Source organism: Mucilaginibacter sp. (assembly GCF_041088075.1).
Lineage (GTDB): Bacteria > Bacteroidota > Bacteroidia > Sphingobacteriales > Sphingobacteriaceae > Mucilaginibacter_A.
In genome coordinates, this window is record NZ_JBGCVY010000069.1 from 57,672 (window position 1) to 103,428 (window position 45,757).

At 41.8% G+C, this 45,757-nt stretch carries 46 protein-coding genes (1 of these 46 running past the window's edge); 27 read left to right on the forward strand and 19 right to left on the reverse strand.

The annotated features are described in order from the left end of the window. Together V5804_RS17095 and V5804_RS17100 are read left to right on the forward strand one after the other, a co-directional pair. Positions 1-439, forward strand: partial view of a hypothetical protein gene (locus tag V5804_RS17095; RefSeq protein ID WP_369592626.1) — the 3' portion only. 134 nt of this gene lie to the left of the window's left edge; 439 of the gene's 573 nt are visible here — the last part of the coding sequence; its start codon lies beyond the left edge, outside the window; the stop codon is at positions 437-439. Positions 440-483: 44 nt separating this feature from the next. After that, positions 484-1,587, forward strand: coding sequence for a Gfo/Idh/MocA family oxidoreductase (locus V5804_RS17100; protein WP_369592627.1), 1,104 nt, complete (start codon positions 484-486; stop codon positions 1,585-1,587). Between the two features lies 1 nt (position 1,588). Here V5804_RS17100 and V5804_RS17105 read toward each other — a convergent pair whose 3' ends face one another. The 6 genes from V5804_RS17105 to V5804_RS17130 all read right to left on the reverse strand — a co-directional run bounded on the left by V5804_RS17105 (position 1,589) and on the right by V5804_RS17130 (position 6,517). Then, positions 1,589-2,413 carry a 5'-nucleotidase, lipoprotein e(P4) family gene (locus V5804_RS17105; RefSeq protein ID WP_369592628.1) on the reverse strand — a complete coding sequence of 275 codons (825 nt, stop codon included), beginning with the start codon at positions 2,411-2,413 and terminating at the stop codon, positions 1,589-1,591. Positions 2,414-2,673: 260 nt separating this feature from the next. After that, positions 2,674-4,038: a hypothetical protein gene (locus V5804_RS17110; protein ID WP_369592629.1), complete on the reverse strand. Its 1,365-nt coding sequence runs from the start codon at positions 4,036-4,038 to the stop codon at positions 2,674-2,676. Positions 4,039-4,049: 11 nt separating this feature from the next. Further along, on the reverse strand, positions 4,050-4,613 hold the full coding sequence (locus V5804_RS17115; RefSeq protein WP_369592630.1) for a helix-turn-helix domain-containing protein: 564 nt from the start codon (positions 4,611-4,613) through the stop codon (positions 4,050-4,052). Between the two features lie 28 nt (positions 4,614-4,641). Then, positions 4,642-4,854: a heavy-metal-associated domain-containing protein gene (locus V5804_RS17120; protein WP_369592631.1), complete on the reverse strand. Its 213-nt coding sequence runs from the start codon at positions 4,852-4,854 to the stop codon at positions 4,642-4,644. Between the two features lie 255 nt (positions 4,855-5,109). Then, a complete protein-coding gene (locus V5804_RS17125; RefSeq protein ID WP_369592632.1) occupies positions 5,110-6,273 on the reverse strand; it encodes a hypothetical protein in 1,164 nt (387 codons plus the stop codon). 10 nt (positions 6,274-6,283) lie between these two features. Then, complete coding sequence (locus V5804_RS17130; protein WP_369592633.1) at positions 6,284-6,517, reverse strand: hypothetical protein; 234 nt, start codon at positions 6,515-6,517, stop codon at positions 6,284-6,286. Between the two features lie 188 nt (positions 6,518-6,705). On the opposite strand from V5804_RS17130, the gene V5804_RS17135 reads away from it, so the two are divergent. After that, positions 6,706-7,797 (forward strand): acyltransferase family protein, encoded by a 1,092-nt coding sequence (locus V5804_RS17135; RefSeq protein ID WP_369592634.1) that lies wholly within the window; start codon positions 6,706-6,708, stop codon positions 7,795-7,797. Between the two features lie 148 nt (positions 7,798-7,945). After that, on the forward strand, positions 7,946-11,251 hold the full coding sequence (locus V5804_RS17140; protein WP_369592635.1) for a UvrD-helicase domain-containing protein: 3,306 nt from the start codon (positions 7,946-7,948) through the stop codon (positions 11,249-11,251). On the opposite strand, the gene V5804_RS17145 is transcribed toward V5804_RS17140, so the two are convergent. Beyond that, positions 11,248-11,424 carry a hypothetical protein gene (locus V5804_RS17145; protein WP_369592636.1) on the reverse strand — a complete coding sequence of 59 codons (177 nt, stop codon included), beginning with the start codon at positions 11,422-11,424 and terminating at the stop codon, positions 11,248-11,250. The two genes, V5804_RS17140 and V5804_RS17145, sit on opposite strands and share 4 nt — an antisense overlap. Before the next feature lie 31 nt (positions 11,425-11,455). On the opposite strand from V5804_RS17145, the gene V5804_RS17150 reads away from it, so the two are divergent. Together V5804_RS17150 and V5804_RS17155 are read left to right on the forward strand one after the other, a co-directional pair. Beyond that, positions 11,456-11,941, forward strand: coding sequence for a GNAT family N-acetyltransferase (locus tag V5804_RS17150; RefSeq protein ID WP_369592637.1), 486 nt, complete (start codon positions 11,456-11,458; stop codon positions 11,939-11,941). Positions 11,942-11,955: 14 nt separating this feature from the next. Beyond that, positions 11,956-14,826: a PD-(D/E)XK nuclease family protein gene (locus V5804_RS17155; protein ID WP_369592638.1), complete on the forward strand. Its 2,871-nt coding sequence runs from the start codon at positions 11,956-11,958 to the stop codon at positions 14,824-14,826. Between the two features lie 68 nt (positions 14,827-14,894). On the opposite strand, the gene V5804_RS17160 is transcribed toward V5804_RS17155, so the two are convergent. Both V5804_RS17160 and V5804_RS17165 read right to left on the reverse strand, forming a co-directional pair. Beyond that, positions 14,895-15,425, reverse strand: a complete 531-nt coding sequence (locus V5804_RS17160) for a DsbA family protein (RefSeq protein WP_369592639.1) — start codon at positions 15,423-15,425, stop codon at positions 14,895-14,897. An 11-nt stretch (positions 15,426-15,436) separates the two neighbouring features. Continuing rightward, entirely contained in the window at positions 15,437-15,898 is a 462-nt protein-coding gene (locus tag V5804_RS17165; RefSeq protein ID WP_369592640.1) for a redoxin domain-containing protein, read from the reverse strand. A gap of 247 nt (positions 15,899-16,145) precedes the next feature. Here V5804_RS17165 and V5804_RS17170 point away from each other — a divergent pair, with 247 nt between their 5' ends. The 3 genes from V5804_RS17170 to V5804_RS17180 all read left to right on the forward strand — a co-directional run bounded on the left by V5804_RS17170 (position 16,146) and on the right by V5804_RS17180 (position 19,567). Further along, positions 16,146-16,676 (forward strand): ORF6N domain-containing protein, encoded by a 531-nt coding sequence (locus V5804_RS17170; protein WP_369592641.1) that lies wholly within the window; start codon positions 16,146-16,148, stop codon positions 16,674-16,676. Between the two features lie 78 nt (positions 16,677-16,754). After that, entirely contained in the window at positions 16,755-18,476 is a 1,722-nt protein-coding gene (locus tag V5804_RS17175; RefSeq protein ID WP_369592642.1) for a glycoside hydrolase family 3 protein, read from the forward strand. Between the two features lie 107 nt (positions 18,477-18,583). Further along, positions 18,584-19,567: a pyruvate dehydrogenase complex E1 component subunit beta gene (locus V5804_RS17180; protein ID WP_369592643.1), complete on the forward strand. Its 984-nt coding sequence runs from the start codon at positions 18,584-18,586 to the stop codon at positions 19,565-19,567. A gap of 86 nt (positions 19,568-19,653) precedes the next feature. Here the strand turns inward: V5804_RS17180 and V5804_RS17185 are convergent, their stop codons facing one another. Next, complete coding sequence (locus tag V5804_RS17185) at positions 19,654-19,899, reverse strand: hypothetical protein (RefSeq protein WP_369592644.1); 246 nt, start codon at positions 19,897-19,899, stop codon at positions 19,654-19,656. Between the two features lie 352 nt (positions 19,900-20,251). Between V5804_RS17185 and V5804_RS17190 the strand changes: the two genes are divergently transcribed. Both V5804_RS17190 and V5804_RS17195 read left to right on the forward strand, forming a co-directional pair. Further along, positions 20,252-20,530, forward strand: coding sequence for a type II toxin-antitoxin system RelE/ParE family toxin (locus V5804_RS17190; protein WP_369592645.1), 279 nt, complete (start codon positions 20,252-20,254; stop codon positions 20,528-20,530). Between the two features lie 10 nt (positions 20,531-20,540). Further along, a complete protein-coding gene (locus V5804_RS17195) occupies positions 20,541-20,846 on the forward strand; it encodes a HigA family addiction module antitoxin (RefSeq protein ID WP_369592646.1) in 306 nt (101 codons plus the stop codon). A gap of 13 nt (positions 20,847-20,859) precedes the next feature. On the opposite strand, the gene V5804_RS17200 is transcribed toward V5804_RS17195, so the two are convergent. The 3 genes from V5804_RS17200 to V5804_RS17210 all read right to left on the reverse strand — a co-directional run bounded on the left by V5804_RS17200 (position 20,860) and on the right by V5804_RS17210 (position 24,296). Then, positions 20,860-21,555, reverse strand: a complete 696-nt coding sequence (locus tag V5804_RS17200) for a response regulator transcription factor (RefSeq protein WP_369592647.1) — start codon at positions 21,553-21,555, stop codon at positions 20,860-20,862. 60 nt (positions 21,556-21,615) lie between these two features. Beyond that, positions 21,616-23,448: a sensor histidine kinase gene (locus tag V5804_RS17205; protein ID WP_369592648.1), complete on the reverse strand. Its 1,833-nt coding sequence runs from the start codon at positions 23,446-23,448 to the stop codon at positions 21,616-21,618. Positions 23,449-23,924: 476 nt separating this feature from the next. Then, positions 23,925-24,296, reverse strand: a complete 372-nt coding sequence (locus V5804_RS17210; protein WP_369592649.1) for a DUF3127 domain-containing protein — start codon at positions 24,294-24,296, stop codon at positions 23,925-23,927. 76 nt (positions 24,297-24,372) lie between these two features. On the opposite strand from V5804_RS17210, the gene V5804_RS17215 reads away from it, so the two are divergent. From V5804_RS17215 to V5804_RS17235, 5 genes are all read left to right on the forward strand, one after another. After that, complete coding sequence (locus V5804_RS17215; protein ID WP_369592650.1) at positions 24,373-25,563, forward strand: class I SAM-dependent RNA methyltransferase; 1,191 nt, start codon at positions 24,373-24,375, stop codon at positions 25,561-25,563. A gap of 14 nt (positions 25,564-25,577) precedes the next feature. Beyond that, positions 25,578-26,039: a hypothetical protein gene (locus tag V5804_RS17220; protein WP_369592651.1), complete on the forward strand. Its 462-nt coding sequence runs from the start codon at positions 25,578-25,580 to the stop codon at positions 26,037-26,039. A 555-nt stretch (positions 26,040-26,594) separates the two neighbouring features. After that, on the forward strand, positions 26,595-26,969 hold the full coding sequence (locus V5804_RS17225) for a hypothetical protein (RefSeq protein ID WP_369592652.1): 375 nt from the start codon (positions 26,595-26,597) through the stop codon (positions 26,967-26,969). 15 nt (positions 26,970-26,984) lie between these two features. Next, positions 26,985-27,641: an HD domain-containing protein gene (locus V5804_RS17230; protein WP_369592653.1), complete on the forward strand. Its 657-nt coding sequence runs from the start codon at positions 26,985-26,987 to the stop codon at positions 27,639-27,641. A 37-nt stretch (positions 27,642-27,678) separates the two neighbouring features. Then, a complete protein-coding gene (locus V5804_RS17235) occupies positions 27,679-28,989 on the forward strand; it encodes a carbohydrate porin (RefSeq protein ID WP_369592654.1) in 1,311 nt (436 codons plus the stop codon). On the opposite strand, the gene V5804_RS17240 is transcribed toward V5804_RS17235, so the two are convergent. After that, positions 28,986-29,858, reverse strand: coding sequence for a UbiA family prenyltransferase (locus V5804_RS17240; protein ID WP_369592655.1), 873 nt, complete (start codon positions 29,856-29,858; stop codon positions 28,986-28,988). The genes V5804_RS17235 and V5804_RS17240 overlap by 4 nt on opposite strands. Before the next feature lie 69 nt (positions 29,859-29,927). Here V5804_RS17240 and V5804_RS17245 point away from each other — a divergent pair, with 69 nt between their 5' ends. The 8 genes from V5804_RS17245 to V5804_RS17280 all read left to right on the forward strand — a co-directional run bounded on the left by V5804_RS17245 (position 29,928) and on the right by V5804_RS17280 (position 37,096). Then, positions 29,928-30,464, forward strand: coding sequence for a YceI family protein (locus V5804_RS17245; protein ID WP_369592656.1), 537 nt, complete (start codon positions 29,928-29,930; stop codon positions 30,462-30,464). A 22-nt stretch (positions 30,465-30,486) separates the two neighbouring features. Next, a complete protein-coding gene (locus V5804_RS17250) occupies positions 30,487-31,605 on the forward strand; it encodes a type III polyketide synthase (protein ID WP_369592657.1) in 1,119 nt (372 codons plus the stop codon). After that, positions 31,602-32,726, forward strand: a complete 1,125-nt coding sequence (locus tag V5804_RS17255) for an NAD(P)/FAD-dependent oxidoreductase (RefSeq protein ID WP_369592658.1) — start codon at positions 31,602-31,604, stop codon at positions 32,724-32,726. The genes V5804_RS17250 and V5804_RS17255 overlap by 4 nt, the downstream gene beginning before the upstream one ends. Positions 32,727-32,742: 16 nt before the next feature. Further along, positions 32,743-33,438 carry a methyltransferase domain-containing protein gene (locus tag V5804_RS17260; protein WP_369592659.1) on the forward strand — a complete coding sequence of 232 codons (696 nt, stop codon included), beginning with the start codon at positions 32,743-32,745 and terminating at the stop codon, positions 33,436-33,438. Positions 33,439-33,447: 9 nt separating this feature from the next. Next, positions 33,448-34,530: a sensor histidine kinase gene (locus tag V5804_RS17265; protein WP_369592660.1), complete on the forward strand. Its 1,083-nt coding sequence runs from the start codon at positions 33,448-33,450 to the stop codon at positions 34,528-34,530. A gap of 27 nt (positions 34,531-34,557) precedes the next feature. Then, entirely contained in the window at positions 34,558-35,208 is a 651-nt protein-coding gene (locus tag V5804_RS17270) for a DUF47 domain-containing protein (RefSeq protein WP_369592661.1), read from the forward strand. A 3-nt stretch (positions 35,209-35,211) separates the two neighbouring features. Beyond that, positions 35,212-36,222, forward strand: a complete 1,011-nt coding sequence (locus tag V5804_RS17275) for an anion permease (protein WP_369592662.1) — start codon at positions 35,212-35,214, stop codon at positions 36,220-36,222. A gap of 118 nt (positions 36,223-36,340) precedes the next feature. After that, the gene (locus V5804_RS17280; protein WP_369592663.1) at positions 36,341-37,096 is read left to right on the forward strand and encodes a DUF4197 domain-containing protein; all 756 of its coding nucleotides are present in this window, start codon (positions 36,341-36,343) and stop codon (positions 37,094-37,096) included. 84 nt (positions 37,097-37,180) lie between these two features. Here the strand turns inward: V5804_RS17280 and V5804_RS17285 are convergent, their stop codons facing one another. The 4 genes from V5804_RS17285 to pdhA form a co-directional block, all read right to left on the reverse strand. After that, entirely contained in the window at positions 37,181-38,119 is a 939-nt protein-coding gene (locus tag V5804_RS17285; protein ID WP_369592664.1) for an Abi family protein, read from the reverse strand. Positions 38,120-38,281: 162 nt separating this feature from the next. Beyond that, a complete protein-coding gene (locus V5804_RS17290; RefSeq protein ID WP_369592665.1) occupies positions 38,282-40,063 on the reverse strand; it encodes a DUF885 family protein in 1,782 nt (593 codons plus the stop codon). A 103-nt stretch (positions 40,064-40,166) separates the two neighbouring features. Then, on the reverse strand, positions 40,167-41,855 hold the full coding sequence (locus tag V5804_RS17295; RefSeq protein WP_369592666.1) for a 2-oxo acid dehydrogenase subunit E2: 1,689 nt from the start codon (positions 41,853-41,855) through the stop codon (positions 40,167-40,169). 54 nt (positions 41,856-41,909) lie between these two features. Further along, positions 41,910-42,905 carry a pyruvate dehydrogenase (acetyl-transferring) E1 component subunit alpha gene (gene pdhA / locus V5804_RS17300; RefSeq protein ID WP_369592667.1) on the reverse strand — a complete coding sequence of 332 codons (996 nt, stop codon included), beginning with the start codon at positions 42,903-42,905 and terminating at the stop codon, positions 41,910-41,912. A gap of 225 nt (positions 42,906-43,130) precedes the next feature. On the opposite strand from pdhA, the gene V5804_RS17305 reads away from it, so the two are divergent. Next, positions 43,131-43,694: a C40 family peptidase gene (locus V5804_RS17305; protein WP_369592668.1), complete on the forward strand. Its 564-nt coding sequence runs from the start codon at positions 43,131-43,133 to the stop codon at positions 43,692-43,694. Between the two features lie 39 nt (positions 43,695-43,733). Here V5804_RS17305 and V5804_RS17310 read toward each other — a convergent pair whose 3' ends face one another. Next, positions 43,734-43,910 (reverse strand): hypothetical protein, encoded by a 177-nt coding sequence (locus V5804_RS17310; protein WP_369592669.1) that lies wholly within the window; start codon positions 43,908-43,910, stop codon positions 43,734-43,736. Positions 43,911-44,015: 105 nt separating this feature from the next. On the opposite strand from V5804_RS17310, the gene V5804_RS17315 reads away from it, so the two are divergent. Both V5804_RS17315 and V5804_RS17320 read left to right on the forward strand, forming a co-directional pair. Continuing rightward, positions 44,016-44,951, forward strand: coding sequence for an SPFH domain-containing protein (locus V5804_RS17315; protein ID WP_369592670.1), 936 nt, complete (start codon positions 44,016-44,018; stop codon positions 44,949-44,951). Between the two features lie 150 nt (positions 44,952-45,101). Continuing rightward, a partial coding sequence (locus V5804_RS17320; protein WP_369592671.1) for a hypothetical protein occupies positions 45,102-45,757 on the forward strand: 656 nt, incomplete at its 3' end.

The window sequence follows — 45,757 nt, forward strand, 5'->3', positions numbered from 1 at the left end:
CTTGTTGTTCCCTTTTATCTTGATTTGGCTTGCTGCTTTATTATACCAAAAAACAAAAACAAAAAAAATCAAAATTAAAATCAAAACCGAAATCCTGCTTCTTGCCATGTTTTTAGGCTTCCTTTTTGCTGCATTTCCGATAGCCGAGTCATTGCCTCAGTTTAGGAAGGATTTGTCTAATGCTTTTATGACAATAAAAAACGGAAGCAACAGATCGTCGGCCATTTTGTGGCTATTGCTTATCGCATCCAATGGGGCATTAATCAGCATAGCCTTTTTCAGGAAAAAGAAATATTTTAACAAGCTCTTAATATGGATACCGGCATTTTTTATAGCCATATTTATAGTATATAATTACTCCGCTTTCTTTTTCCTGATTCCCTTCATTGGCATCTGGGTTACAGCCTTAATTGAAGAAAGGCAACATATAGCTTATTAAAACAAGTTTGTTTTAACGAAGTTTTTAAAGTAAAGCCTTTTTCTATGAAACCCAACCCAACTTCCCGCCGCGATTTTCTCCGTCACCTTTCGCTTGGTGCAGGCGCTTTAACTTTAGGTTCGGCGCTTGCATCGTTTGATGAGCTTCTTTTAGCAGATAAAAAATTGGGTATTGCTTTGGTGGGATTAGGAAATTATGCAGGCGGACAATTGGCTCCGGCTTTGCAGCAAACCAAAAATTGTTACTTGGCCGGGATCGTAACCGGAACGCCGGAAAAAGCCAAAACCTGGTCGGCAAAGTACAACATCCCGCAGAAAAATATTTACAACTACCAAAACTTTGATTCTATCGCCCAAAACCCGGACATTGATATTGTTTACGTCGTGCTGCCGGTTTCGATGCACAAAGAATATACCATCCGCGCAGCAAAAGCCGGAAAACATGTGATCTGCGAAAAACCAATGGCGCTAAACGCAGCAGATTGCCGGGAAATGATTATGGCTTGTAAACAGGCAAACCGGATGCTTTCGATTGGTTACCGCCTGCATTTTGAACCGCATAACCTGGAAGTGATGCGCTTAGGCCAAAAGCAAGTTTTAGGAAAAGTAACGCAGTTAGAAACAGCCAATGGTTTTACTTGGGGAGGGCCGCCAACATGGCGGCTAAAAAAAGCAATGTCTGGCGGCGGCGGATTAATGGATATGGGGATTTATGCGATACAAGGCGCACGATATACTTTGGGACAAGAGCCAATCGCTGTAAAAGCAACCCAGGAAAAAACAAAACCGGAATTGTTTAAAGACGTGGACGAAACCGTTTTTTGGGAACTGGAATTTCCGGGAGGCTTGGTAACGAAGGGAAAATCAAGCTATAACAACAACTGGGGCTATTTAAAAGCAAAAACAGAAAAAGGCTTTTTTGAACTGGAACCGGCTTATGGTTACGGCGGTATTGACGGCAGAACCTCAAACGGGCCGATGAACATTCCGAATGTTATCCAGCAGGCTTTGCAAATGGACGATTTTGCAAATTGTGTCATCACCAAAAAACCAACACGCGTTCCTGGTGAAGAAGGCTTAAAAGATATGTTGGTTGTTGATGCAATTTACCGAAGCCTGGATTCGGGCAAACGCGAAAAGATTGGTTAAATTAATTTGCTTCTTTTATCGCCCATTTTTTTAAGGCAGAATCTTTTTGTGTTTGATTTAACTTGTAATTGTACTGGTACAATGCACTTTCCCAATCGCCGTAAGCGGGATTGGGAAATACAATAAATTTTTTTCCAAATTCTGCTGCTTGTTGTTGTGTGTTTTGCATACGCTCGTCATAGTTTTTATGCTCAAACAAAGTAGAAAAATCGCTTAAATTATCGCCCAAAAGCATAATTACTTCATGGTTTTGCAGCACTTGCAGCCGCCGCGTTTCTTTGCTTGACGAGGCTTCTTTTAGCAGCAAATGTTTAATATCAGCATTTGGCAGGGCGTATTTTTGCAGGTTTTTTAAAGTTCCCGGCAGCTCGTCTTTATCACGATTGGTAATGTAAAATATTTCAACACCTTTTTTGGCCGCGTATTTTAAGAAAGACGGCGCCCCTGCAATCGTGTCTGCTGCTGCTTTTGCCGTCCAGACTTTCCAGGTTTTTAGGTCGAAATCCTTTCCTTCCAAAGCTTCGCTCATATCATGCGGACTATTATCTAAAACGGTTTCATCAATATCCGTAACAATAGCTTTTGGTTTTGTTGTTGGTTGCAATAAAGCCTGGTCTAAACGTAAACGCGCAAAATTATAAGCCTGGAAACACAAAGCTTTGTATTCTGCCGCACGCTGCATCCAAAGGTTGGCCATTACTTTGCCACCAATGGCAGGTGCAACAACAACCGGAATGCCTGTTCTGGCTGTAGAAACAACGCTTTTTTTAGAAGAGCAAGCGCAAAACGCCGAAACCAGCAACAGCGATACAACAATTTTTTTCATTTTTTTCAGAAGTAAAACTACGGTAAACTTAAAGCCTGTTTAAATTTATTCGAGAAAAAGCACTAATGCTTCTTTTACCCTATAAAAATTGGTGTTTGCATCACTTAAACAGATCAAGAACTTTATGTTTGCTGTTTTTTTAGGTGATAAAAGAAGCATGGAAAATATACTGAACAAATTTAAAACGGGCTCTTAAAGATTTTAAATTTATACTTTGTCAGTTTTGCAATCGAAAACAACGCTAAAAGCAAAAGGGTAGTTTACATTTTCATTAATCTCGGGTACAAGCGTAAAAATACTTCTCCTGCCATCGGGTTTTTGCCATACAAACCGTTCAACCTGCTGTCGGCACCGTAATAGCTCAATTGTCCGCCTGCTGCCAGGTTTAAAGGGCCAAGCCTGAACAGGTCATAATTTAAACCTAAAGTGATGGCGTTAACCGGGAAAACGGTATCATTGCCATAAACAACAGGGTTTAAAACCAATTCTTCTGTTGTTTTTTGAACAAATTCGTAACGGGTATAAAAGTCTAATCTTTTCAACCGCAAGTTAGCTTCAAATAAAGCAGAATTATCGCCCTGTTGGGCAGGTGTTTTGTTCAATCCCCATAAAGCAGTTGCATTAAAAGTTTTTTCATCACCTAAAGGCAGGCTGTAGGTTGCCGAAGCTGTTGTGCGGGAAACGTTCTCTTCCGGGTGCAGTTCTTCCGGGCTTTTTAAAAAACCGTGCGAAACCTGCAAAGCCCAGTTTGCAGAAGGGTTGTAGTTTAACCTCGCGCTGTAGGAATCAAATTTAGGCTGATCAAAATTATACCGGTTTTCATTCGGCTCGCGGCCGGTAAAAGAGGAGGCTTCGATTTTAAAATCATCAAAGCGGAAACCAATGGTAGCCACGCCAAAAGTAATATGGGTAGCATCAGACCAATGATGGCTAATCGGTGCATCAGGATTGGCCATGGCCGAAGGGCGGTGCATAAAAGCAACCGGGCCTAAAGCAGGTTCGCCGGGATAACCGATGTAAAAGCTCAGGTCAGTTTTTTTAGAAAAAGAATAGGCGTAACTGGCAGACAATTCCGAAAACAGATCGTGCGGGTGCTGGCGGTCAAACAAGGACTGGCCTTTCCAACTTTCGCCGGATTGGAAAAGCAAAGGATAACCGTTTCCACCTTCCGTAACCGCGTCAAGCGACAGCATCAAATTAAAATGCAGCAGACCATTTTTACCAACCTGCCGCTGCGCCATGCCCATAAACCAGTTTGGCGCATCCAGCTTGTCGGCACCGCGGCTGCCTTTGTTAAACAAATCCTGCTTGGTGTACCTGAAATCAACATTGCCATGAACCATGTACTGCCAATTTTGGCCGTGCAACATAATGCCATAAACAGGGGAAGCATCCGGCAGCCAGCTTGTGCCCGATCCGCTTCTGCTCATCGGTAAGTTTTTGGATTGAGAATTTGACATCATTTTCATACCAGCCATATCTTCATCCATCATCTCCATGCTGTTTTTATGGGTGTTTTTTTGGTGATGCCTGCTTGTATCCGCCATATCCATGTCCATTTTTTGGGCAAGAGATTGGTTTTTTAATCCAATTAACAGGATCAACAGGCCGAATAAATACTTCATAAAAACAGAAATTAAATTTTATCAATCGGCTTGCGCTGCGCCAAGCCGGATGTTTTAAACTGGCTTGGTGTTAGGCCGGTGATGCTTTTAAACTGTGCCGATAAGTGCGCGCTGCTGCTATAGTTCATCTTCCAGGCAATCTCGTTCAGGTTCAGTTCGCCGTATTCCAGCAGTTCTTTTACTTTTTCAATTTTTTGCTGAATGATAAATTTCTCAATCGTAACATCTTCTGCTTCCGAAAAAACGCGGCTCAGGTAAGCATAATCTTTATGTATATGGGCCGAAAGGTACTGCGAAAAAACAACATGCGAATCCGTTAAGTCTGTATGGTGGACCTTTTCGATGATTAAACTTTTGATCTGCGCCACTAAACGGTCTTTTTCGTTATCAATCAACTCAAACCCCAGAATTTTAAAGGCAGAACCGATGGCGCTTAATTGGGCAGCATCAGGTTCGGGTTCCACAGAAGCAGCACCAAGGCTGGTTGCTTCTACCTGAAACCCTAAATTTTCTAACTGCTGTTTCACAACCAAAATGCAGCGGTCGCAAACCATATTTTTGATGTGTAATTTCATGGGGTTTTTGTCGTCTTAACAATCAGAATTACAGTTGTTCTGCAACGAACCCTTTTTCGTGCAAAACGGCAACAATTTGCCGTATTGTTTGGGCATCCTGCGTTTGTACGGTAAGTGTTTTTTGGGGAGAAGCGGTATCAACTTCCCATTTTTCCAACCCTTTTAAGTTGTTTAGAGAAGGTGTAACGGCAGCAATGCAACCGCCACATTTAATATTCGTTTTAAATCTTAAAGTTTCCATTTTTTTGAATTGTTAAAGCATAAAAATTTGTGTGGTAAAAGAAGCATTGTTGCCGATGCTTCTTTTATCGGGTAAAAATCAGTGCTGAATTATTGGTGCAAAAATACTTCCTGCCGAAAGCAAATGCGTTACAAGATTTTGGAAGACATTTATATAATATTGCGATTGCTCAAAGTTTCAATGCTTCTTTTACCGGCATAAAAAAAGGGACGCAAAAAATTGCATCCCTTTTCTTTCACTTAAAAATTATCAAATCTAATAACGCATAAAAGCAGCAATAATGCTTTCTTTCGGCATTTCTTCTGCGTCGAGGATGTGTACCGTGCCGCCATTCAATACTGTTTTTACCACTGCTTTATTCACCAAGCATTCGTCGCCTTCCTGCTTTTGGTCATGGATTTCCAATTTGTTGTCGGCTTCGTTAAACGTGCCCCAAATGTGCGCGTCTTTTTGTACAAAAAGATCAGAAACACGGCTGTAAAAACTTGCCGGTATTACGGTTTCGGGCATAGAAGAAGTGAGCGGCGTGGCAATGTGGTTATAATAATTTTCCAGCGCAGACTGGTGGACAGATTTGAAGTAAGGCGCCAGTTTTTCGCGGGCTTTTTCCCATAAAACTAATTTGTCTTCCCGTTCATAATTCCCAAAAATGGCTTCTTCAGATATGTGCTTGTAGCGCGAAACCTGGCGGTAGGCGCCAACCTCGCTGTCCACGGCCGCCAACAGGAGCGGTTTATGGTCGTTTGCCAATACCTGTTTCCATAAACCCTGGTCTATAGCCCGCAGGTAATTGGCGAGGTAGTCCTTTTCATTGGCATAATGCGAGCTATTGTGCGGGTAAGTGTCCGTTGGCACAGGTTCCGGTGCCGGCCCACCTTCCCTAAATATCTGGTTTCCTTCTTTTTCCTGAAAATTGATCACGTCGTCAATCCCCTGGGGCAAAACCACGGCGTTCAGTTCCTGCATCCCATAAGCGTTCCCCAAATAAAACCGGGACACGTGCTTGCTAAAAACCAAGACATAAAACTGCTCGTCGTTGGTAAGCACAGGCATCAACGGGCTGATATAAAAGGAGCTGTTGACGACCAGTTCTCCCTTAATCGGCAGCGGCAAGGTCAGTGTCTTAAAAAACCCTTCGGCGATAAATATGGCCAGCCCTTCCAACTGGTTGTTCCAAAAAAGTTCATGCTGAAGCAAGTCGTGGCCGGGTTGTAAAAATTGTTCCGCTTCGCCTTTGCTCATCCCTTTTTGCCGAAGCTGCTTTTCTGCCTCCTGAAGCTGCGTTTTTAAAATAATTGGGTCTTGCTTCTCATTTTGCACAACTTCTGATGAACGGTGCGTTGGCATAAAAATAGAAACACAAGGATCTGATTGGTAATTTGCCAGTTCTGCAAACTCTTCTTTTGATAATAATTCCATGCTTTACAATTTAAGTGTTGTCATTATCGGTTGTGTCTTCGCCTTTGTTTACGTTGCGGTTGGCGTGCCGTATGTACACGTTGTCCGCAGGCTGGTCTGGCCCGTCGGTATATTTCTCGGTCAGGTTTTCATCCGTTTCCGGGTCTGTGCCTGCAAAAGCATCCCTCAAACCGTTTGTATTTTTACCAGAACCGGATGGTTTTCCTTTTGGCGGGATAAATTTCCCTTCTCTGTCTTTTGCCATAGCTTATGTTAATTGATAATTGAAAACAACAGCATTAAAAGGTTAAGGGTTTTGATAAAGATAAATATGTTTTGGCCCACCAATTTTTAGGTGGTAAAAGAAGCATCACCGAGAATCATACAAGCCGATACTTTTTGGACTAAGTTACATAAACGGTTATTATTGCATCAAACCTAATAAAACCTGGAATGAGCGTAACAAAACCAGAACCTGCTGTTTTAAAAACCAAACCGCATTTCGAAATTTTGGATGGGCTGAGGGGAATAGCGGCAATTGCCGTTGTCATTTTCCATTTTATGGAAATTGCCGTTCCCGATTATCCTAAAAACTTTATTGCACATGCTTACCTGGCCGTTGATTTCTTTTTCTGCTTGTCCGGTTTTGTAATTGCTTATGCGTATGATAGCAAACTGGAGAAAATAGGCGCCATACAGTTTTTTAAGTTGAGGCTGATCCGTTTGCATCCGTTGGTCATAATCGGTTCGATGTTGGGCTTGCTCACCTTTGTTTTCGATCCGTTAAGCAATTTGCACGCAGCATACAGTTCCGGCAAAACTTTCCTGATGTTTCTGGCTTCCTGCCTGTTGGTCCCTTTTGCGGCAGTGCCCGAACGTTATTTCAACTTTTTCCACCTCAATCCGCCAACCTGGTCGCTGTTTTGGGAATACGTGGCCAACATTTTTTATGCGCTCGTCCTTTTTAAATTGCGCAACAAAACGTTGTGGTTTTTATTGTTGGTTGCCGCAGTTTTACTTTGCTGGGAAGCCCATTACGCCGGCCAGTTAGGTATTGGCTGGGGCAAAGGCAATTTTACGGGCGGCGGTGTCCGTGTTTTTTATTCTTTTTTGGCCGGAATGCTGGTTTACCGCTCCAAATGGATCATCAAATCCCGCCTGGGTTTTATCTCGATTGGTATATTGCTGACCGTCATTTTCCTGGTTCCGTTTAACGATAAATTCAACCGCCTAACAGATCCTGCCATTGTCATTTTTTACTTTCCGTTTTTAATTGCTTTGGGCGCAGGTGCCAGCCTGAGTGTCAAAAGCAACCGCATTTGCAAATTTTTGGGCGAAATTTCTTATCCGCTTTACATGGTCCATTATCCGTTTATCTGGGTGTTTTTTAGTTATGTTGAAGCAAAAAAACCAACGATGGGACAACTGGAAATTGTAATCCCGATAGCAACCGTTTTGTTAATTGGCCTTGCGTATTACGTTTTGGTTTTCTTCGATCTTCCCCTGCGCAAATATTTTACCGCCAGGATGAAGAAAAACTTGTAATGCTTCTTTTATGCCCATAAATTTTGTTTTTGAATTTTGTACCGAATAAAGAAAACCCAAATAAACCACCAATTTTTATAGGGTAAAAGAAGCATCACATTGCTAAAAATTATAGGAGAAATCCGAAAAAAAGCGTTAATATAGCGTAGTGAATTTAACCCCGACTTTACAAAAACCGCTCAAAATATTGCAGGCTTCGGCTGGCTCCGGCAAAACGTTCAGCCTCACCGCGCATTACCTGGTGCTTTTGTTTGATAACGAGCTAAAGTACCGCGAAGTGCTGGCCGTAACCTTCACCAACAAAGCCACCGAAGAAATGAAAAGCCGTATTTTGAGCGTGCTTCGTTCGTTGGCTTTGGGCGATGAAAGTGCTGCGGTTTTCCGAAAAATCATTCAGCAAGCGCATCCGCTCCTCAACCCAAACCAATTGCAGGAGCGGGCGCATAAAATTTACCGGCGCATTTTGCACGATTACAGCCGCTTTGCCATCAACACGATTGACGGTTTTGTGCAGCAGGTGATCCGCAGTTTTACGTTTGAATTGGGTTTGGATGCCGGTTACAAACTGGAAATGAACCAGGACAAAGTGAAAAAAGCTTTGGCCGATAAACTAAACGAACGGCTCGACGAAAAGCCCGAACTGCTGCAATGGATCATCAATTTGGCTTTGGACCGCGTAAGCGAGAACAAAAGCTGGAACTACCGAAAAGAACTGCTTGATCTTACCAGCGAGATTTTTAAAGAACGTTACCAGCCTTTTGAAAACGCGCTGAAAGAGTTGGACGCTGCAACTTTGTTTCAGGATTTGATGAAACTGACGCGTGCCCGTTTGGCTTATTTTGAAGAATCTTTTAAAGTTTTAGGAGGAGAAGCTTTGCAAAGCTGGGAAAAATCAGGCGTTGGATTGGAAGAACTGAAAGGAAAATCCCGGCATCCGTTTTCTAAAATCCATAAACTTGCCGCTGGCGACCATACTGTTTTTACCGACCTAAAAAAAGTAATTGACAATCCGGAGGAATACCAAAAAGGCGGAAATTTAACGGCTTCGGTTGCTGGTTTGTACCGAAACCTGAACCCAATTTTGCTTCGTTTACAAGCGTTTTTTGAGCAGGAAACCGGCAAATACGAAATGGCCAAAGCCATCAACGCCAATTTGTATTATTTGCGTTTGATGCAGGAAATGGCCGGTTTGCTGAAAGATTACCGCGAAGAAAACCAAACTTTATTGATTAGCGATGCGCAGTTTTTGCTGAAAGGAATTACGGCCGATCAGCAGGACAATCCTTCCTTTATCTGGGAGAAAATGGGCAACCGCTACAAAAATTTTCTGTTTGATGAGTTTCAGGATACTTCGGCTTTTCAGTGGGACAACTTTTTGCCGCTGCTGCAAAATGCGCTGGCCGAAGCCACCGGAAAGTTTACCGACAATTTAATTGTGGGCGATGTAAAACAGTCCATTTACCGCTGGCGCAACGGCGATTGGCGCATTCTCTTGCACAAAGCCAAAACAGACATTGGCGGCCACAACGTGATTGACCAATCGCTGGAAGAAAATTACCGCAGCGCGGCTAACGTGATTGACTTTAACAACCATTTGTTCCGTGAAATCCCGCAAATTCTGCAAGCTTTTATCAACCAAAAAGTGCTGGAAGAAGGCAATGAAGTGCTGTACGAAAACTGGTGGAAAACTGTTGGTTTAGACCAAATCATTCCGGATGCTTACCAGCAAAGTTTTCAGAAAAAATCAGGCAGCACGCTGCCCGGCGGTTCTGTGGAAGTACTGTTTTTACCGGTAGAAAATAATCTTTTTCGTCCTTCTCAAGTTCGGGAAGCGGCGCTGTTTCAACTTTCAGAAAAGCTTAACAGTTGGATTGGTTCGGGCAGATACCAGGCCGGGCAAATTTGCATTTTGGTACGAAGCAATCGCGAAGCAAGGGAAGTTATCGGTCATTTAATGGCCGACCAGCAATCCCGAAAAATCAAGCAGGAAAAAACAGGCGAAAAATTTGGCGCTTACGAAGTGCTTTCGGGCGAGGCTTTGCTTATCAACAACAATTCGGCCGTAAAATTATTGGTCAGCACGCTGCAACTGATGGTTACGCAGAACGAACAATCCATGCTGTACAAAGCGTTGTGCGTGCAATTGTATTTCAAACAGTTGGGCAAAACGGTTCCTTCCGGTGCCTGGCTCACGTTAAAAGATACGCCGGTAACGCGCTTGCAAAACCTGCTGCCGCCCGAACTTTGCCGTAATTTTTACATTTGGCAGCAGTTACCGCTTAACGAACTGGCCGAACAATTGATTACCGTTTACGATCTGGACCAGCAGCAATTGCATTTGCCGTATCTGTTTGCTTTTCGCGATATGCTGGCCAAATTTACGCAGCAAGGCGAACTGGGGATTACGCGTTTTTTAGAGTGGTGGGAAGAAGAAGGCCAATCAAAAGCGTTACCATCAGGGACGCAAAACGATGCCGTGCAGGTGATGACTATTCATAAATCAAAAGGATTAGCTTTTGATGTGGTGATGCTGCCGTTTTGCAGTTGGGATTTAGACGGCCTGACGAACAGTATTTTTTGGGTAGATACACAGGAAACGCCGTACGAAAAGCTGCAATCGGTTCCAGTAAATTATAAAAAAGCGCTGGGCAAATCTGCTTTTTCCAAAGCTTATTTTGAAGAACTGCTTTTCAATTTGATGGACGCGCTCAACATGCTTTACGTGGCTACAACGCGTACGCGCAACCACTTGTACATCACCGCGCCGGGGCAAGGCAAAAATGATTGTAAAACAAGTATCGTCGGCGATTTGATTTTGGAAGCGTTGAAGAAACCGGTGGCCGGATTGAATGCTTCTTTTATCAATGAAAATTTTGTGCTGGACGAACCCGTTACCGAAAAAGTATCGGTAAAAGAAGCATCGGCCGGAAAAATCCAGTTGAAAAAATATCCGGTTTCGCAGCGGTTAAGTCAGGCATTGGCCAGCAAAAAAGTTTGGAGCAAGCTGGATTTATTGAGCGGAGACGCTGCACAACACAAAGGCATCATCCTGCACGAACTACTTGCCCGAACAATGGATTTAGCCAAACTGCCCAAAGTCATCAACGAAATGCAGCAGGAAGGTTTGATCCGCGAAGCCGAAAAAGAAGAAATCAGGCTGAATGCTTTGAGCGTGTTGCAAAACAAAGATTTGAAAGCATTATTGAGCAAACCTTACCAAAATTTAAGCGAGCAAACCATTATTGACAGTAAAGGCGAAAGTTACCGTCCGGATAAAGTTTTAATCGGAAATGAGGAAGTGCTGATCATTGATTTTAAGTTCACGGCAGACCAGCGGCCGGAACATTTTACGCAGGTAAAAGCGTACCGAAAGTTGTTAACGGATATGAATTACAGGAATGTGAAAAGCTATTTGTATTACGGGTTTTTGCAGGAGTTGGTGGCGGTTTATTAGAGAAATTTGACCAACAAAACGATGAGCACAACTTCTGCTATTCCAACGGCTATTATCCATTTAATGATTTCTGTTTTGAAATTTGAAACATCTTCTTTCAATAGCAGAACATCTTCTTTCAAAACTAAAACATCATCTTTCGTAAGTAAAGTATTTTCTTGATCGGTTACCATAATAATTTGATATTATACAAAAATAACATTAATGACGATTACCAAATACAGTTTCAATTATTTCAGCTTTTTAAGCCGATGGATTACTGATGCAAACCTGCTTTTTCAATTTGCCGGAACTGAGTTTTCTTATCCGATAACCGAAAAGCAAATCGAAGATTATCAGCATAAAAACCCGGATCGCAATTTTTACCTCGGCCTGAATGAAGTAAACGAACCTGTTGCTTTTGGTGAAATCATCCCGCAGGAAAACAACATACCCAGAATTGGAAGGTTGCTGATTGGAAACCCGGCCGAACGCGGAAAAGGTTACGGTACTTCTTTTATCCACCTTTTATTGGCGAAAGGCAAAGCGCAGTTTCAAACCGATACTGTGGAGTTGTTTGTGTTGGAAGATAATTTGCCCGCCATTAACTGTTATCAAAAAATAGGTTTCCGGTTTTTGCCCGGACAAACCTGGGAAGTGAACCACAACGGGCAAAAATATTTGCTGCAGAAAATGGCGTACAATTTTTAATTTTATCTATCCAAATGATTCCCTTTCTCCATGAGGTCGCTGCCGACTTAATTGCCCGTTTGGGCGAGGATTTGAAGCAGACGGCCATCATTTTTAATAACAAACGCCCAGAAGCTTTTTTAAAAAAGCACCTGGGCGAACTACAGGGCAATGCTTCTTTTAGCCCTGCTTTTTTCACCATTTCTTCGTTTTTTGCGGCTTCGACCAATTTGGTGGTGGCCGATCCGTTGAAGCAGTTTTTTATCCTGCACCAGGAGTTTAACAAATTATTGATCGCCGAAGGCAAAGCAACGCTTTCGCCCGATCAGTTTTTTCCGATGGCCAACATCATTTTAAGTGATTTTGCGGAAGTGGATTACGATCTGGTGAACGCCGAAAGTTTGTTTCCGGCTTTGGAAGATATTGCCGTGATCCAGCAGCAGTTCAGCCATTTTACCGAAGAGCAGCAAGCTTTTTTGGAGCGTTTCTGGTCGTCTTTTTCTGCTGACAAACAACGCACGCACCAACAAAAATTCCTGGAATTATGGAAGCGGATGCCGGCTTTGTACCGCAATTTTCATCAGGCTTTACAAAACCAGGGTTTAATTACTTCGGCACAAACTTATCGTCGGTTGGCAGAAGGGACGGCGGATCTGCCCGATTTTATTTCGCCTTATAAAAAGCTCATTTTCATTGGTTTTAACGCCTTGAATAAATGCGAAGAAAAGCTTTTTAAACAGTGGCAGGAGCAAGGTTGCGCGCTGTTTTATTTTGATACCGACGATTATTATTTGCAGGACGATTTGCAGGAAGCCGGCGTTTTTCTCCGCAAAAATATTTTTAAAAGCGGCTTGGTCAACAGCTTTCCCGGACACACATTTTTAGGTGATAAAAGAAGCATTGTTGATGTTATCAAAACGCAAGGGCACGCTGCACAAGCCAAAGTTTTAACAGAACGGATCAATTTTGAAGCATTGGCAGCATTTGATGAAAACCCCGAAAAAACAGCTATCATTCTAGCGGATGAAAGTTTGCTGGTTCCGGTGATGCAAACGCTGCCGCCCGAAGCCGGGATTGTCAACATCACAATGGGTTATCCGCTTACGCAATCGCCGCTTTTCGGGCTGACGGAATTGTGGCTGAAGATCCAGGAACAGATCAACAAACAACAAAAACACACGGTTTATTACCGCGATGCGCTGGCGTTTTTGTCGCATCCGTTATCTGGCGTAAAAGCAGCCGAACGCGAACGTTTGCAAAATTTGTTGCTACAAAAACAATGGGTGGAAGTGCCGCTCACCGAACTGCATTTAATTTCTGCTTTGGCACCAAACTTTTTTACTTCCCGCCACAGCGGTTTGCAAACCATTGATGCTTTGTATTTGATGCTGACCGCGGTTTTAGAGCAGCGGCAAAGGCAAAACCAGTTGAACGAACTGGAAGCCAACCTGATTCTGGAAGCCTGCAAAAAGCTCAATCTGCTGTACGATAACCTGGATTTTTACGCGCCGTCTTTGGGCTTATCGCTGGTTTTTGCTTTGATCCGAAAAACGCTGGCCAGTTTGGCCGTTCCGTTGGAAGGCGAACCGTTGCGCGGCATCCAGGTGATGGGCATGCTGGAAAGCCGTTGTTTGGATTTTGAACACGTCATTATTTTGGGGATGAACGAAGGCGTGATGCCAAAACGCAATGCCAATCCTTCTTTTATTCCGGATAGTTTGCGCCGCGCCAATGGAATGCCGGTTTTAGAAAACCAGGATGCGATTGCGGCTTATTTGTTTTACCGTTTGCTGCAACGATCAGAAAAAGTAACGCTGGTTTACGATGGTTTGGGCGGAGAAACAGAAGCGGCCGAACCAAGCCGTTTTATCCGCCAGTTGGCGTACGAAAGCAAGCTGCAGTTTAACTATTTGCAGCAGGAGCAGCCGGTTAAAATCGAACCTTCCAACGTCATTGTTATCCCAAAAACCGGCAGGGTTTGGAAAGCGATGGAAAGCTTCTTTTACCAGGGAAACCCTTTCAAAACCAACAACATTTCGGCTACGGCATTAACCACGTATTTAACGTGTTCGCTGCAGTTTTTCTTTCGATATGTGGCGAAAATGAAAGAGCCGGAAGCCGTTACCGAAAACCTGGAAGCCAGTCAGATCGGTTCGGCATTGCACCAGGCACTGGAGTGGTTTTATCAGGATTTGCTGAAAACGTATGCGCTTATCTCCGCAGAAAACATCAACGCAAAACTGCCGGAAGTTGTGGAATACAGTCGCGCTTCTTTATCAGAAGTGATTTACGGCAACCGCAAAACGCTGCAAAAGCCCAACAGCATGCAGCAAATTGTACTGCAGATTGTGGGCGAATACATGCAAACGATTTTGAAGCACGACAGCGTTTCGGCACCGTTCCGCATCATCGAACTGGAAAATAAAAAGGATTACAAGTTTCATTATCCCATCAAAATTAACGGGCAAACGAAGTATTTGCAGTTGTACGGCATTTTAGACCGCGTGGACGAACACAACGGCAAAACGCGAATCGTGGATTACAAAACCGGCAGCGACGAACTGAAATTTACCTCGCTCGAAAAACTGTTTGAGCGCGACGGCAAAGCGCAAAACAAGGCTGTGGTGCAAACGCTTTTTTACACCTACATTTACGAGCAGGTGAAAAAAACCGGCAATGTGGAGCCGAATTTGTACGTGGTGCGCAAAATGAAGCAGGAAGGCACGCGCTTTAAATCGGGCAAAACTATTTTGCAGGAATTTGACTTGGAAGAAGCGAAAGTTACTTTTAAAGATTACCTACAAAAAACGCTGGACGAAATGTTCGACCAGCGTATTCCTTTTAATCAAACTACACGGATTGAAAACTGCCAGTATTGTCCGTACAAAGATATTTGCGAGCGGTAAACCAATGCTTCTTTTATCGGGCAAAAATTGGTATTGGCAGGTAGATTATCCCGGCCGATAACGATTTGTTATTGCAACTGGCTTTTTAAATATTGGGTAAAATCTTCTTCGTCCTGCCAGTTTCCGTCGTATTTTTCGCCATTGACAAAAAAGGAAGGCGTGCCATTAACACCACTTCTTGCGCCGCTTTCAAAATCGCTTTCCACTTTATCTGAAACAGCACTGCTTTGCATGTCGCTTTTGAATTGGTTTACGTCAAGCCCGATTTTTTTTGCAAAAGAAATTAAATTTTCTTCATCCAATTGTTGCTGGTTTTCATAAAGCATATCGTGCATTTCCCAAAACTTGTTTTGCAAGGCAGCCGCTTCTGCCGCCTTGGCTGCGTTTTCTGCATCCGGGTGCACTTCTGACAAAGGAAAATTTCGGAAAACAAGTTCTAAATCATTTCCTAAAGTTTGCTGTACGGCTTTTATAACCGAATAGGCTTCGCCACAGTAACTGCATTGATAATCACCATATTCCACCAGTTTAATCGGTGCATTGTTTTTCCCCTGGATGTGGTCTTGATTGGTAACGGCTGTTTTTAGTTGTGTGCTCATTGTTCTAAGTTTTAATGTTTGTCTAATTTTTCCAAAGCATCAAGGATACCATCTGCGCCCGGGTTGATACCGGTTGGGGATAAATAATCCCACGCGATCATCCCTTTTTCATCCAATACAAATAACGCCCTTTGCGCTTCCCCTTCTTTTTCATCATATACGCCATACCTTTTGGCTACTTCCCCTTTGGGCTCAAAATCGGAAAGTAAAGGGAAATGGAACTTGCGGTTTTGGCTAAAAGCCAAATGGCTCCATTTGCTATCCACCGAAATGCCCAACAGTTGCGCATTGTGCTTTGAAAAAAGTTTAAGTGTTTCATTAAAAAGGGCCATTTCATCGCTGCAAACCGGGCTCCAATCGGCTGGATAAAAAGCAAGGATGACTTTTTTGCCCAACAAATCACTTAGTTTTAATTTTTGGTCGGGCGTAGAATTTAATTCAAAATCGGGCGCTTGGGTTCCTGTTGCTAACATGGTTGTTGAAATTTGGGCTTAAAATGTAAAGTCTGGCTGTTTGCTTTTACAAGCTTTAATTACAGACAATCAGGCATCAAACATGTTTAGATTATTTCGTTAAGATTAACATACTTCTTTTAGCACTAAAAAATTTGCTTCAGGTTACGTAGCGTTAATAATTAAAACCGCAATAGTTTTTATGGCATAAAAGAAGCATTTTTATAAGATGTGTTAAACACAAATACAATTAAGCACTTAATAAGGAATGGCAGGAAATATAACCGTACCGGATGAGGCGGTAATGAGTAAGATATACTTCATCAGGGAACAAAAAGTAATGATAGACAAAGATTTGGCAGAACTGTATGCTGTAAAAGCGATTAGGCTGAGAGAGCAAGTCAAGCGTAATCAAATCCGTTTTCCCGAGAACTTCATGTTTCAATTGAACGAACAGGAAGTGGAGGACATGGTATCGCAAAATGCGATACCATCAAAACAATCATTAGGCGGTTCGTTGCCTTATGTTTTTACTGAACACGGCGTGCTTATGTTATCAAATGTGTTAAAAAGTGAAAGGGCAGTAAAAATGAGCATCCGAATTATTGAAATATTTGTTAAGCTAAGGGAGGTGCTGGTGCTGCACAAAGATATGCAGCTATTGGCGGAGCAGGTAGAAAAGAAGCTTATAAAACAGGATGAAAAGATCGAACTGTTGTTTGCCTACCTTGATAAGTTTACCGAAAAAGCGGACCAGTCACGAAAACGTATCGGTTACAAGCCAGATGAGAAAGAATAATACCATGCTTATAAATTGAATCACCGTTTTAATCCGATAAAAGAAGCATCTTCAAAAATCCATTTTATACTTTTGTTCATGTCTGTTTTTTCAAAATATATTTTTTTCACCGGCCTGCTCATTTGTTTTGCGGCTGCAGCCTTCGCCCAAAAACCACAAAACGCCGATCAGGAAAAGCAGAAAAACCATTGGGTTGATTCTGTTTTTAATAAACTAAACCGCCACGACCGCATTGCGCAACTATTAATGGTTCGGGCGCATACCAACAAAGGCGTGGCTTATGAAGATTCTGTGGCCGGTGTTATCGAAAATGAACATATTGGTGGCCTGGTTTTTTTTCAGGGCGGGCCGGGAAGACAGGCAGCCTTAACCAACCGTTATCAAAAATTAGCAAAAGTGCCGCTGCTGATTGCGATGGATGGCGAATGGGGGTTGGGTATGCGGTTGGATTCTACCATTTCCTATCCTTATCAAATGACTTTGGGCGCCATCCGGGATAACACGTTGATTTATAAAATGAGCCAATTTGTGGCGCGCGATTTTAAACGTTTGGGCATGACGATGAACTTTGCACCGGATATGGATGTCAATAACAATCCAAATAATCCCGTTATCGGTTTTCGTTCCTTTGGCGATAATAAAATTAATGTGGCTAAAAAAGGCATTGCGTATTTAACCGGCATGCAAAGCGAAGGGATTTTAACCACGGCCAAACATTTTCCCGGCCACGGCGATACAGATGTAGATTCGCATTTTGATTTGCCGCTGCTGCCGTTCAGCAAAGAGCGGCTCGACACGTTGGAAATGTACCCGTTTAAAGAAGCCATCAAAGCCGGGATTACCGGGATTATGGTTGCCCACATGAACGTTCCGGCTTTGGATACCACGGCTCATTTGCCTTCCACACTTTCGCGGCCGATCATTACCGGTGTTTTAAAAGATGAATTGGGTTTTCAAGGATTAGTGGTTTCGGATGCGATGGAAATGAAAGGCGTGGTAAAATATTTCCCTAATTCGGAAGCGGATGTGCTGGCTTTAAACGCTGGCAACGATATTATAGAACTCACGCAAAATTCGGTACGCGCAGTTGCAGCCATCAAAAAAGCAATCCGCAAAGGCGGCATCAACAAAAAAGAATTTATTGCCAAGGTAAAAAAAGTGCTGACAGCCAAATATGACGTGGGCTTAAACCATTTGCAGGAAGTTTCCGAAAGTAATTTATATGCTGATTTGAATTCCGAAGAAAGCAAAAACCTCAACCAGCAATTAACGGATGCGGCAATTACGTTGCTGAAAGGAGATACGGCCATCCGCGGTTTAATCCCGTTTAAAAAAACGGCTTTGCTGGCTATCGGCACCAATCAAATTACACCTTTTCAATTAGGCTTACAACGATGGTATGCCAACAATAACGTTTTTTATGCCTCAAAAACAGCATCGGCAGAAGAATTGAACCAATTGCTTGCCCAGCTTAAAACTTACGACCAGGTGATCGTTGGTATTTTTGATACCCGCCTTCGCCCTTACAACAAACTGGACTTTAACAATAATGTGCGGGATTTTATCGGACAGGTTTCCGCTTTAAACAACAGCGTCGTAACGGTTTTTGCCAATCCGTACACGGTTGCCAGTATGATCGGGATTGAAAAAAGCAGCGCGTTGATCCTGGGTTATCAAAACAGTTTGGAGATGCAGCAATCGGCCGTAAAAGTAATCAGCAGGCAATTAAAACCGACCGGGACGCTGCCGGTCAACATCAATTCGGCGTTTACTTTCGGGATGGGTATTGCAGCGCGATAGTGTTTTTACCGGCACAAATTATACAATTTTTTACGCCGTGATCCAAGGTTGCAAATCAGCTTTTACTGTTTATATTTGCGCTTGAAATATACTTGATTTTACATAAAATGAGAGAAATACAGTTCAGAGAAGCGCTTCGCGAAGCGATGAACGAGGAAATGCGCAAAGACGAATCTATTTATTTAATGGGTGAAGAAGTTGCCGAATATAATGGTGCCTACAAAGTGAGCCAGGGAATGCTGGACGAATTTGGCGCCAAACGGGTGATTGATACACCGATCTCTGAAATGGGTTTTTCCGGTATTGCCATCGGTTCAGCCATGAACGGTTTAAAGCCGATTGTGGAGTTCATGACGTTTAACTTTTCGCTGGTTGCCATTGATCAAATCATCAACGGGGCGGCAAAATTAATGTCAATGAGCGGCGGCCAGTTTTCCGCACCGGTCGTTTTTCGCGGCCCAACTGGAAATGCCGGGATGTTAAGTTCGCAGCACAGCCAGTGTTTTGAAAACTGGTATGCCAACTGCCCGGGTTTAAAAGTGATTGTCCCTTCCAATCCTGCCGATGCTAAAGGTTTGTTAAAATCGGCTATTATTGATCCTGATCCGGTTATTTTTATGGAATCCGAATTGATGTATGGCGATAAAGGCGAAGTGCCGGAAGAAACTTATTACATTGAAATCGGCAAAGCCAAAGTTGTAAAAGAAGGAACAGACGTTACGATTGTATCTTTTGGCAAGATCATCAAAGTGGTTTATGCAGCGGCTGCCGAACTGGAAAAAGAAGGCATCAGCGTAGAAATCATTGATTTGCGCACCGTACGTCCGATTGATTATCCTTGTGTGATCGAATCCGTTAAGAAAACAAACCGTTTGGTAATTGTAGAAGAAAGCTGGCCATTGGGCACCATCGCTACAGAAGTGGCGTTTAAAGTTCAAAAAGATGCTTTCGATTACCTGGACGCGCCAATTTTACGCATCATGGGCGGAGACGTGCCTTTGCCTTACGCGCCAACGCTGATCCAGGAATATCTGCCAAACGCGGAAAAAGTAATCAAAGCGGTAAAAGAAGTGATGTACGTTAAAAAATAAATTTAGCGTAAAAAAACACAACAAGATACAGAAGCCTGCCCGTTGACAAAACGGACAGGCTTTTTTATGCCGGTAAAAGAAGCATTTTATTTTGCCGGCCCTTCTTTTGCCAGTTCTTCGCCTGCTGCTTTTGCTTTTTGTTTTAATGCCTGTCGGCGGCGCACAATTTTTCTCGCTATAGAGTTTCGTCCAAGCCCGTTTTTTTTCACCATCACTTTAAACTGATAAAAACTGATGTCAATGCTTTTTGTGTCCGGGTTGTTCGACAGATACCCGATGAGTAAAATAATTAGCCCGATAACAATCCCCAAAAAAATAAATGAATTTTCCATTTTCATGCCCTCTCTCTATTACAATATTACGTATTTATTGCTAAAAAAGTTAGCAAAATAAATAATTTATTTTTGAGGGCAAGGAACAGGTTTTACCGACAATGAAATTTATAGGGTAAAAGAAGCATTGTGGTTTTAGTGGTTAATTATTTATTTTAATAAGATAACGGAAAGTGCTTTACAACACTTAAAGCTGCGCCGACCAGTTTTTGTAGGGAAGGAAATTGCATAAAAAGAAGGTTTAGGGTTTCCTAAAGTAAGAAAAAACCGATACTTCTTTTAGGCACTAAAAATTGGTGAAGAAATATTTAGTCATTTGTAACAGATAGTAATACAAGTTACATTTGTATCAATGATTGAAAGTATCCGTCACAAAGGGTTAAAGCTTTATTACGAAGATGGTAACGGATCAAAATTACCTGCTGAACAACTAACCAAAATTGCACGGCTTTTAACTGTTTTGGATGCAGTATCTTCTGAAGAAGACATCAAAGAACTTGGGTCAGGCGTGCATAAGTTGTCAGGAAACTTAAAAGATTTCTGGTCTGTTAAGGTTAGTGCAAATTACAGGCTTGTTTTTAGGTTTGAAGCAGGAGATATTTTCGACGTTGATTATATTGATTACCATTAAAAGCGAACGTATGCTTAAAAGAGGGTTGCCGCCAACACATCCGGGCGAGATATTAAAAGCGCTGTTTATTGATGAGCGCAAACTGACAATTTCGGAAGTGGCTAAAGGGATTAATATGGCCAGGGCAAATTTATCGGCAGTGATTAACGGACATTTAGGCATTAGCCCCGAGCTTGCCGTAAAATTATCTGAGGCATTTGGAAACACAGCCGAATTTTGGTTGAACCTTCAAAAAAACTACGAACTATGGCATGCGGAGAAAAAAATAAACCGGGCAACGATTCGTCATTTTCAACAAGTAAATGCAGAATCTTAGGTAATAAATTGGGTTAGCTCACCAGCAATTTATAACCCTTGCCATGCACATTAATAATTTCCACATTTGGATCGTCTTTTAAATATTTGCGAATTTTGCTTAAAAAAACGTCCATGCTACGGCCATTAAAGTAGTTGTCGTCGTGCCAGATGTTGAGCAAAGCTTCTTCACGCGTTAAAACGGAATTTTGTTTGAGGCAAAGCAAACGCAACAGTTCGGCTTCTTTTGTGGATAGTTTTTGCTGCTGTTCGTCCGTAGAGATTTGCTGGGCAGAAAAATCAAAATTGTACTTGCCGATTTTAAAGCGTGTTGGCTTTTCTTCTTCCTTTTTGTCTTGGTTAGATACTCTTTTTAGCAGTGCATTTATGCGAAGCAAAAGTTCTTCTATACGAAAAGGTTTGGTGATGTAATCGTCTCCACCCAAGTTAAACGCAGCGGCTTTATCTTCCATCATGCCTTTTGCCGTAGCAAAAATGATCGGAACATTGGGGTTCATTTTCCGGATTTCCTTGCCCAAAGTAAAGCCGTCTTTTTTGGGCATCATCACATCCAAAATCACCAGATCAAAATTTTCTTTGGTAAAAGCGCGCAAACCTTCGTCGCCGTCTTTGCTCAGCACCACATCAAACTTGCCTTTCAACTGCAAATAATCCTGCAACAACATGCCCAGGTTTGGGTCGTCTTCGGCCAATAACAATTTTTTATTCATGATTTTTAAGAGAAGATCAACCACTGATTTTTACCCGGTAAAAGAAGCATCGCCGATTTTTTAACTTTTATTAATGAGCGGAAATTTAAGTTCGAAAACAGAACCTTTATCCTTTTCGGAACGAACGCTGATGCTGCCGTTCAAACGCTTTACAATCGTGCTGACATAACTTAAACCCAAACCAAAACCTTTTACATCGTGCAGGTTTCCGGTGGGGATGCGGTAAAACTGTTCAAAAATTTTGGCCTGCTGGTCGCGGTTCATGCCAATTCCTTTATCAGCAACGGTAATGATTAAATGGTTGTCGGTATTTTTTGTGGCGATCAAGATTTCGGGTTCTTCGCGGCTGTATTTAATGGCGTTGTCAACCAGGTTGTACAAAACGTTGGTAAAGTGCAGTTCGTCCGCTTTTATCAGGGCAAAAGAAGCATGCAAATCCAAATTAACTACCGCATTATGTTTTTGGATTTTCAGCGACATGCTATCCACAACGGCCGTAACCTGCTCGTTTACATCAATCTCTTTCAGGTCGAGCCTGAAATCGTCCTGCTCAATCCGTGCAATATTTAAAACGCGTTCAATATGGCTGCCCAAACGTACATTTTCATCATAAATAATTCCGGCCAAACGCGAAACACGGGATTTGTCTTCAATAATTTCTTCATCTTTCAAAGCTTCGCTGGCAATCATGATGGTAGAAACCGGCGTTTTAAACTCATGCGTCATGTTGTTGATGAACTCGGTTTTCATTTCGGAAATCTTTTTTTGGCGGAAGATCAGCAAAATGGTGTAAGCAAAACAAAGGATTAGCACCAACAGCAAACCGCCCGAAATGCCCATTGTTGCCGTCATTCGGTTCAGGATCAGCCTGTTTTTTTCGGGGAAATAAATTTTTAGCATTCCCGGGTCGTTCACCACTTCTTTGGCAAAAATTGGCGTTTGATAGCTGTTGGCCATCAGGAAATTGGGTTTTTCGTTGCCAAAATTTTGTACGTTGGAATAGATTAAAGAATCATGCGAGGCGGTGGTAATTTCGTAACTAAAAGGCAGGAAAACACCTTTGTTCTGTAGTTCAAACCTCAATAAAGAGTCTATTTGCAACTGGTTAATGCGCGTGCCCAAAGGTTCGTCGGCTTTTTGGTACTCTTCGGCCAGCTTTTCCATCACGCCCATTTTTTCCGGCGTCAGCAGCTTGGCCTTCATCAATTGTACCGAATCTTCCAGTATTTTTTTGATCCGTTTAAACGCCTGTGCTTTTTTTATACGCTCTTTTTCTTTCACCCAAAGCGGGTTTAGCGTAGGAATCGTTAAAACCGTAGGCCCCGACTGCGGATCGTTGTAAACGTATTGCGCCGTGTCGTATTTATTCAAATTCGGCTGCAACTGTTTGCGCAATTGCGGCGTTAATTTTGGTGTAGAAACCCCGGTAATTTTACTATGGTAGCCGCCGGCCGCATCCACGTATTCTTCCACATGAACCTGCTGGTAGCTCAAAATATCTTCCGGGTTGGAGAGGTTTTCCAAACTGTCTTTTAAACTGGCAATGCGGCGTTGCTTCCGTACAATTTCGGGGTGTAAATACTGGTTTTTTTGTTTTAGTGTTGAAGATAAAGGCTGGTATTTAGAAATCCGGGTGTAAACAAAATGGACGTGGCTGCCCGATTTATAGCGGTTTAAGTTTTGATCGGGCTTCATCCGCTCCATAAAGTTGATGGCGTCCTTTTTTTCAACTTTGGCAACCACACTGCTTAGCGCTTCGGCAACAGAGCGGTCAAATAGTTCGGATTTGAGCCGGTAAGACTCTATCAGAAAATAAAACTGCATGCCCATAACGCCCATCAGGGCAAGGCCCATCAGTGCAATAATCAGGCTGATGCGTTTGGTTTTCATCATACAAAAATATCCAAGTTAAAGTTAGCAAAACGCGCTTTAACATTTTTTAACATCTGTTAACCAGTGCTTAACATTTTCCATGAAAAATACGGCCGCTATTTGCGCTGCCAAAATTTAGCCGGTAAAAACAGTATGGGCGAATACTGCAATTAAAATAGTTTTGGGCGAACAACAAAGACCGGAAATTTTTGGCTGAAGAAATAAATTTTAGTGCAGGTTTTTTAAAGAATTACCGCACGGAACAGAAAAAAAGGAACTTGGTATTGTTTAAATTTTTCTAACCATCATTTTTTGGGTTGATGCTTCTTTTACCACCTAAAAATCTCAACCGTTTGGGATTATTAACTGCATACAAACACCAATTTTTACCTGGTAAAAGAAGCATTGTAAATTTCCCCGGTAGAAATTTGAACAAAGCCCTGAAAAAATGAAAAAAAAGAAAGCCCCCGTTTTTTGGCAACAGGGGCTTCCTTTTTTTAGAACGGCAGGTCGTCGTCTTCCTCTGCGCCTGCGCTAATATCGGCCGGTTTTGCATATTCCGGGCTTGGGGCGGTACTGTTGCCGGTTGCCGAAAGCACATTTACTTTCCATAAGTTAAGCGAGTTGAAATAGGACTTTTTGCCTGTTTTGTCTGTCCAGGGGCGGCCTCTCAGGTTGAAAAAAACTTCCACATCGTCGCCAACTTTTACATTGTCCAGCAAAGCGCAGCGGTCTTGCCCGGCCTCAAATTTGATATATTCCGGGTATTGCGGGTTCTCCACAAATTCCACAATCAGTTCTCTTTTTTTAAAAGAATCGGTTACCTGCGTGGTAGGCGAAACTTCGTGTACTTTTCCTTTAATCTCCATGGTTAATAATTTAAACTGTAAAGTTAACAGATCGCCAATAAAAACGCCTGCTTAAAAATGTATTTTTGCAGGAATTATGGCAGATGTTTTCCACACCAAGAGTAAAATCATTATCACCTGCAACAAGCGGTTGTCGGCTTATTTAAGGCAGGAGGTAGAAGATTTGGGTTTTACCATCAAACGTTTTTTTGGCACCGGCGTAGAGCTGGAAGGCACGGTGAACGATTGTATCCCGCTCAATTTAAACCTGCGTTGCGCCAGCCAGGTTTTGTATCAGGTTGCTTCTTTTGAGGCGAGAAACCCCGGCGAACTGTACAACCGTTTGATGGAAATTGAATGGGAAAACCTGATTGCTTTTGATGGTTATTTTTCGGTTACGTCCAACGTCAACAACGAATATATCACCACGCCGCTTTTTGCCAATGTAAAAGTGAAAGATGCCGTGGTTGACCGGATCAAAGATAAAAAAGGCATCCGCCCAAACTCCGGCCCGGAGTGGAACAAAGCCGTTTTGCATTTGTACTGGCAGGAAAACCAGGCCGATATTTTTCTGGATACTTCGGGAGAAACCTTGTCTAAACATGGTTACCGCAAAATCCCAGGCAAAGCACCAATGCTGGAAGCACTGGCAACCAGTACGATTTTATCCACCGGTTGGGACCAGCAAAGTACGTTTGTCAACCCGATGTGCGGTTCCGGGACGTTGGCGATCGAAGCCGCTTTGCTGGCCACCAACAAACGCCCCGGGCTTTTCCGCATGAATTATGCTTTTATGCACATTCTGGGTTACGATGAGCAGGTGTTTTTTGCCGAACGCCGCAAGCTGAAAGACATTTCCAAAAAAGAAATCGGGTTTAAAATTATTGCTTCGGATATTTCTGCGGATGCGGTTTCCATCTCCCAAAACAATGCGAAAACGGCTGGTGTAAATCATTTAATTACTTTCCAGGTTTGTGATTTTGCCGAAACAGAAGTGCCGGAACAACCGGGAATTGTATTTTTCAACCCGGAATACGGCGAACGTTTGGGCGTACATACCAAATTGGAAACCACCTACAAACGCATCGGCGATTTTTTAAAAACCAACTGCAAAGGTTACCGCGGCTACGTTTTTACCGGCAACCCGGAACTGGCCAAAAAAGTAGGGCTAAAAGCAGCACGCAAAATCGAGTTTTTTAACGGGAAATTGGATTGCAGGCTGATGGAATATGAGTTGTATGATGGGAGTAAACGGGAGGCGGGGGAGCGGCCGGTGGGGAAGGGTTAAAAAGATCAACGATAATGGAACAAAAGTACAACACGAATTTAGCATCAGAATTTTATGTAATGTCAATGTTATATAGATTAGGGTTAGATGCATATTTGACATTGGGCAACAAAAAAGGAGTTGACATTGTGCTAAGAAATACCGATGGTAGTTCAATTAGTATTGAAGTAAAAGGAGTAAATAAGAAAACGGATGATTGGCCTTTATCTTCAAAAGATATTAGTCTATCTGCTAATCTTTTTTATATTCTAATTAGTTATGAAAGCGAAATTGGAAACTTACTGATACATCCACATCTTTGGATTATTCCTGCAAATCTTATTGCCGATAAATGTAAAAAGGCTCAAACTAAAACAGGTAAGTACTTATATTATATGTCGCATAAAGTTATTAGAGAACAGTTTGATGACTATAAAAACAATTGGCAAATACTTCAAACGCAATTATTAACTAATACAAATAGGCTATTTTTGTAATCCAATCTTTTGAATTGCATAGATGTAATCCGCTTTATCGATCTCTCCTGTCTTGATTTAGAACCATTTATAAAAAAGACAAACTATCACAAATTGTGATACCTATAATCGAAATAATATTTTAAAGCATTTAGTAGATATAAAAGATAACCAAGTTATTTTATTTTTGAATTTTAAAAAATCATGGAAATATTAAAGCTAAACACCTTTCCAAAAAAGACGCAAAACTATTGCTGCAAATAAAACTGCGCCTCTTGCAAACTCCTTGATTTGCTGATAATCAAACTATTATGCCCACATGACTTTGTGCAACAACTTGTTGCACAATCAGCCAATTTTTATAATCAGCATTCGTCATTCCATCCATGCTTTCAAATTCTTCTTCCATGCTTTTTAAGCCTTAATGCAATTCTAAAAGTAATACTTTTGCTTCAATCCAAACAGCATGGCAAACCCAACTACTTCTTTTTATCAAACAAAACCTTACCTGTTTTTAAAAAGCTTATTATCGTCTTAAATTTCAAATACATTTGCAATATCTCAAACTTAAAAACCATGAAAAAAACACTTTTACCTTTGCTGCTTACGCTATTGATAAGTTCTTTTGCATTTGCACAACAACCTTCGGCAACTGGCGGAAAGGCAGTTCTTACCAATGATATGGTGGAAACTTTAGTAAAATTTGATATACAACGTTTTAATTTAACACCTGAACAGGTTGTGCAAGACAGAAAAGTTCTTGCTGATTATCAAACAAAATCTAACGCAATATCTAAAAATAGTAACCAATCTGTCGATCAACTTAAAGCTGCTGTTAAGAAAACACGTTTAGAGTTGGCACAGGGTTACAAATCATTTCTTAATACCGAGCAGTATAATCATTTCTTGACAACCTATAATAAGCTGCACCCCAATGCGCAAATCCATTAGCAGCTTGATTTAAAGATGTTTGATACTTCTTTTACCATACAAAAAACAGTAGCTTTTGTAAAGCAAACTTTGCAAAACGCCGAAAGCGGCCATGATTGGTGGCATATTCTTCGCGTTTGGAACAATGCCAAATTGATCGCCCAAACTGAACAGGTTGATCTGCTGACTGTAGAATTAGCCGCTTTATTGCATGATATTGCCGACAGCAAATTTCATAACGGCGATGAAGAAATCGGGCCAAAAACAGCGGGGGAATTTTTAAAAAGTATCGAAGTTGATGCAGTTGTAATTGAACAGGTGCAGCAAATTATCCGAAATCTATCGTTCAAATCCAGCTTTGATAAACCTGTTTTTACTTCCGAAGAACTAAAAGTGGTGCAAGATGCGGACCGTTTGGATGCCATCGGCGCCATTGGTATTGCGCGTGCTTTTACTTATGGCGGCTTTAAAAACCGGGAAATGTACAACCCGGAAATTGCGCTCGATTTTAACCTCACCAAAGAAACCTACAAAAACTCAACCGCGCCAACCATCAACCATTTTTATGAAAAGCTGCTGCTGCTGAAAGATTTGATGAACACCGAAACCGCCAAAACAATCGCTGCCCAAAGGCACGAATTTATGGAATTGTACCTCGAACAATTTGCCGCGGAGTGGAGCGGAACAAAATAACTGTATTTTCGCGCCCGAAAACATTTGAAGCAATTTGATGAAAATACTTTACATACTTCTTTTATCGGTACTTTTTTTGTCTGCCCAAGCACAAACGGATACGCTGAAGCAACAGCGTTTTAACCTGCATTTCCAGCAAACGGTTATTACACAAACACATCCTGGTTTTAACGCAAAATATACAGGCGACAACAGTTTGTCCCCTTTCCACGAAACGGCAAGCTCATTAACGGCAACGCTTTTTGGCGGGGCGCGGTTGTGGAAAGGCGCGCAGGCTTTTTTTAACCCGGAAATGTCTGGCGGCGCAGGTTTCAGCAAAACGCTGGGTGTTGCCGGTTTCCCAAATGGCGAAACTTTTCGGGTTGGTACGACCGAGCCTAAAATTTATGTTGCCCGTGCTTATTTAACGCAACGTTTTAATTGGGGAAATGAGCAGGATACTATCAGCGATAATAATAATCAACTGGCAGGACTGCAAAGCAAACGCTATTTTTCCATCACGGCCGGAAAATTTGGCATGGCCGATTTTTTCGATACCAACGAATTCAGCCACGACCCGCGCACGCAGTTTATGAACTGGTCGTTGATGAGCAATGCGGCCTGGGACTATCCGGCCAACACGCGCGGCTACGTTTTCGGTGTTTATTTTGATTACCACCAGCCTTCCTGGGACTTGCGTTTTGCAGTAACCATGATGGCAAACATGGCAAATGGCTCAATTTGGGACGGAAAGATCGGCAAGGCAAATTCGCAAACTTTGGAATACGAAAAGCGGTTTGGTTTTTCGGGCGATAAAAAAGGTTCTTTCCGAATTTTAGTTTTTAACAATAATACTAAGATGGGCAATTATCGCCAAGCCATTGCCGAAAACCCAACTGCGCCGGATGTTGTTTCCACGCGTGCCTACGGCCGGAACAAATTGGGTTTTGGGTTGAATGCCGACCAATACCTCAGCAAAGATTTCGGCGTTTTTGCAAAAGCAAGTTACAATGATGGCCGGAACGAAACTTGGGCTTTTACCGAAATTGACCGCTCCGTCAGTTTTGGCGGCGTTTTGGCCGGAACTTCCTGGAACCGTAAAAACGATGAAGTTGGTTTGGCTTTTGTTGGAAACGGGATTTCTGCCGCGCACCGCGATTATCTGGCGGCTGGCGGTTATGGTTTTATTATCGGTGATGGCGCGCTTAATTATTCGCCCGAAATGCTCGCCGAATTGTATTACAAGTTAAACGCTTATAAAAACATGATCTATTTGACGCCCGATTACCAGTTTATCCTCAACCCGGCCTATAATAAAGACCGCGGGCCGGTACATGTATTTTCGATCCGTGCGCACATTGCCTTTTAACGTGCAAAAGCCAGCCAGCCAAAATAAAGCAGCATAAAAACAGCACTGATAAAATTCATGCGCATGGCGTTTTTATAATTTGCTGCCGATGCTTCTTTTATCACCTTAAAAAACCAGTAATTAAAAAACAGGAAAATAGGGAAGGAGCAGCCCAGGAAAAAGTAAAAGTTGTTTATTTCGCCCAAAATATGCCAGTAAAAGAAGCATAAAACGATACCAGCCGCAAACACAATCCCCGAAAAAATAAACGAACCTTTGTAGCCCAGCAGCAAACTCAGCGTTTGGTCGCCGCGCTTGCTGTCTTCTTCGTGCTGATAGATTTGGGTAAGCGGATACGAAGCGCCAATCAAACAAGAACAGATTCCGCCGGCAATTAAAACCGGAGCGTTCCAGTTAAAAGCAGAAAGTGTTGTTCCGATCATCCCGCCAAAAATCGCCCAGTACATAAACGCGCCCTGGAAAAAGAAAACGGTAAGAAAACTGATAATCGGATATTTTTTTAAACGCGTTGCCGGATGGCTGTACAATTTTGACATCAACCCGTAAATTAAAACCGAAAACGCAAACCAAATGCTGATAAAAAAACCTAACAAAAAAGCAATCAGTTCCATCAAAACAGAAACAAAATACAAGCTTTTGTCCACCGCGGGTGGTTTTTCTAACAAGCCAATGCTGCCTTCATCTTTGTCAAAATAACTGTTGTAACCGTTCGTTGCCGGAATGGCCAGCACATACCAAATGATAAAAATCAGCATCGCCCGCAAAAAATCAACATGTTGTGCCTGACTATAGGCAAACAGGTAAACCGGCAGCAAAAAAACGGAAAATACAAAACGCAGATGCGCCAGGGTTGATCTGCTAACCAGCATATATAGTTTTATTGGCTAATATAATAATAGTTCTTAATTTGGTTGAGATTACAAAAGCCTCTTCTTTTAATGAAAAAAATAGCTGTCATACTGTTTTTAGCACCCTTTTTTGTGTGTACTGCGTTTTCGCAAACGTCGCAAAAAGTAACGTCTTCTGCCGTAACTTTCAAAATAAAAAACCTGGGCATCAATACCGAAGGCAGTTTCGGCGGGTTTAAAGCCACCATCATTTTTGATAAAGAACCTTTAGAAAGCAGTAGCATCGAAGCTTCGGTTGATACGCGAACGATCAATTCGGACAACGAAATGCGCGACGACCATCTGAAAAAAGAAGCATATTTTGATGTAGCGCATTACCCTGAAATCAAAATGAAATCTGTTGCCCTGAAGCATCAAAAAGGCGAAAACTACACCGGCGATTTCGACGTAACTATCAAAGCAAAAACTAAACGCATCAAACTTCCTTTTACGTATACAGAAAACGACAGCGGCAATTCATTCAAAGGCAGTTTCCCTATTAAACGTTCTGATTTTGATATTGGCGGAAAAAGTATGGTTCTGTCTGACGATGCGCTGGTTACGATTGCCGTAGAAACAACAAAATAAGCCGAAAAATAATTTAATTTAAATGAGTAGTTGTATCAGTGCCGTAGGAATTGCCAACCCGAAAAACCGGATTGCGCAAAGTGCGATTTTGGGTTTTATGAGAAAGGCTTTCCGCTTAAATGAAAATGATGCCAACCGCTTAAAAAGCATTTATGATCATTGCGGCATCAACCAGCGGTATTCTGTTATTCCCGATTTTGGTTTTGATGATTTTGCCGAAAACGAGTTTTTTCCGGCAAATGAAGACCTCGAACCATTTCCGGATACCAAAAAGCGGATGGGTTTTTATCGAAAACAGGCCATTGAAGTTGCGGCGCAGGCGGCACAAAATTGTCTTTCGGCTTTTGATGCTTCTTTTACCGGCAAAATTTCGCACTTAATTACCGTCAGTTGTACCGGCATGTATGCGCCGGGAATTGATATTGACCTGATCGAAAAATTAGGTTTAAACCGAAATACCGAACGTATTTGCATCAATTTTATGGGTTGCTACGGCAGTGTGAACGCGCTTAAAACGGCCGATCATATTTGCCAGGCCAATCCCGAGGCCAAAGTTTTGGTTGTTTCGGTGGAGTTGTGCACGCTGCATTTTCAAAAGGAAAACACGCTGGAAAACTGGGTGGCCAATTCGCTTTTTTCTGACGGTGCGGCGGCGGCAATCATAGAAAACACCGATAAAAGAAGCATCAACAAACCGCATTTGATCTTGAAAAATTTTTACGCCGAGTATATTTACGAAGCCCGGAACGAGATGAACTGGCTGATCAGTAATTCGGGTTTTGAGATGAAGCTGACATCGCAGGTTTCCAAACAAATCCAAAAACACATCAAGCCACTGGCCGAAAAAGCCTTGCAAAAAGCAGGTTTGCTTTTGCAGGAAATTGATTTGTTTGCCATTCATCCCGGCGGAAAAAAAATATTGGAAGCCGCAGAAAACGGGCTGGGCATTTGCAAATGCAAAAACAGTTTTGCGCACGAAGTTTTGGCAGAATACGGCAATATGTCATCGGCCACGATTTTGTTTGTGCTGCAAAAAATACTGGCCGAAAAAACCGACCAACTGGCACAAAATATTCTAAGCTTTGCTTTTGGCCCTGGGTTAACGGTTGAATCCATGGTTTTGCAAAAGCAATCGGTATGACGGATGTGATTGTCATTGGCGGCGGTTTGGCCGGTTTGTTTAACGCTATTTTGCTCAACCGTGCTGGTTTAAAAGTGCTGCTGATCGAACGTAAAACCTATCCTTTCCATCGGGTTTGCGGCGAGTACATTTCCAACGAAACTATTCCGTTTTTAAAAAAGCTGGACATTGATTTGGAGGAATTGAACGTTGCCCGAATCAACCGCGTAGAAATTACCGCAGTTTCGGGCACCAAGTTTTCGCAGCGTTTAGATTTAGGCGGATTTGGTTTGAGCCGATACACTTTCGACAACTATTTGTACAAAAAAGCGCTGGCCGAAGGCGTACAATTTATGCTGAACACGAAGGTGGAAGATGTCCGTTTTCAGGACAATACTTTTGAAGTTTTGGCTTCCGGAGAAACGTTTACGGCTCCTTTGGTCATCGGTTCGTTTGGCAAACGCGCCAATTTGGACCAGAAAATGAACCGCGGTTTTTTTTATAAACGAAGCCCTTTTCTGGCGGTAAAATTTCATATCCGCGCTGATTTTCCTGCTGATCTCATACAATTAAACAATTATAAAGATGGTTATTGCGGCGTAAGCAAAGTAGATGGCGACCGCTGGTGCATGTGTTATCTGGCGCACCGGGATGATTTGCGGAAGTACGGGACTTTGCCCGAACTGGAGAAAAACGTGATCCGCAAAAACCCTTATCTCAACAAAATTTTTGAAGAGGCTGAGTTTTTACTGGACAAACCGGAAGTGATCAACGAGATTTCTTTTGAGAAAAAGCAGCCCGTAGAACAACATATTTTGATGAGCGGCGATACGGCTGGCATGATTGCGCCGCTGTGCGGAAACGGGATGACGATGGCGATCCATTCAGCCAAAATTTTGTCGGAAAAGATTATCGAAAATTATAAAGCCCACCAATTTTTACCCGATAAAAGAAGCATCCTTGAACAAGCTTATACTTCCGAATGGAACAAGAAATTTGCAGGGCGGTTGTGGGCCGGCCGGCAAATGCAAAAATTGTTTGGCCGAAACGCTGCGACAGACCTCACCTTAAAAACTTTAAATTATTTGCCGAAAATGGCCGGTTTTTTAATCAGTAAAACCCACGGACAACCATTTTATTGATTTTAATTTTTTGCCGATGCCAGATTTTAACAAACGTGCAACAGGATTGGAAATCATGGATGATTTCAGTCTTGGCGCAGACGAAATTGACCCGTTATTAGGCGGACTGGAAAAAGTGAACCAGTATTTGGGCGGCTACAAGGTTGTTTTTTCTGCCCTAAAAGAAGTATCGGTCAAAAACAATTTTCACATCAGCGATTGGGGCTGCGGCGGCGGCGATGTGTTGCGCGCCATCGAAAAAAAAGCAGAAAAGCAAAACCTGCACCTACAATTTACCGGCATTGACGCCACGCCTGCTGCCGTAAACTTTGCCAACCGAAAAAACACTTCGCCCCAAATCCGTTTTATTTTGGCCGATGTTCTGTCCGAAGAAGTCTCTACCTTAAAATTTGATATAGTTTTAAGCACGCTTTTTACACACCATTTTGAGGACGAAGCCTGGATTTTGCTCATCAAAAAAATGATAAATTGTAGTCGCCGCGCCGTTATTATTGATGATTTGCACCGGCACTGGTTTGCTTATTACGCCATTAAAATCATCACCCGAATTGTAACGCGTTCACGTTTGGCGCGGTACGATGGGCCGTTATCGGTTTTAAGAGGCTTCAAACGGAAGGAACTGGAAAGCTTATTGCAACAAGCGGGCATCAAAAATTATAATATTAAATGGATGTGGGCTTTTCGCTGGCGGATTATCCTTTACAAAAGCTAATTTTGAAACATGAGGTTGAACGTACTCGTTTTTATCAATGCGCTTGCGGTTGCCATTACGCTGGGCATCACCAATTTTTATTTTAGCCAAAGCTGGTACGATGTTTTTCAAATCTTTTCGATTTCGCTGGTTACCAGCTTTATCGTTTTTTATTATTTGATCGAAAAGTATGTTTATTCGAAAATCAAGATCATTTACAAACTCATCCATAGTTTAAAATTAGGCCGCGATTTGCGTGATGCTTTGGGCGAAAACATCAGTTCTGACCCAATCAATGATGTGGAGCAGGAAGTAAAAGAATGGGCCAAAGAAAAAAAACTGGAGATTGAAGTGCTTAAAAAGCAGGAAAAGTTTCGGCGCGAGTTCCTGTCCAACCTTTCCCATGAATTTAAAACACCGCTTTTTGCCATGCAGGGTTATCTGGATGCGTTGCTGGACGAAGACGGTCTGGACGATCCGGAAATGACGCTGAAATTTTTGAAAAAAGCATCAAGCAATGTGGACCGGATGAGTTACCTGATTAAAGATTTGGACGAAATTTCAAAATTGGAATCAGGCGAACTGCCGATCAATTATACCAAGTTCAAGATAAATGAGCTGATAAAAGAAGTATTTGAAGCAGAAGAAGTAAAATCGGTTCAATACAAAATCCAGTTGGTTTTTAAGGAGAAATACAACGAGCCGATTTACGTAAATGCCGACAGGGAAAGGGTCAGGCAGGTTTTGATCAACCTGATTGACAACGCTTTTAAATACGGCAAAACCAACGGCACCACTTCGGTCAGTCTGTTTTCATTGCACGATCAGGTTTTGGTGGAAGTAACCGATGATGGCGCAGGCATAGACGAAAAAAACCTGCCGCGTTTGTTCGAGCGATTTTACCGGACGGATGCCAGCCGTTCTCGCCAGATTGCCGGTTCGGGTTTAGGTTTGGCTATTGTAAAACACATTGTAGAAGCGCACCAGCAAACAATCCACGTCAGGAGTACGCTTGGGATTGGCTCTACTTTCGGTTTTACATTGGAAAAAGCGAAGCCGCAACCCTTTCCCGGGTCGGCCATGCTGAAAATTAACAATAACTTAACACAATAACTTTACTTTTGCCTGTAATTAAAAAGCATGTCGTTAAATAGCATTTTCCAATATTTTGTACCTAAGGACAAAAAGATATTTTTTCCTTTGTTTGAGCAAGCCGCAGCAAATGTTGTTGAAATGGCCGTAATTATGGTGGAAGCTGTAAATGCTCCGGATGCCGGGCGACGCGAAACCTTATATCAGCAAATTGATAAAATGGAAAATGTGGGCGATGACATTACCCACCAAATTTATTTAGAACTCGGCAAAAATTTTATTACGCCTTTTGACCGTGAAGATATCCACTCTTTGGCTACCGCAATTGATGATGTGGCCGATTTGATCCAGGGTTCGGCCAACCGGATGAGTTTGTACCAGATTACGGAGATGACCGAGCCGATCCAGAAATTGTCCGAGTTGATTTTGCAAGCCAGTTACGATTTGCAAAAAGCAGTTGCCGAACTGAAAGATTTAAAGAACGTAAGAAGTATTGCCGAATCTTGTATCCGCATCAACAGTATTGAAAACCAGGCTGATTATGTTTTTGACCGTGCCGTTGCCGATTTGTTTTTGTATGAAAAAGATGCCATTAAGTTGATTAAATACAAAGAAATTCTGGCTGCGCTGGAAACCGCGACAGACCGTTGCGAAGATGCGGCCAACGTGATGGAATCAATCATCGTAAAAAACGCTTAACTGATGGTATCTGTCCTACTGGTTGTCGTTGTTGTTTTAGCCCTTATTTTCGATTTTATCAATGGTTTTCACGATGCGGCAAACTCTATCGCCACCATCGTTTCCACTAAAGTTTTAACGCCTTTTCAGGCTGTTTTATGGGCGGCTTCTTTTAATTTTATTGCTTATTTTGCCATACCCGACCATAAAGTGGCCAATACCATCGCCAAAACCGTTTTCGAAAACTTTATAACGATGCATGTAGTTTTGGCCGGGTTGATTGCCGCTATTTCCTGGAATTTGGTTACCTGGTGGTTTGGTATTCCTTCCAGTTCATCGCATACTTTGATCGGTGGTTTTGCCGGTGCCGGGATGGCAAATGCTGCTTTTATGGGTGTAAATCCTTTCCACGCAATTAATTCAGACCCGATCATCAAAATCGTGCTTTTCATTTTTCTGGCACCAATCATTGGGATGATCTTTGGGATGGCCATTAATATCCTGATCATGCATATCTGTAAAAATGCGCGCCCTGCTGTGGCCGAAGTCTGGTTCAAACGCCTGCAATTGGTTTCATCCGGCGCATTAAGCTTTGCACATGGCGGCAATGATGCGCAAAAAGTAATGGGGATTATTTACGTGGCACTGGTTGCCTCAAAAGTAATTGCCAACGATGCCAAAATGCCTGAATGGATCCCTTTTGCCTGTTATTCGGCTATTGCAGCCGGAACGATGTCTGGCGGTTGGAAAATCGTTAAAACCATGGGCACCAAAATTACCAAAGTAACACCGCTGGAAGGCGTAAGCGCCGAAACTGCCGGTGCCATCACTTTGTTTGTTACCGAGCATTTTGGCATCCCGGTTTCTACCACGCACACCATTACGGGTTCTATTATCGGGGTTGGCTTAACCAAACGCGTTTCTGCAGTTCGTTGGGGCGTAACCATCAATTTGATTTGGGCCTGGGTTTTAACCATTCCGGTTTCTGCACTCGTTGCGGCTTTGGTTTTTTCGATTATCAAACTATTCCCTTAAGCTTTCGTCCTAAACAAGTTCAATTGCAACATTCATGCGGACTTAGAACTTTAAATCGTTCAGCTACGTTAACGTCTTTAATTTTGCGTTGGCTATTATTTAGGTTGATCTAATTTTTATGAAAAAGCATACCATTTTACTCAGTACTGTTTTTACCATGCTTTTTTTGGCCGGAAACATCAAGCAGGCGCAAAGCCAGTTGCTGGATAAGCTGTTGAAAAAAACCACAACTTCCGGCACCAGTAATAAACCTTCTGATCAGGAAATTTCCGGAGGCATAAAAGAAGCATTGCAACAAGGCATTATCAAAAGCAGCGACCAGCTTTCCGCTGTCAACGGTTTTTTCAATAATGCGGCCGTAAAGATTCTATTTCCGCCGCAGGCACAAAAAGCAGAAAATACTTTGAGGAAATTAGGATTGAACAAGTTGTGCGATAACGTAATCCTTTCGTTAAACCGCGCGGCAGAAGATGCGGCCAAACAAGCCAAACCAGTTTTCATTTCCGCCTTAAAACAAATGAGTGTGAAAGATGCCACCAGCATTTTGCTTGGCCCGAGCGATGCCGCCACGCAATATTTTAAACGGACAACTACGGATTCGCTGGCTGCAAAATTTCGCCCGGTCGTTCATCAAAGTTTGGATAAAGTTGGCGCTACACAATATTACAGCCAGGCTGCTACGGCTTACAACAAGGTTCCGTTTACTTCCGGTAAAGTTGATCCAGATATCGAAAATTACGTAACGCAAAAAGCCATCAGCGGTTTATTTACAGAGATTGCCCGGCAGGAACTGCAAATCAGGCAAAATTTGTCTGCACGGCCAACGGCTTTGCTGCAAAAGGTTTTTGGTTACGCTGCTCAGGCAAAAAAGTAGTTCAATTTTAGGTTGATAAAAGAAGTATTTCCTCCCTCTCCTTTGGGAGAGGGTCGGGGTGAGGTTATGCTTCTTTTATGCCTGTTATTTTTGTGTGGCTGCCCAAAGGGGTTCATCGTGCCAATTATTTACAAAGCCTAATTTATAAATAGGTATTGAAGGGTTGCTTTTAAACAGTTCTAATATTTTGCTTTTGATATGATGATTGGGTGAAATATGGTTGCATAGATAAACCATACAAGAGATAATTAGAAATGGTTTTTTAGTTTGAACAGGTAAAAGACGGTTATTAAACCACAAGCCAACTGGGTTATTGATACGTTCTATTGGCGTTTTAACCATGCTTCTGCTCCATAATCGGGAATGATGGGCAATAATGTTTCGAACATAAGTAATAGCTTCTAACCAACTTGATAGTTCTGTAGCTAAATTCAGACCCATTTCTTTTGCAATAATTGCTTTCTGCGGCAATTGATGCTTTAAGTTTTTGTACAATTTTGAAAGCGTACCCATTGAAGCTATTTCTAAAATTTTCCAAGCATCAGAATCTTGATTTGGATAACGGCTGCGTTGATCTTTGATGAAAATTTCCTGACTTCTGCTAAATTCTTTTTGGAGTTCGTTTATGGTACTTTCATAAATAGAAGTAGTTGTATTGTTAAATGTAATTGTTCTGTTTTCAAACAAAGAAGCATCTAAGTACCATAACCCACCATAAGCAATAGATAAATGATAAATTAATTTAGTCCGCAATGCAACTTCTATTCGTTCTATGGCATCAAATAATATCAGGCGTAAATGGCGGTCAAAATTGTACCGGTCTATAATATCTTCAAAGTAAGTACGGGGTTTAAAAGTATGCAAAACAATATCTTCTTGCATGTCCCACCAATATCCCTTTAATCGGTAATAACTTATATTTTTTAAAAGATTTGCTGCTTGGGTTTCATCTTGAAATAGCATTCCTCTCTGTTTAAGTAATGCTATTTGCTCTTCAACAATATAAGAGGGCTTGTTTGCCATTGCTATAAAAAAAATGACCCGCTTGCAGTTCTTATGGTATGCAAAGCGGGTGCTGTTATTACAAAAGTAACTATTTTTTCTAATTTTAAATCTTATTTAAAAGTATTTTTAGGTTGATAAAAGAAGCATCGGCCTAAAAAACGGATGCTTCTTTTATGCCTGTTATTTTTGTGTGGCGGCCCAACTGTCCATTTTCTTTTCCAAAACAGCTAAAGGCATCGAACCGTCTTTTAAAATCTGATCATGGAATTCGGCCAGGTTAAATTTGCTGCCCAATTGCTTTTCATAACGCGTGCGCAATTCGCGGATTTTTAATGCACCAATTTTATAACCTAAAGCCTGACCGGGAATTGCCATATAACGTTCAATTTCAGCAGTTGCACCTTGCTCGCTGATGGCTTCATTGTCCATCATATATTTGATGGCTTGCTCGCGCGTCATTCCTTTGGTGTGGATGGCGACATCAACCACTAAACGGATGGCGCGGTGGATTTCATCACCCAAAGCGCCCATGTATTGGTAAGGATCGGTGTAAAGCCCCAGCTCTTTGCCCAATGATTCGCAATACAAAGCCCAGCCTTCCATATAAGCATTATCGCCACCAAAACGACGGAATTTAGGCAGTGAAGTATTTTCCTGCGTTAACGAAATTTGATAATGATGGCCGGGAATAGCTTCGTGCAAAAACAAAGATTCCATGCCCGAAGTGGTGTTAAATTTGGTCGCATCTAAAATTGGCACATAAAAAATACCCGGACGGGTTCCATCTGCCGAACCCTGATTGTATTCTGCACTGGCAGAAGCAGCACGAAAAGCTTCCGTTTGCCGGATTTCAAAAGGTGTTTTTGGCACATGGTTAAACATCTTTTTCAGGTTCGGCTCCACACGTTTATGGATGTTTTCGAAAGCAGCCAAAACCTGTTGCGGCGTTTTGTATGGCATAAACTTCGGGTCGTTTTTCATGTACTCAAAAAACGCTTTCAAGTCCCCTTTAAAGCCAACGCTGTTTTTGATGCTGTCCATTTTATTACGGATTCGGGCAACTTCCTTTAAACCCAACTGGTAAATTTCCTCCGGCGTTTTGTTGGTCGTGGTTTGTTGTTTCACCAAATACTTATACATTGCAGCGCCGCCAGGCATGGCCGAATAACCGGAACTTGTTCGCGCATGAGGTAAATATTGGTTTTGCAGATAATCGCCCAATTTTTTATAAGTTGGCACCACGACTTGCATGATTGATTTCTGGTATACTTCTTTTAACGTCCTTTTATCAGCATCCGAAAAAGACTTCGGGAAGTTGTTGATCGGGCCGTAAAACAAGCTTTTGGTTGGATCGGTAACTTCCATCGCACGCATTTGCGGGATCATTTTTAAAACCAAAGCTTTCGGCAAAACCAATCCGCTTTTTACACCTTTTTGAAAGTTTTGGATGGCTGTGTTGCTCCACACCGAAAAAGCCTGCAAGCGTTTCAGCCAGTTTTGATAATCCTGCACGGTTTTAAAAGGCTGCGCGCCGGTACCAGAACCAAACTGCCCTATCGTGATTGGCAGGGCATAGAACTGGTTGAAAGGCAAATACTCAAAATGATAATTAAATCCTTCTAATGCAATTTGCATTTCATAAGTAAAAATATCGTACGAAAGCTGGTCTTCTGCATCCAAATCTTCGCGCTTAAAAGTTTTTATTTTTTTTAGGTTATCAGCATAAAACGATTTTGCTTTGGTAAGAAAAGCAGCAGAACCGTCGTCCTGCAATTGGTCGTTGTAACGGTTATCGCCGATGGAAGTAGCTTCCAACGGATACAATTTCAGCCTGTTTTCGTAATACTGATCAAAAAAAGCAGCTAACGCTTTGTTTTTTCCTGCGGAGGATGACCCGGTTTTATTTTGGCAGCTTGTTACCAGCAAAGCCACAACGGCAAATAGCAATCCGATTTTTTTCATGCTATAAATTTAGTTTTTAGGCGGAGAAATAAAAGTCTTGCGCATAAAAAAATCCCGCCGATTTAAATCAGCGGGATTTTAAGTAGATAAAAACAGCATCAGTCTAAATTAACAACCTTACCGGTTCTTCCAATAATGATTGTACAGTTTTCAGAAAAGCCGCAGCCGTAGCGCCGTCAACCACGCGATGATCGGCACTCAAGGTAACTTTCATCACATTGCCCGGCACAACGGCACCATTTTTAACTACCGGCACTTGTTGAATGCCGCTAACGGCAAGGATACAAGCATTAGGTATATTTATAATAGCTGTAAATTCGTCAACACCAAACATTCCTAGATTTGATATAGTGAAAGTTGAACCTTCCATATCAACAGGCTGTAATTTTTTAGTTTTGGCTTTTTGAGCGAAATCTTTTACTTCTGCAGATATACGGCTTAAAGATTTTCCATCTGCAAAACGTACAACCGGGACTAATAAACCTTCGTCAACAGCAACAGCAACACCAATATTTACATGTTCATTAAAGCGAATCTTATCACCTAAGAAAGAAGAATTAATTGCGGGGTGTTGCTTTAAAGCAGCCGCACATGCTTTTACTACAAAATCATTAAATGATATTTTGATTGTAGCTACTTCGTTCATTTTACCACGTGCTACAATTGCTTCATCCATATTTATTGCCATCGTCACATAAAAATGTGGTGCAGTAAATAAGCTTTCAGACAAACGTTTGGTTATTGCCTTGCGCATTTGGGTAACCGGCTTTTCGGTAAACTTCTCTACACCAATATACTCGGGAATGATAATGGTATTTTGCGCTTTCGCCATGCCTTCCTTCGCAATCGCGCTGGTTGCAATTGCTTCCTGTGCTTCTTTTAAGGATGGTTGCCCGGCAGGTGTTGTTTTGGCTGAAGTTTCGGTTTTGGCAGCAGGCGTAAAGGCTTCCACGTCTTTTTTAACAATGCGCCCGCCTTCGGCACTTCCTTTAACTTCTGTTAGGTTGATGCCTTTGTCCTGGGCAATTTTTCGTGCCAGCGGCGATGCTTTTACGCGGCTGTCGTTCGCAACAGCAGTTGTTTCTGCCGATGCTTCTTTTACCGGTGTATTTTCTGTTTCTTCAGTTTTGGTTTCTGCGGAAGGAGCTGATCCGCCGTCTTGCAGTAAAGGTGTAATATCTGTTCCTTCCTTACCTACAATCGCAATAATGCCGTTTACCGGTGCAGCTTCGCCTTCTTTTACGCCGATGTAAAGCAAGGTTCCTTCTTCATAACCAACCACTTCCATGGTGGCTTTGTCGGTTGCCACATCAGCCAGCGAATCGTCTGCTTTTACTTTATCGCCAACTTTAAAATTCCATTTTTCAATGGTGCCTTCCGTCATGGTGTCGCTTAGTAACGGCATCCGAATAACAGTAGCCGGAATTCCGGATGTATCAACTTTTGCAGCAGGTGCAGCGGCAGGTTTTTCTTCTGTTTTTGACTGTTCGGTTTTGGTTTCCGTTTGAGGTGCCGGACTGCTTTCTGCACCTAACGCAGTTTTATAATCTTCGCCTTCTTTTCCAATTACGGCAATTACAGCATCAATTGCTACTGCTTTACCTTCTTCTGCACCAATGTAAAGAATTGTACCGTCTTGGTAAGATTCAAGGTCCATTGTAGCTTTATCTGTCTCTACCTCAGCCAATAAATCACCTGATTTTATTTTATCACCAACTTTTTTATGCCATTTGGCCAATACCCCTTCAGTCATGGTATCGCTCATTTTTGGCATTTTTACTACTTCGGCCATATCTAATAATTGGAATTTTTTATGTTGATCAATGCTTCTTTTATCGCCTAAAAATCAGCTCATGATGTATGGATAATCTTTCTGCACATACACATCGGTATATAATTCGGAAGCTTCTGGATACGGAGATTCTTCTGCAAATTTTACCGCTTCGTCCACCATGCCTTTTACTTTGGCATCCACGCTTTCGATCCAGGCTTCATCGGCATAATTCTCTTTCAAAATAGCTTGTTTAACTACTTCAATCGGATCTTTTGCCTTATAGCTTTCAACCTCATCTTTGGTGCGGTATTTTTGCGGGTCAGACATCGAATGCCCTTTATAGCGGTAAGTACGCATTTCCAGGAAAGTTGGCCCTTCGCCTTTGCGTGCGCGTTCAATCGCTTCATCCATGGCATCATGCACCGCAACCGGGTCCATGCCATCAACCGGTGCAGAAGGCATATCGTAAGCCAAACCCATTTTATAAATATCTGTCATGTTGGTGGTGCGCGCTACCGAAGTTCCCATCGCGTAACCATTGTTTTCGCAGATAAAAACAACCGGCAGTTTCCACAACATCGCCATATTAAAGGTTTCGTTCAACGCGCCCTGACGGACTGCGCCATCGCCCATATAACAAAGGTTTACAAAATCTTCGCCTTTGTACTTACTTGCAAAAGCGATACCTGCGCCCAAGGGGATTTGTCCGCCTACAATCGCGTGGCCGCCATAGAAAAAGTTTGCTTTGTCAAAAAGGTGCATCGAGCCGCCTTTCCCTTTGGAGCAGCCGGTTGCTTTGCCATACAATTCGGCCATGATGGCGTTTGGAGAAGTGCCCAGTGCCAAAGCGTGTGCGTGATCGCGGTAAGTGGTGATCATACTGTCGCCTTTTTTAATAACAGACATGGCGCCGGCCAAAACCGCTTCCTGCCCGATGTATAAATGACAAAACCCGCGGATTTTTTGTTGTCCGTACAACTGTCCTGTCTTCTCTTCAAACTTGCGCATCAATAACATGGATTCGTACCACATTAAATACGTGTCTTTTGTAATAGCAACTGAGCTCATGAACTATATATTCTTGTTTTAAGAACAGCAAATCTAATTATATCCTGATAAAAAAGCGAAACCTACAAGAGTTTGTTTACGTTATAATAAAATTAAACTATAGCGAAATTTTTATCACTTTCGTTTTTTTTTACGAAATAAAGCCTATAGATTTGAAATCCTGATAATAGAATGTTTTCAGGCACGTTGAATAACTTATTGAATAGATCAACAAATTAGTTTTAGATGAAGAAATTAACAATCATTATTCTGTTTTTAATAACAACTGCCACGGTTAATGCTCAAATAACAAAAGCTGTACCAAACCAGGCCACAGAGAAAAATAATAATGATGACGATAACGATGATAACCTAAGCAAAGGTTATTTTTCGCAAATTATGGGCGTTGCGCTCTCGGCAACTTCCAATGTTAAGCTGTTTCAATTTGTTTACGACTGGATCGGGACACCGTACCACTTAGGCGGAAACAACAAAAACGGTATTGATTGTTCTAAATTTGCTTTCGAATTGTACAATAAAGTATTCAATACGGTGATTGGCAACAATAGCCGGAACATTTTCAGCATGGTAAATCCGGTTGGCAAAGAAGAATTAAAAGAAGGCGACCTGGTTTTTTTCAAAATACACAGCCGTTCGATTACCCATGTTGGCGTTTATATCGGCGATGGCCGGTTTGCACACGCTTCTTCCAGTAAAGGTGTGATGATCAGTAATTTGGCCGACCCTTATTGGACACGATATTATTACAACGGCGGACGTTTGCTGTCAGATTTAACGGCAAGCAACTAAACAAAAAAAGCCCTGTAAAAGAAGTACAGGGCTTTTTTGTTATACATCTTTTGTGGTGCGTACCAAACTGATTCCGCTAAAGAAAAAGATAATGCCCACGATCACCGCAACAATTACCGATCGCGATTCGCCGGTGTGTTGTATAAAACTGTAAGCACCGTAAATAATCCCGATAATGCCCAAAAGGGTTAAAATTCCGCCAAAAGCTTTTTTCATAATTTCAATTGTTTAAGGTTTAAGTACAGTGGTAACAGCAAAAAATAAACCAATCTATCTAATACTGTTTTTACCTATATTTATTCAGTTTAAATCTTCTATAAAATGGCTAATATTTTTTCGCTCGTCCTTTTGTTCCTGCTTTTGGTTATCGCTTTCAGTTCGTTTGTAACCGTGCAGCAAGGCACCATTGCCGTGGTTACGGTTTTTGGAAAATACCGCAGGATTTTATTCCCCGGCCTCAATTTTAAAATCCCGCTGATTGAGCAAATTTATTCCCGCATTTCGATCCAAAACCGTTCCGTCGAATTGGAGTTTCAGGCCGTAACTGTTGATCAGGCCAATGTTTATTTTAAAGCGATGCTGCTTTATTCTGTGTTCGATCAGGCAGAAGAAACCATTAAAAACGTGGCATTTAAGTTTGTGGACGAAAAAAACCTAATGCAGGCTTTGATCCGTACGGTTGAAGGTTCGATCCGTGCTTACGTAGCTACCAAACGCCAGGCAGATGTGCTGATTTTGCGCCGCGATATTGTAGAACACGTAAAAGAACAGTTAGACCAGATCCTGGAAAGCTGGGGCTACCATTTGCAGGATTTGCAATTGAACGATATTACTTTTGATGATGTGATTATGAAATCCATGAGCCAGGTAGTTGCATCAAACAACTTGAAAGCCGCTGCCGAAAACGAAGGACAAGCTTTACTCATCACCAAAACCAAAGGCGCCGAAGCCGAAGGAAACGCCATCAAAATTGCTGCCGAAGCCGAACGCCAGGCGGCACAACTGCGCGGACAAGGTATCGCTTTATTCCGCGAGGAAGTGGCCAAAGGGATGACGCAGGCCGCCAAAGAAATGCAGGAAGCCAACATGGATACTTCCGTTATTTTGTTTACGATGTGGACAGAATCCATCAAACACTTCTCCGAAAACTCCAAAGGCAACGTGATCTTTTTGGATGGTTCTGCTGATGGCATGAAACGCACGATGCAGGAAATGATGAGTTTGAATTTGATGAATACGGATGGGAAAAAGGCGTAGGGGTTTTTTTATAGATAAATTATTACTCAAATAATTTCAAAAAAATTACTTTCCTTTCTGTAACTTATTTATAAATATTATCCTATACTTAATATAGTTTCTTTGTAATCCGTTTTTACAAACATTTAATTATTCTTTAAAATAAAATTCATGGAAATATCTTTACAACAAGAAATTAATAAAGTTAGAGTTGTAAATTCTGAAAGAAGGTATTGGTTTTTAAGAACATATAGCGGTGAGTTGTATAATTATTTTTTAGAAAATAATTTTGTCGGACTTGGTTTTAATAACGTTCCTTATCAGTATATAGAAGAAGCACAAATATCTGATGAAGCAACCTTAAATCGATTGCAAAAGTATATTGATAGTAATAGTGAGTATAAAAAAGGTGAAGCGACAAAATGGGCAAAACAGCTAGTTACCTTTAATCATTTAGTTAAAGTCGATGATATTGTAATAATTCCAAGTAAGTCTTCTGATGACTTATCATTTGGTATTATAGAAAGTGATACTTTTTTTGTTAAAACAGAGAAAACCTTTTTGTTTAATGAACGATATGAACCATATCCAGAAAAGAGAAAGAAAGTAAAATGGATAAAGACGATTACAAAATTAGAGCTTAGGGGTGAACTTAAAAACATGTTTACAAGTAGAGGGGCTTTATCAAGTGCTGATACATATAGTGAAGTTATAGAAGGAAATTTATCTACAGTTTATATTAAAAATGATGTTGGTTATTTGACTATAAAAGTTGATGAAGATGAAGAAATAAATGCTTTTGCTCTTCAAGAATTTCTAAGCAGCCT

What these genes read in the sequence shown, in the direction of transcription:
- V5804_RS17200 (WP_369592647.1), bottom strand. Translation starts at nt 21,555, where the DNA reads ATGAATAAAAAATTGTTATTGGCCGAAGACGACCCAAACCTGGGCATG.
- V5804_RS17225 (WP_369592652.1), top strand. Translation starts at nt 26,595, where the DNA reads ATGAAAAAAACACTTTTACCTTTGCTGCTTACGCTATTGATAAGTTCT.
- V5804_RS17265 (WP_369592660.1), top strand. Translation starts at nt 33,448, where the DNA reads ATGAGGTTGAACGTACTCGTTTTTATCAATGCGCTTGCGGTTGCCATT.
- V5804_RS17255 (WP_369592658.1), top strand. Translation starts at nt 31,602, where the DNA reads ATGACGGATGTGATTGTCATTGGCGGCGGTTTGGCCGGTTTGTTTAAC.
- V5804_RS17110 (WP_369592629.1), bottom strand. Translation starts at nt 4,038, where the DNA reads ATGAAGTATTTATTCGGCCTGTTGATCCTGTTAATTGGATTAAAAAAC.
- V5804_RS17270 (WP_369592661.1), top strand. Translation starts at nt 34,558, where the DNA reads ATGTCGTTAAATAGCATTTTCCAATATTTTGTACCTAAGGACAAAAAG.
- V5804_RS17185 (WP_369592644.1), bottom strand. Translation starts at nt 19,899, where the DNA reads ATGGAAAATTCATTTATTTTTTTGGGGATTGTTATCGGGCTAATTATT.
- V5804_RS17245 (WP_369592656.1), top strand. Translation starts at nt 29,928, where the DNA reads ATGAAAAAAATAGCTGTCATACTGTTTTTAGCACCCTTTTTTGTGTGT.
- V5804_RS17230 (WP_369592653.1), top strand. Translation starts at nt 26,985, where the DNA reads ATGTTTGATACTTCTTTTACCATACAAAAAACAGTAGCTTTTGTAAAG.
- V5804_RS17295 (WP_369592666.1), bottom strand. Translation starts at nt 41,855, where the DNA reads ATGGCCGAAGTAGTAAAAATGCCAAAAATGAGCGATACCATGACTGAA.
- V5804_RS17275 (WP_369592662.1), top strand. Translation starts at nt 35,212, where the DNA reads ATGGTATCTGTCCTACTGGTTGTCGTTGTTGTTTTAGCCCTTATTTTC.
- V5804_RS17315 (WP_369592670.1), top strand. Translation starts at nt 44,016, where the DNA reads ATGGCTAATATTTTTTCGCTCGTCCTTTTGTTCCTGCTTTTGGTTATC.
- V5804_RS17130 (WP_369592633.1), bottom strand. Translation starts at nt 6,517, where the DNA reads ATGGCAAAAGACAGAGAAGGGAAATTTATCCCGCCAAAAGGAAAACCA.
- V5804_RS17150 (WP_369592637.1), top strand. Translation starts at nt 11,456, where the DNA reads ATGACGATTACCAAATACAGTTTCAATTATTTCAGCTTTTTAAGCCGA.
- V5804_RS17175 (WP_369592642.1), top strand. Translation starts at nt 16,755, where the DNA reads ATGTCTGTTTTTTCAAAATATATTTTTTTCACCGGCCTGCTCATTTGT.
- V5804_RS17190 (WP_369592645.1), top strand. Translation starts at nt 20,252, where the DNA reads ATGATTGAAAGTATCCGTCACAAAGGGTTAAAGCTTTATTACGAAGAT.
- pdhA (WP_369592667.1), bottom strand. Translation starts at nt 42,905, where the DNA reads ATGAGCTCAGTTGCTATTACAAAAGACACGTATTTAATGTGGTACGAA.
- V5804_RS17115 (WP_369592630.1), bottom strand. Translation starts at nt 4,613, where the DNA reads ATGAAATTACACATCAAAAATATGGTTTGCGACCGCTGCATTTTGGTT.
- V5804_RS17285 (WP_369592664.1), bottom strand. Translation starts at nt 38,119, where the DNA reads ATGGCAAACAAGCCCTCTTATATTGTTGAAGAGCAAATAGCATTACTT.
- V5804_RS17105 (WP_369592628.1), bottom strand. Translation starts at nt 2,413, where the DNA reads ATGAAAAAAATTGTTGTATCGCTGTTGCTGGTTTCGGCGTTTTGCGCT.
- V5804_RS17310 (WP_369592669.1), bottom strand. Translation starts at nt 43,910, where the DNA reads ATGAAAAAAGCTTTTGGCGGAATTTTAACCCTTTTGGGCATTATCGGG.
- V5804_RS17210 (WP_369592649.1), bottom strand. Translation starts at nt 24,296, where the DNA reads ATGGAGATTAAAGGAAAAGTACACGAAGTTTCGCCTACCACGCAGGTA.
- V5804_RS17280 (WP_369592663.1), top strand. Translation starts at nt 36,341, where the DNA reads ATGAAAAAGCATACCATTTTACTCAGTACTGTTTTTACCATGCTTTTT.
- V5804_RS17260 (WP_369592659.1), top strand. Translation starts at nt 32,743, where the DNA reads ATGCCAGATTTTAACAAACGTGCAACAGGATTGGAAATCATGGATGAT.
- V5804_RS17290 (WP_369592665.1), bottom strand. Translation starts at nt 40,063, where the DNA reads ATGAAAAAAATCGGATTGCTATTTGCCGTTGTGGCTTTGCTGGTAACA.
- V5804_RS17205 (WP_369592648.1), bottom strand. Translation starts at nt 23,448, where the DNA reads ATGATGAAAACCAAACGCATCAGCCTGATTATTGCACTGATGGGCCTT.
- V5804_RS17100 (WP_369592627.1), top strand. Translation starts at nt 484, where the DNA reads ATGAAACCCAACCCAACTTCCCGCCGCGATTTTCTCCGTCACCTTTCG.
- V5804_RS17250 (WP_369592657.1), top strand. Translation starts at nt 30,487, where the DNA reads ATGAGTAGTTGTATCAGTGCCGTAGGAATTGCCAACCCGAAAAACCGG.
- V5804_RS17155 (WP_369592638.1), top strand. Translation starts at nt 11,956, where the DNA reads ATGATTCCCTTTCTCCATGAGGTCGCTGCCGACTTAATTGCCCGTTTG.
- V5804_RS17170 (WP_369592641.1), top strand. Translation starts at nt 16,146, where the DNA reads ATGGCAGGAAATATAACCGTACCGGATGAGGCGGTAATGAGTAAGATA.
- V5804_RS17135 (WP_369592634.1), top strand. Translation starts at nt 6,706, where the DNA reads ATGAGCGTAACAAAACCAGAACCTGCTGTTTTAAAAACCAAACCGCAT.
- V5804_RS17145 (WP_369592636.1), bottom strand. Translation starts at nt 11,424, where the DNA reads ATGGTAACCGATCAAGAAAATACTTTACTTACGAAAGATGATGTTTTA.
- V5804_RS17305 (WP_369592668.1), top strand. Translation starts at nt 43,131, where the DNA reads ATGAAGAAATTAACAATCATTATTCTGTTTTTAATAACAACTGCCACG.
- V5804_RS17160 (WP_369592639.1), bottom strand. Translation starts at nt 15,425, where the DNA reads ATGAGCACACAACTAAAAACAGCCGTTACCAATCAAGACCACATCCAG.
- V5804_RS17215 (WP_369592650.1), top strand. Translation starts at nt 24,373, where the DNA reads ATGGCAGATGTTTTCCACACCAAGAGTAAAATCATTATCACCTGCAAC.
- V5804_RS17220 (WP_369592651.1), top strand. Translation starts at nt 25,578, where the DNA reads ATGGAACAAAAGTACAACACGAATTTAGCATCAGAATTTTATGTAATG.
- V5804_RS17120 (WP_369592631.1), bottom strand. Translation starts at nt 4,854, where the DNA reads ATGGAAACTTTAAGATTTAAAACGAATATTAAATGTGGCGGTTGCATT.
- V5804_RS17235 (WP_369592654.1), top strand. Translation starts at nt 27,679, where the DNA reads ATGAAAATACTTTACATACTTCTTTTATCGGTACTTTTTTTGTCTGCC.
- V5804_RS17165 (WP_369592640.1), bottom strand. Translation starts at nt 15,898, where the DNA reads ATGTTAGCAACAGGAACCCAAGCGCCCGATTTTGAATTAAATTCTACG.
- V5804_RS17180 (WP_369592643.1), top strand. Translation starts at nt 18,584, where the DNA reads ATGAGAGAAATACAGTTCAGAGAAGCGCTTCGCGAAGCGATGAACGAG.
- V5804_RS17125 (WP_369592632.1), bottom strand. Translation starts at nt 6,273, where the DNA reads ATGGAATTATTATCAAAAGAAGAGTTTGCAGAACTGGCAAATTACCAA.
- V5804_RS17240 (WP_369592655.1), bottom strand. Translation starts at nt 29,858, where the DNA reads ATGCTGGTTAGCAGATCAACCCTGGCGCATCTGCGTTTTGTATTTTCC.
- V5804_RS17195 (WP_369592646.1), top strand. Translation starts at nt 20,541, where the DNA reads ATGCTTAAAAGAGGGTTGCCGCCAACACATCCGGGCGAGATATTAAAA.